Consider the following 56668-nt stretch of genomic DNA (forward strand, 5'->3'; position numbering starts at 1 on the left):
CGGCGGACGGGGTGGGTGTGTACGTGGGCGCGGACTGCCCGCTCGTGCGCCCGGCGCTGACCGCGGCGGCCGTGCACGGTGAGTCGGGCCTGCCCGCCGACGGTCTGCCCGACCCCACCCGCGCGCCGGAGGCCGAGCACGCCGTCGACTTCATTATCCGCACGGTGCGCGCCATGCCGGGCGAGGTGACCCTGATCCCCACCGGCCCGCTGACGAACGTGGCGCTGGCGCTGCGGCTGGCGCCGGACATTGCGCCGCTAATCCGGGAGGTCGTGTGGATGGGCGGTAGCACCGCGCAGGGCAACCGCACGCCCGCCGCCGAGTTCAACGCGCTGGCCGACCCGCACGCCGCGCACGTGGTGTTCACCAGCGGGGTGCCGCTGCGCATGGTGGGCCTGAACGTGACCATGCAGGCGGTCGCGGGGCCGGACCGCATCGCGGCGCTGCGCGCCCTGGGGACCCGCGCGGGGGCCGCCTGCGCCGAGCTGCTCACCTTCTACGCGGACGTGTACCGCCGCCGCTACGGCCTGGACGGTGGGGCGCTGCACGACCCGCTGGCGGTGGCCGCCGCGATCCGCCCGGACCTGCTGGACTGGCAGGCCATGCCCGTCAGCGTGGAGACCACCGAGGGGCTGAACGTGGGCCGCACCGTCTGCGACCTGTACGGCGTGACCGGGCAGGCCCCGAATGCGCAGGTGGCGGTGGGCGTCCGGGACGCCGAGTTCTTCGACCTGCTGCTGGAGCGGGTGGGTCGCCTGCCCTGATCAGGACCGGATGACGTGCTGGAGGGGTTCCTCGTCGGGCGTCAGGGGTTCGAAGCGCGGCAGGAACAGCTCGAAGGTGGCGGGCGCGACGAAATGTGCGCCCGCCTCTCTGTTGCGGGCGGCGATCCGTTCCCGCGCGGTGACCGGGTCGAAGGGCAGGACGTGCAGGGTGAGGGGCACGCCGAGCGCGGCGGCCTGCGCGCGTAGCTCGTCGCGGCTGGCGCGGGTCCACAGGCCCTCGTCGAGGATGACCGGGACGCCCAGCGTGACGGCCCGCGTCCACTGCGCGAGCATGAGGGTCCGCACGCGTGCCAGCAGGGCCGGGTACTCGGCGGCGGGCGGGTCGGTGCCGTACAGGGTGGTCATCCACTCGTCCGGCGTGAAGCGCAACGCGCCCAGGTCGCGTTCCAACGTGCGCGCCAGCGTGGTCTTGCCGCTGCCGATGAAGCCGTGCAGGGCGTGAATGGCACTCACTCCGGTCCGTCCGTGACGTGCAGCGCAACCTCGTGCACTTCGGGGAGCAGGTAGGCGCGCAGCGTGCCGCCGCTCAGGTCAGCGATCAGGTACGGCACGTCGTACGCGGCCAGCCGGGTGTCGGTACGGCTGGGCCGGTCCGGGCCGCGCGGGTGGCTGTGGTACAGGCCCACGAGGTCCAGGGCCTCGGCGCGCATGGCCTTCAAGGCGCGCAGCAGGTACGTGGGGTCAGCGAGGTACTCGCGGGCTGGGTCGGGCGCGATGTTCGGCAGGGGGTACAGGGTGTGCACGCACCAGGTTTCGCCGCGCTGCACGCCGCCCAGGGCGCCCACGACCTCCTGGTGAGAGTGGGTGCGGGCGTGCTGCCAGAGGGCCGCGTGCAGCGCGGCGGGGAGGTGCAGGGGCACGCCGGGCATTCTGGCATGACCCACGCCGGGGGTGCGAAGGGTGAAATGCCGTGCTGGTGCGGAATTGCGTGGCACTTTGGGGTACACTGCCCGGCATGGCGAAGGCGCGTTCGAGGGGTGCAGCTCCGGTCAGCCGGTTCGACGGAGAGGCCCTGGGCCTGGTGCTGTTCGCGCTCGGGATCTTCCTGGGCGTGACGGTGTTCATGGAGCCGGCGCAGCCGGGCTCGGAGTCGATCATGGGTCAGGCCCGGGCGCTGCTGGTGGGCTGGCTGGGCTGGGCGGCGACGCTGCTGCCGGTGGTGCCCGTGGCGTACGGGACGCTGGTGTTCCTGAACCGGGACGTGGGGAACCTGAGTCGCCGGGTGCTGGGTGGGGCGGTGGTGGTGCTGTCCCTGCTGGCGCTGCACGAGGTGGCGCAGCCGGGTCAGGCGGGGCAGTTGGCGGCGCTGACGATGGCGCCGCTGGTGGGCGCCCTGAGTTACGCGGCGGCGCTGCTGCCGCTGCTGACGCTCACGCTGGGGGTGGAGGTGATGTTGCGTCTGGCGCCCCTGTCGCTGCTCAAGGGCTTCTTCCGCGGCCTGAGTGTGCTGCTGGGGGGGGGCGCGGCGCAGGTGCAGGGCGTGATCGAATCCCGCCAGGAGGGCCGCGACGCCGCGCGGGCGCGGGTGGGGGCGCGGCAGGGGCTGGCGAACCTGCTGCGGGAGGTGGAGGGCCTGCGCCGCCTGTACCCGCAGGCGCCGGAACTGGCTGGACTGCATGATGAGCTGCGCGGCGCGAGCCGGGAGGTGCGCGCGCTGGACGAGGCGGGCCTGAAGAACCTGGATAAGGAGCTCGTGGCGTGGCGGGAGGTGGCGCGGACGTTCGTCGGCAATGCCGCGCGGGACCTGCGTGCCGAGGTCGGGGCCGAGGCGCCGGAGGCGGGCGCGCAGGTGGAGGCCGTCGCGAACGAGATCCGCGCCGGGCGGCATGACCTGAGTGCCGAGCTGCCCAGCACCCTGGCGAGCGCCGCGCTGGAGCGGCTGCGCCGGGCTCTGGTGCTGGAAGTGCAGCGGCTGGCGCAGCGGGCCGGCCGCTTGGAGCGGGAACGGAAGGCGGCCGAGAAGGGCCTGGGGAAACCGGACGCGGCGCTGCTGGCGCGTGAACTGCCGGCCCACACGGCCCGCGCGCGGGAGTGGGCGGAACTGACCGAGGAGTTCACCGCGTGGCGGGCCCGCGCGGCGGCTTACGTGGGCTGGCCTGACCTGGCCGCCGCGTTCGACCGGGCACCCACCGATCTGGCCGAGGCGCTGGCAGAGGCCCTGGGTGCCGATCCGGACGCCGTGATGGTAGAACCCGGCGCCTGGCGCTCGCAGCTGGCCCGCGCGCAGGAGGACGCCCGCCGCCGCGCTGAAACCCTGGCCGCGCAGCCCATCCCGGAGGCGCCGACGCTGCCCACCCTGAACTTCGATTTCGGTGCGCCCGCCGCCGCGCTGGCCGCGGACCCCACGCCCCTGTGGACGCCGCCCGCCCGGACCACGGCCCAGCTTCAGGCGGCGCCAAGTGTGGCGGTCGCTGCCGGACCGGCCTCCACGGCGGGTCACAGCACCCCTTCAGACCTCTCCCCTCTTTCTGCCCCGGAGGAGGTGCTGGACTGGGACGACACGCCGCTGACCACCGCACCCGCTTCCACGTTGCGGGTGGCGCCGACCTCGCCGCTGCCGCCCACGCCCCAGCGGCCCGCAGCAACCTACACGCCGGAGGTCCGGCCCGACCCGGTCGTACCTGGACTGGAGGACCTACCGCAGGGCGTGGATCCGTTCAGCGGCTGGGACGATGACGACCTGCCGTTCGGCCCGGCCTCCACGGCACCCACGCCAGCGGTCTTGCCCACTGGACCGGTGGTCGCCGCGCCCTGGGAGACGCCGCAGCCCGAACGCCGCGCGCCCACGCCGCCCCCAGCGGCACCGCTACCGCTGTTCACGGGCGAGGTCAATGCACGCCCGGTGCAGGGCGCGCTGCCGCTGGCCCGTCCGGATGAGGCGCTGCTTGATCCCATTCCCGCGGCGGCGCAGAACACCGAGGCGCTGGACATCTCAGCGCGTCAGCGGGCCGGCCTGATCGACGAGACGCTGCGGCACTTCAACCTGCAGGCCCGGGTGGTGGATTACGCGCGCGGTCCCACCGTCACCCGCTACGAGATCGAGCCGGCACCCGGCGAGAAGATCAGCCGCATCGCAGGCCTGGCCAACGACCTGGCACGTGCCCTGGCGGTGGGCGGGGTCCGCATTGAGGCGCCCGTGCCGGGCAAGAGCGTGATCGGTCTGGAAGTCCCGAACGCGGAGCGCGAGCCGATCACGTTCCATCAGGCGGCGGCCGCGCCGAGCTTCAAGGGCTCAAGGGCAAAACTGCCGATCATCCTGGGCAAGAGCATCGACGGCGAGATGATGGTCGGGGACCTCGCGAAGATGCCGCACCTGCTCGTGGCGGGCAGTACCGGCAGCGGGAAGTCGGTGTGCGTGAACACGCTGATCACCAGCCTGCTGTTCAAGTACCTGCCGACCGAACTGCGCTTCCTGATGATCGACCCGAAGATGGTGGAACTCACGCCGTACGACGGGATTCCGCATCTGGTGCGGGCGGTCGTGACGAACCCGGTGGACGCGGCGGGCGTGCTGCTGGGCGCGGTGGCGCACATGGAGCGGCGCTACAAGATGATGTCGCAGGTGGGCGCGAAGAACCTCGAGCAGTTCAACGCGAAGATGCGTCAGGTCGGGGAGCCGGAACTGCCGCACCTCGTGATCATCATCGACGAGCTGGCGGACCTGATGATCACCAGCCCCAAGGAGGTCGAGTCGGCGATCATGCGCCTGGCGCAGATGGCCCGCGCGACCGGAATGCACCTGGTGCTGGCGACGCAGCGGCCCAGCGTGGACATCCTGACCAGCCTGATCAAGGTGAACGTTCCGGCCCGCATCGCGTTCGCGGTGAGCAGCAGTCACGACAGCCGCACGATCCTGGACGCGCTGGGCGCCGAGCGCCTGACCGGCATGGGCGACATGCTGTTCTACCAGCCGGGCCTCGTGAAGCCGATCCGGTTGCAGGGGCCGTACATCAGCGAGGTGGAGTCCGCCCGCATCGCCGACGAGCTGCGCCGTCAGGTGTTCGAGGACGCGTTCGTGGAGGCGTACGGCACGGACTTCGAGGGGGGCGTGGAGGCCAGCGGGCCCAGCGGCGACAAGTCGAACATGGATTTCAGTGATCCGCTGCTGCGGCAGGCGGCGCAGATCGCCATCGAGGAGGGTCAGGGGAGCGTGTCGCGCCTGCAACGGCGCCTGTCGGTCGGGCACGCCCGCGCCGGGAAGCTCATGGACATGCTTGAGGCGATGGGCATCGTGAGTAAGCATCAGGGCAGCAAGCCGCGCGAGGTGCTGATCACGGAAGCCGATCTGGGCGAGTATTTCGGCCGGTAATTCTGGAGGTCTGCGGCCATGATCAGGACCGGGGGTTGCTTCGGTCTTCCTGGCGTCTGGGGTTCCATTCGGGCACAGTGCCTGGGTGCAGTGACGTGAATTTCGGGCACTGCGTGGACCTCACCGATACCCTGAATTGACCTGTCCCGGTCAGCCTGGACTCCGTTCAGAGGGTGGTGGACGCGCCTTCCTGCGCCGCCTCTGGACTCTCTTCCCAAGAGAAATCCGGTCATGCAAGCACGACGTCTTGTCACCCGGACTATAAACAGAGTCTAAACGTTCTGAATAAAGCATGAGAATGCCCCTAAAGATGAGGGCAATTTCATTTATTTGACCTGCAAGATTGCTTCCAAAAGTTGCTTTTCCTGGCCTCGTGGTGAAGATTGTTTGACGGAAACCCGCAGTTCAATATTCCGTTTTCCGAGGTGATCTCATGAAGAAGCACACTGGTCTGCTCACCCTGAGCCTGATGCTCGCCACGCCCGCTCTCGCCGGAGGCGCGGGTGCGCCCGCTGCCCCCATGCCCGCCGGCGCCTGCAAGTCCATCGCGCAGATCGTCACCACGGACCCCAACTTCAGCACGCTGGCCACTGCCGTGGAAGCCGCTGGCCTGACCCAGACGCTCATGAGCGGGCAGTACACGGTCTTCGCCCCCACGAACGCCGCGTTCGCCAAACTCCCCAGTGACGCACTGGCCGCCGCGCTGAACGATCCCGCCATGCTGCGCGCCATCCTGCTGTACCACGTCGTGCCCGGCAAGGTCACCGCCAAGCAGGTCATGATGATGTCCTCCGCGAAGACCGCGCAGGGCGACAGCGTCCTGATCAATAAAATGGGCAACAAGGTCATGGTGGACAACGCGACCGTCACGAAGGCCGACGTCATGGCCTGCAACGGCATCATTCACGTGATCGACACGGTGCTGATGCCCGCCATGGCCGCCGCGCCCACCCCGGCTGCCGTGACCGTGACCACCCCCGCACCTGCGCCGGCCCCCGCGCCCGCTCCGGCTCCCATGAGCACCGCGCCCGCCGCGACGGACATCATGTCCATCCCCGCCATGCCCGTCGGCATGACGACGACGACCACCACCACCACGACCACTACGGCCACCACCGATACAACCACCACGGCGACGACCGACACCACGGACACGACGGCCACCACGACCGAAACGGCCGTGGCCAGCAACACCGTGTATGACGTTCTCGTCAGCGATGAGCGCTTCAGCACCCTGCGCGACCTGCTCAGCGACGCCGGCCTGACCGACCTGCTGATCAACAATGACTTCACCGTCTTCGCGCCCACCAACGACGCCTTCGCCGCCGTTGACCCGGACACCCTGGCCCTCATCGCCAGCGACCCCGATACGCTCAAGGCCGTCCTGACCTACCATGTGGTCCAGGGCAAGGTCACCGCCGATCAGGTGGCCGCCGCCACGCAGCTGCGCAGCGAGCAGGGCGCCAGCCTCAACCTGAAACTCGACGGCACCACCCAGATGGTGAACGAGGCGATGGTGGACGGCGCGCCGCTCGAAGCCAGCAACGGCTACATCTACGCGATCAACCAGGTGCTCATCCCCGCCGATCTGGTGCTGCCCACCCCCCCCGTTGAGGATGCGGCCGCCCCTACTACACCCGCCACCGTCACGGTCGTGACGCTGACCAGCGCGCAGGCCGGAGCCAACATCACCGAGGTGCTGGCGCAGCCCCAGTTCAGCACGCTCCTGAGCCTCGTGCAGAAGGCCGGTCTGGTGGACGCCCTGATGGCCGGTGACGTCACCATCTTCGCCCCCACGAATGACGCGTTCGCCAAGGTGCCCCAGGCCACGCTGGACATGCTGATGGCGGACAACGACAAGCTCAAGCAGGTTCTGCTGTTCCACGTGGTCACCGGCCGCGTCGTGGATGACGGCCTGAATGTGGCGCAGCTGCGCTCCATGGAAGGCAGCAGCATCGACCTGATGTCCGATTCTGCCAGCACCGGGTACAAGGTTGGCGTGCGCAGCGGTGACATGATCACTGGCGGCGTCGTCAGCAGCCGCGCCGACGCGGGTAACAGTGTCATCTACCCGATCGACACGGTCCTGATTCCCCCCACCCTGAAATAAGCTTCGCATCCCATTGGGGTCCCCTGGTGACAGCGGGGCCCTTTCGGCTGTCCGGAGTCACCGGTCAGGCCTTAAAAAATTTAGGCCACGACAGAGACAATGGCCAGCGTCCAGATCCGGTCCTTAGCCCCTATCGCTGGCCTCCCGCCGGCAGAGGGCAGGGCAAGGCAGCCATCCTCCTGAACGTGTCACGTTCGTTCTGGGCTACACGGGTTGCAGGTCGGGATTTAGGTTCAGGAATTCAGTCCAGGTGGCGTGTGTTCTGGGGTACGCGTGTTCCTCTGTCCAAGTCCAGTAGGGCGTGTAGAGGCTGCGGGCGGTGATCAGTTCGTCCCGGAAGATGTGGGCGCTCAGACCCGTGCGGAGCAGACCGCTGGTGTTGAAGCGGCGCAGAACACCCGCACGGTCGTACGCCACAGACCGGAGCGTGGCGTGCCAGCCGTCTGGGCGCGCATCCAGCAGCAGGTACTGGGCGCGGGGATCCCCTGTGGCGGGTGAGCCAACCGCTCCGGTATTCAGGATGAGCGTCCCCGCGTGCTCGTGCTGGACGGGCCGGTGGATATGGGATCCGATCAGGACGCCGTACGGGTTGCCGTCCGGCGCGTGGCGCAGCTGCTCAAGGCGCGCCGGGTCGGTGCGGTCACTGAGACTTTCCCGGTAGTGGTCGCGGGTGCCGTGGGCGAGTTGCACCCGGGGCAGGCCCGGCTGGGTGAGCTCAAGGGTCATGGGCCACTGCCCGGGAATGTCGAGCAGGTCGGCCTGGTGGAGTTGGGTGGCGCTCCAGTCCGTGGCGCCCCAGAACGGATCGTCGTACCAGGTGGCGGGGAGCGTGCTGCTGCGGGCGTGCCACAGGCGCAGCAGGTCGTCGTGATTGCCGAGTGTGAAGGTGACGTCACTTCGTTCCAGCAGGGTGTGCATGACCTGCACGGAGTCAGGGCCCCGGTTCACGACGTCGCCATTGACGATCAGCTGCTCGGCGCCCTGCGTGGCCGCGTCGTGCAGCGCGGCGCTGAGGGCGTCAGCGTTTCCGTGAATGTCGGCGAGGACCGCTATTCTCATCGGGCGGCATTCTAGGTCGAGCCGGGCCGCGTGACCGGAATCCGCCGCCCAGTTCAGCGCCAGCGGTGGCCTGACAGCTGGCGCGAGCGGCGAGGACGCCGGACGAGCCGTGGGGCGGACGCACCCGGGACAGCTGAACGCCTCTTTGTCCGCGTGGAGGTCGACTCGCCTTCTCTGGCGGACCGAGCCTCATCGGGTCGGCTGCGCACCATTCAGGGTTTGACGCACGGTAAAGCGCGCCTGACTGGGAGGATCGGGCGCGCTGGTGACTGTGCTGTGGCCGGTCAGTTGCGGAAGATGACCTCTTCCCGGTTGAAGGAGCGCAGGGCCAGCAGGCTGAAGACGGTGGTGGCGGCGAGGTTGCCCAGCATGGCCAGCGCGGCGGTCGCGGGTTCGCCGCTGCCTTTAACGGTCTCCAGGATGGCGAGCATCCCGCCGATCAGGGGCGTGGCGTGCAGGGCCGGGCCGACCGTGAGGAAGTCCGCGAATTGCAGCATCACGGCGGGCAGGACCACCACGAGGTTGATCGGGGCGACATAGGTCTGCGCTTCCTTGAACGTGCGGGCGTAGATGCCGATCAGGATCATGAGGCTGCTGATGAGCAGGGCGGTGGTGACGGCAATGCCCAGCAGGGTCAGGATGCCCGCAGGGCTCAGCGTCAGCTGGCCGCCCATGGCCTGGGTGATGCTGGCGGTGTCGCCGGGGTTGCTGCGCTGGTAGGCGCGCATGACGGCGCCGCTGAGGAGGAAACCGACGACGCTGAAGGCGGCGCTGGTCAGGGCGGTCGTGGCGGTGGCGAGCAGTTTGCCAGCGACGATCTCGGCGCGGCGGACGGGCGCGACGAGCAGGCTTTCGAGAGTGCCGCGTTCCTTCTCTCCGGCGGTGGCGTCCAGCGCGGTGGCCAGGGCGCCGGCCAGGATGAACTGCATCATCAGCATGGGGATCAGGAAGGCCAGCTGACCGCTGCGTTGTTCCTGCGCGCTGCTGGCGTCCACGGGTTCAATGCGGACGGGTTCGAGGGTGTCGGCGTTCAGGCCCAGGGTACCGAGGCGCTGCACGGTCAGCTGGCGGTTGTACGCCTGGATGACGTCCTGCACCTTGCTGTAGGCGCCCGTCTGGGCGCGCAGGCTGCTCAGTTTGGCGTACAGCTTCAGGGTACCGGTGCCGTTGCCAGCCTGGGTGGGCAGGGGCCCGGTGGCCTGGATGGCGGCGTCCACGGTGCCGTCCTGCACGGCGTTCATGGGGTCGGTGACGGGCACGAGGTCCACGCCGGCGCGCGTGACGGTTCCGTTGGGGAGTGTCTCGTCGGTGCTCAGGGCGGCGCGTAGCGGTTCGGGCAGCGGGCCGACCACGCCGAGCTGCTGCCGGGTCTGCTGCTGACCGCCGATCAGGTTGCCCATCAGGAGGGGCAGGCCCAGGGTGAACAGGGGAATGAGGATCAGGGGCATGAGGATGGTGGCGCGCAGGGTCCGGCGGTCACGGAGGGTGGCCAGGAGGTCGCGGGCAGCAATCTGCCAGACCAGCGCGGGGCGCAGGCCGGATCGGCGGTCGGCGGTGGGTTCAGCGGGCATGGGGGGCCTCCGGGCGGACCAGGGCGAAGAAGGCGCGTTCAAGGCTGCCCGTGCCGGTGCGTTCCAGCACGTCCGGGATGGTGCTGACATTCAGGAGTTCACCCTGGTGCAGGATGGCGACGCGGTCGCAGACTTCTTCGACCTCGCTCATGACGTGCGTGGAGTACAGGGTAAGGCGGCCGGGCGCGCGGGTGGCGTGCACGAAGTCCAGCAGGGTGCGCCGGGCGAAGATGTCCAGGCCGCTGGCGGCCTCGTCGAGGATCAGGACGGGTGGGTCGTGGATGACGGCGCGGGCGATCACGACCTTCTGTTTCATGCCGGTGGAGTACTCGCCGGCGCGGACGTCCAGGGTACGGCCAAGTTCGAGGCGGTCGTCCAGTTCGCTGATGCGCGCGTCGGCCTGCGCGCGGCTCAGGCCGTACAGCGTGGCGAAGGAGCGCAGGACTTCACGGCCGGTCAAGCGGGCGGGGAGGCCCATGCCGCCGTTCACGACACCGACGGAGCGGCGGACGGCTTCTGGGTCGCGCAGGATGTCATGGCCGTTCAGGGTGGCGGTGCCGCCCGTGGGGCGCAGCAGCGTGGCCAGGATGCGCAGGAGGGTGGTCTTCCCGGCGCCGTTCGGGCCGAGCAGGCCGAAGACCTCGCCGTCGTGGGCGGTCATGGTGACGCTGTGCAGAGCCTGGAAGGAGCCGTAGGTCTTGGTGAGGTGCTGGATGCTGAGCATGGGTCTCCTGGGGCCCCCATCTGGGGGCATGTCCGTGCATACGTGGTCCGGAAGCGTGGCGTTCCGCAGTGTGCATGTCCCGGAAGCCTGAAACGATCCAGCTGGACTGGTGAGAGACGTGTGATGGGCGCAAGAAACCTCACCGGCACGGCATTTTGCGTTCGGGGTCACAGGACGTGCATGAAAAACAAGCCCCCGATTGCTCATGCAAGATGAGAGAAAATCTGTAACAATAGGAAAGTTGCGCTCAAGGCCGACTGCGGCCTCAAAGTTGCACTGCGTCCAAGTCGAGTTCAGTCGTTCACCCGCTCAGATCTCGCTCCACTACGCCCACCGGACCCGCCCACCCAGGGCCGGGCCCGCCCCCGAACCGCCACAGTTCCGCGCCGTGCCCGCACAGGCCAGCGGCGCCCCGGAGGCCCGAATGTTCAATCCCCCTACCCTTGAAGACCTGCAGGAAACCCGCCGCGCCAACGAGAAGCTGGTGCTCAAGGCGCTGGAAAGCAAGCCCGAATGGGTCGAAACTGAACTGGCCAAGACCACCAGCCTCGCCCTGAGCCACCTGCGCGCCGCGCTGGCCAGCCTGCTCGACCAGGGCCGCGTGCGCCGCCTCCCCGGTACGGGCACCCGCGCCGTGTACGGCCTGGCTGACCCCGGCCTGGCGGACGTGCCCGCCACACCCCTGACCAGTGACGCGAAGAAAGTGCGTGACTACCTGGAAGGCCGCGCCGACAGCGCCCTGTACATGAGTGACCAGCTTCGCATGACCCGCGAGGACGTCATGGCCGCCCTGAGCCTCCTGAACGCGCACGGCATGATCACCTGCACCTTCGTGGGCAGCCTCGTGATCTTCCGCCTGAAAGAAACCCAGGCGCTCGGCCAGGACGGCGCCGCGCCCGAGAAGACCGGCCGCAAGAAAGCCGTCGCCTGATCCAGGCCCGCTCTGCCCCCGCCCCGGCGGGGGTTTTTTGGTGCCTGCCGCCCGCACGGCTGAGCAACCTGACGGAGCCTTCATGGAGTCTCTGGTATCCTGCCGAGCATGAAGCTTGTGCTGGCTGTGATTCAGGACGCCGACGCGACCGCCCTGGTCCGCGTGCTGTCCCAGAACGCCTTCGAGGTCACGAAGCTCGCCAGCACCGGCGGCTTCCTGCGTGAAGGCAACACCACCCTGATGATCGGCGTGCAGGATGAACGCCTGGACGAACTGAAACGGCACGTGCAGCGCACCTGCCGCACCCGCACCCGCCTGGTCGCCCCCAGCGTCCCGATGGGCGAGCAGAACGAGGGCCTCGTGAACGACCCGGTCGAGGTGCCCGTGGGCGGCGCCGTCATGTTCGTGATGGGCGTGCAGGAATTCGTCAAGGTCTGAGCGCAGCAGAAAGCCGGAGGGGGCGGGTTCCCGCCTGACCTCCGGCTTTCTGCTGCGCCAACGGCATGGGGCTGTGCGTTCGCTGAACACACTAGCGGCCTCCATACGGTTGACCCGGCGTCCACCCCGGACAATGGGTGTGCTGCGCCCTCCAGCACGGGCTTACCGACCGGTTGGTTCGGGATGATTGACTGGAAGGCTCTCCGCTAGAGTACCGGGCGCTGCCCCACCTGACGCCGCGACAGGTGCGGCTTTCTCCCCATTCGATCCGCGCGCCAGGCCAGGCGCGCCCCCACCTCTGCAAGGAGCCCCACCACCGTGACCCGACCCAGCGCACCCGTCCTGACCCCTGACCCCACCAACCGCGACTCCGCGTTCCTGAAGACCATGCGCGGCGAGGCCGCCCCGCACACCCCGGTGTGGTTCATGCGGCAGGCCGGGCGCTACATGCCCGAGTACCGCGCGCTGCGCGCCGGGCGCAGCATGCTGGAGTGCATCCGCACGCCGGAACTGGCCGCAGAGATCACCCTGCAACCCATCAAGGCCATGCCGATGGACGCCGCGATCCTCTTCAACGACATCCTGACGCCGCTGCCCGTCATGGGCCTGGACCTGGACTTCGTGGGGGGCGTGGGCCCGCAGATCAGCAACCGCATCGAGACGCCCTTCGACGTGGACCGCCTGGGCGTGCCCGCCGCCGCGGAGGTCATGCCGTACACCGCCGAGTCGATCAAGCTCGTGCGGCAGGAACTCGACCCGCGCGGCGTGCCGCTGATCGGTTTCGTGGGCGCGCCGTTCACGCTGGCCAGCTACGCGATCGAGGGCAAGGGCAGCCGCAACTATGAGCGCACCAAGCGCTTCATGTACGGCGAGCCCGCCGCGTGGCACCGCCTGATGGACAAGTTCGAGACGATCCTCGCGGACTACCTGGCCGAGCAGGTCAAGGCGGGCGCGCAGGCCGTGCAGATCTTCGACTCGTGGGTGGGCGCGCTGAGCATCTACGACTACGTGACGTTCGTGAAGCCCGCCACGGGCCGCCTGATCGAACGCACCAAGAAACTGGGCGTGCCCGTCATCTACTTCGGGACCAGCACCCACCACCTCCTGCCCCAGATGTCCTCGCTGGGCAGCGACGTCATGGGCATCGACTGGCGCACGCCCCTGAACGACGCCTGGAAGCTCATCCAGCCCGGCCAGGGCGTGCAGGGGAACCTCGACCCGCTGCTGCTGCAGGGCCCCTGGCGTGAACTGAAGCACCAGACCGACCGCATCCTGGCCGAGGTGGACGGCCGCCCCGGGCACATCTTCAACGTGGGGCACGGCCTGCTGCCCGAGACGCCCGTGGACATGGTCCGCCGCCTCGTGGACTACGTGCACGAGCAGACCGCGAAGTAACCCCCGAGCAGGGATAGCAGCGACCGCACCGGACCCCACCCCGATTCCCCCCTGTGACCTGAAAGGAGCGACATGACCGATTCCACCCACCAAGGAGCGCCGCTGGGCGTGCTGTTCATGGCCTACGGCGGCCCCGAGAGCCTGGAGGACATGCCCGGGTACCTCGCGGACATCCGCGCCGGGCGCGTGACGACGCAGGCCGTGCTGGACGAGATCACAAACAATTACCGCCAGATCGGCGGGAAGAGCCCCCTGCCGGAGTTCACCCGCGCGCAGGTCGAGGCGACCATGCAGGAACTCCAGGCGCGCGTGCAGCGGCCCCTGAAGGCGTACATCGGCATGCGCCACTGGAACCCCTGGATCGAGGACGCCGTGCGCGAGATGCTCGACGACGGCATCACGCAGGCCGTGGCGATCGTGCTGGCCCCGCACTACTCGAGCATGAGCGTCGCGAAGTACCAGAAGAAGATCAAGGCGGGCCTGAGCATGAATCACGGCCACATCGACTTCGAGTTCGTGAACGAGTACCACACCGAAAGCGGGTACGTGACGGCCCTGGCCAACCGCGTCCGCGAGGGCATCGAGGCGTTCCCGGAAGGCGAGCGGGACGACGTGCACGTGATCCTCAGCGCGCACAGCCTGCCCGTGCGGATCCTGCGCGAGGGTGACCCCTACGCCGACCAGCTGCACGAGTCCGCGCGCCTGATCGCCGCCGCCGCCGGACTGCGCGACGACCAGTGGTCCTGGAGCTACCAGTCGGCCGGGCGCAGCCCCGAGCCCTGGCTGGGGCCGCAACTCGACGAGCACATGCACGACCTGTCCGGCAAGGGCATCAAGAAAGTGGTCAGCGTGCCGGTGGGCTTCGTGTCCGACCACGTGGAGATCCTTTTCGACATCGACATCGCCGCGCAGGAGACGGCCGCCGAACTCGGCATGACCCTGGTGCGCCCCCCGGCCCTGAACACCGACCCGCTGTTCATCGGGACGCTCGCCAGCGTGCTGGAACGCAAGGTGGCCGCGCTGTCATGACCGACGCCGCAGTGAAGGACGGCGCAGCCCTGAGTGGTACAGGGGCGGGCGGTGAGCTGCCCGTGATCATCGTGGGGGGCGGCATCACCGGCCTGAGCGCCGCCTGGGAACTCCAGACGCGCGGCGTGCCGTTCGTGCTGCTCGAAGCCGGGGATTACCTGGGCGGGAAACTGCACTCCGAACGCACCGAGGACGGCTTCCTCGTCGAGCGGGCCGCCGACGCGTTCATCCTAGGTAAACCCTATGCGGCGCAGCTGACGCGCGAGGTGGGCCTGGAGGCTCAGGTGATCCACCCGCGCGAGGACACGAAGAAGATCTACTTCCTGCGCGGCGGGCAGCTCCTGCCGTTCCCGCCGAACATGAAGATGTTCGTGCCGCTGGACGACGACTCGTTCCTGCAGAGTGGCGTGCTGTCCCCCGAGGGTCTGCGCCGCTACCTGGACGAGCAGCACGTGCCGCCCAAGCCCCCGACCGACGAGGACGAGTCCCTTGCGTCGTTCCTCACGCGGCGCTTCGGGCCGGAAAGCCTGAACTTCATCGTGCCGCTCGCCGCCGGGATCTACGTGGCGAACCCGCTGGAACTGAGCATGAAAGCGGCGTTCCCGCAGTTCCTGAAAATGGAACAGGAGTACGGCAGCGTCATCCGGGGCAGCCGCGCCACGCCCCGCGCGGCCGGCCCCGTCTTCATGTCCTTCCAGGAAGGGACCAGCACCCTGATCCGCGCGCTGCACGAACGCCTGACCGGCGGCGAGATCCGCCTGAACAGCCCCGTCCTGCGCGTGCACGAGCACGGCGTGACCCTCGCGGGCGGCGAGGAACTGCGCGGCCGGGCCGTCATCAACACCACCCCCGCCTGGTACGCGGGCGCCATGTACCAGCGGGACTACCCGGAAGCCGCCAGCCTGATCGGGCAGCTCAAGGCGAACAGCAGCGTCGCCGTGGTCCTCGCGTACCGCGCCGAGCAGTTCCCCGGCGACATGCTCCTGCACGGCCTGCAGGTGGACGCCAGCGAGGACACCCTCCTGAAAGCCATCACGGTGCACTCCGCGAAGATGCACGGCCGCGCCCCCGACGGGCACGTGCTGATGCGCGTCTTCTTCAAGGACATCGAACCCGCAAAAGCCCGAGTCATGGCGCAGGAAACCGCCGAGCGGCTCTTCGGCGCGCAGGGCGACCCGCTCTGGCACGCGTTCGGCGACTGGCGCGGCAAGAACCCCGCGTACGTCGTCGGACACCTCGACCACATCGCCCGCATCCGCGCCGCGCTGCCCGCGCACCAGCAGATCGCCGGAGCCAGCTACACCGGCGTCGGCGTCCCCGACTGCGTGAACGCCGGACGCACCGCCGCCCGCGCCATCCTGACCCCCGTCACCGCGTAGACTGAAGCCCACCACGCACCGCTTCCACCCCGGAGGCGGTGCGTTTTCCTGTCATACCAGATGATGTATACCGCACCTGCATTTGACCGTTCCTGACACCGCATGTAGACTCCGGCTGTCGTTGCAAGTGCAACACTTCGCAGGAACAGAGGGAAGTCCGGTCACATCCCGAATATGGGATTTCAGTCCGGCACGGTCGCGCCACGGTCTCCAGTCCGAACGCTCGCCTCGCGAAGAGACGCCCATATCGTTGTCCCCGCGCACGGGGCTCAAGGCGGATCTTCTATGGCTCAATAGCTTGGATTGTCGACAGTAGAAACGACACCATTTCTCTCCCATGACACGAATAGCTCGTGTCAGATCCTGAGGAGTGCAATGCTTCTAGATATACTGATCGTCATTTCGGCCGCGTCATTGACGTTGTTGCAACTGAGATCAAAGAAAACGGCGTTATCCGATCTGACCCCCTTCTATGATTTTCTCCAGAATGTTGGACGAAGCGCGTTGATCGCTTTAGTGATTACTAAACTGTTTTTCCTGGCGGAACTGTACATCAAGAACACGCCAGGGGGCTAGATCCTATACAACATGATGTATATCGATCAGGCGTTTGACCGCGATCAGTACAAGATGTAGACTTCTGCAGTCGCTGCACACGCAGCACTTTGCGGGAACAGAGGGAAGTCCGGTCACGCCCCACAGGGGGGTTCAGTCCGGCACGGTCGCGCCACGGTTCACAGTCCGAACGCTCGCCCAGCAAAGAGACGCCCACTTCACGGCCCCCGCGCAAGGGGCACAAGGCGGTTTTCCCTTGATCACCTGACAACCACTGCCCCGCTGCCCCTGACCCGGCCCCGCTCTGACTGCGGCGCACGTTCGGAACACCGCCGAACCTGCCCCTCCGTCGCCGCCGGGCCTCCCCGACTTCCTCTCGCTCCGCTCGGGTTCGTCTGACGACTCACCGGAAGCCCCTCAGAGGTGTTCCATGACCCTGCCCCTGTCCCGTCCGCTGGGCGGCCTTTCACCCGTACCACCGCGTGAGACGCGCGTGACGCACGTCGTCTTTCCCGGCCTGACGAACCATCACGGCACGCTGTTCGGTGGTGAGGCGCTGTCGTTGATGGATTCGGCGGCGTTCATCGCGGCGACCCGGCACTGCCGGAAGAAGGTGGTGACGCGGCACTTGGACGCTATGGAGTTCCGGCATCCGATTCCGCAGGGGTCGCTGGTGGAACTCGTGGCGCGCGTGGTGCGGACTGGGCGGACGAGCATGACGGTGCAGGTGGACGTGTTCCGTGAGGACATGTACAGCGAGACGCGGGAACTGGCGTGCGCGGGAACGTTCGCGCTTGTGGCGCTGGGTGAGGATGGGCAGCCGGCGCCCGTGCCCCCACTGGCGGCAGAGGAGTGAGGTTGGTGTTCGATTCCCTGACGGGGAACGTGCGGCGGTTCGCGACGGCCCTGGCGCGCGAGGCGGGGGGCCTGCCGGTCGGGTCGGTGCGGGACGCGCCGCCCGCGCCGGGTGAGGGGTTCCTGCTGCTGACGTACACGTTCGGGTCGGGGCAGGTGCCGGACAGCACCGCCGCGTTCCTGCGCGAGCACGGGGCGGGCCTGCGGGGCGTGGTGTCGAGCGGCAGTTACCACTGGGGGGAGAACTTCGGGCGGGCGGGCGACCGGATCGCCGCGCAGTTCGGGGTGCCGCTGGTCGCCCGGCTGAACAAGGGCGGGACGGCAGCGGACCGCGCGGCGGTGCTGGCGTGGCTGGCGGGGCAGGGTAAGGAATCGAGTGCAGCGTGGGTGTCGCCCGTGGTGGCGGAAAGGACGAACGAATGGATCCCTGGATTGAACTGAACAACAAGGTGCTGGCGGGTGGCGTGGTGGACACGTCGCATGATCAGGAGGCGCTGCGGGTGTACTTCCGCGAGAAGGTCAACCCGAACACCGTGACCTTCCCCAGCCTGGAGGAGAAGATCGCCACGCTGACCGAGCGGGGCGTGTGGGACACCGCCGTGTTCGTGCGCTTCACGCCGCAGGAGGTCCGCGCGGTGTTCGAGCGGGCGTACGGGCTCAACTTCCGCTTCCGGTCGTTCATGGGCGCGTTCAAGTTCTACAGCGAGTACGCGACCATGACCCCGGACCGCAAGCAGTGGCTGGAGCGGTACGAGGACCGCCTGAGCGTCACGGCGCTGGCCCGCAGCGAGTCCCTGCCGGAAGCGCTGGAACTCGTCGAGCATCTGGTGAACCAGACGTTCACGCCCGCCACGCCCACCCTGATGAACTCCGGGAAGGCGAACACGGGGCGGCTGGTCAGCTGCTTCCTGCTGCAGGACTGCACGGACAACCTGGATTCGATCACGAAGACGCTGTCGTTCGTGGCGGAACTCAGCAAGGGCGGCGGCGGGATCGGCGTGGAGGTCAGCAACCTGCGCGCGCGCGGCGAGAGCCTGCGCGGCATTCAGAACGTCACGAAGGGCGTCATGGGCGTGGCGAAGATGCTGGACAACATGCTGCGCTACGCGGATCAGGCGGGGCAGCGGCCCGGTGCGGGCGCGATCTACCTGAGCGTCATGCACCCGGATTTCCTGGACACCCTGAGCGCGAAGAAGATCGCCTCGGACGAGGATGCCCGCCTGAAGACCCTGTCCATGGGCGCGACCATCCCGGACATCTTCCTGGAGAAGGCCCGCGCCGGGCAGGACATCTACCAGTTCTACCCGCACTCGCTGTTCCAGGAGACCAAGCGCGAGTTCACCAGCATCGACTGGACGCGCGAGTACGACACCCTGGCCGCGAACCCGCGCCTGCGCAAGAAACTCGTGTCGCCCCGCCGCATCCTGGAGGACATTGCCGTCACGCAGGGCGAGAGCGGCTACCCGTACCTGCTGTTCGAGGGCAACGCGAACCGCGCGAACCCCATCCCGAACGTCGGGACGATCAAGATGAGCAACCTGTGCAGCGAGATCCTACAACCCACCCTCCCCAGCACCTTCCACGCCTACGGGCAGGAGGACAGGGATCAGGTGGGTCTGGACGTCAGCTGCAACCTCGCGTCGCTGGTCATCGAGCAGAGCCTCGCCAGCGGCGACCTGGGGCGCGTGGTGCGCTCGGCGGTGAAACTGCTGGACAACGTGGCCCGCTCGACCAGCATCCACGAGGTGCCCGCCGTGAAACGCGCCAACGAGGAGATGCGCAGCATCGGCCTGGGCGCCATGGGCCTGCACTCGTTCCTGGCGAAGAACGAACTCGTGTACGGCAGCCCCGAGGCGCTGGAGTTCGTGAACGTGTACTTCGCCGCCGTGCACTACCACGCCCGGCGCACCAGCATGCAGATCGCGCGGGATACCGGCTTCGTGTTCCAGGGCTTCCACGGCAGCCGCTACCAGACCGGCGAGCACTTCGCGCAGTACGTGCAGGAGGACTTCCTGCCGACCACGCCCGAGGTCGCCGCGCTGTTCGACGGACACGACCTCCCCACCCGCGCCGACTGGCATGCGCTCGTGCAGGACATCCAGACGCACGGACTGGCGCACTCCTTCGTCATGGCCATCGCGCCCACCGGCAGCATCAGCTACGTCAGCAACGCCTCGGCCAGCATCATGCCCATCACCGAACGCGTCGAGACCCGCACGAGCAACAAGGCCCGCACCATCTACCCCATGCCGCACCTGAACGAACTGACCGAATGGTTCTACGAGGAAGCGTACGACATGGACCAGAAGCGCGTCATCGACACCGTCGCCGCCGCGCAACGCCACGTGGACCAGGGCATCTCCTGCACGCTGTTCGTGCCCAGCAACGCCAGCACCCGCACCCTGCAACGCTACTACCTGTACGCCTACGCCAGAGGCCTGAAAACGCTGTACTACACGCGACTGCGCAAGGTCAGCATCGACGAGTGCCTGAACTGCGCCATCTGACGGCGGTAGGGGTGAGGGGGTTGATATCGGTTTGCACGAACCTGCGGGGTCTGACCGTCCAAAGGTCGAAGAGGCCAAGAAAAGGCCCTCTACCACGCCATTCTTGGACCCTCAGACATTTAGACTCTCAGCCCCTTCCCCCAAATCGCCACCTGATAGACCCCCTCTCCCCTCCCCATTCCCTGTGAGACCTGATATGACCCGAGCCCCCTTTACTGCCACGAACTGGAGCGACCCCGAGGACAGCTTCTCGGTGACGTTCTACGAGAAGTACACGTCCCAGCTGTGGTTCCCGGACGAGATTCCGCTGACGAACGACGCGATTCACTGGAAGAGCCTGACCGAGCAGGAACGCTGGACGTACATGCACGCCTCGGCGGGCCTGAACGCGCTGGACACGCTCCAGGGCGAGGTGGGCATGCCGGCCCTGCGCGGCCTGGTGGACGGGCACATCCGCAAGGCGACCTTGCAATTCCAGGGGATGATGGAGGACATCCACGCGCGCAGCTACAGCCTGATGAACAAGACGTTCCTGACGACCACCGAGGAACGCGCCGTGTTCGCGTGGGTGGAGGCGCAGCCGCAGCTTCAGTTCAAGATTCAGTTCATCGAGGACGTGTTCCGCGACCCGGACGTCAGCGACTTCGGCCTGTGGCGGAAGATGGTCGTGTCGTGCATGCTGGAAACCGCGCTCTTCTACAGCGGCTTCTACTACCCGCTGCTGCTGGCCGGTCAGGGCCGCATGGTGTCGGCCGGGGAGATCTTCAACCTGATCATCCTCGACGAGGCCGTGCACGGCGTGTACGTGGCGCTGCTGGCGCAGGAGAAGTTCGCCGCGATGACCGAAGAGGAGCAGGCGCAGGCCCTCGCGTGGTACGAGCAGAGCCTCGACACGCTGTACCGCAACGAACTGGCGTACACCGAGGTGCTGTACGGCGGCGTGAACCTTGCCCAGGACGTCGCCACGTTCATCCGTTTCAACTTCAACGTACTGGCGGACAATCTGGGCCTGGACCGCCGCTTCCCCGACGAGGACGTGAATCCCGTCGTGCTGAACGGCATCCGCTCACGCGGCACCACGCATGACTTTTTCAGCGCCAAGGGCAGCAGCTATGCCAAGCTGCGGGTTGAAGCCCTGACGGATGAGGACTTCAGCGAACTCTGGCCCGCTCAGGAGGTCGCCCATGACTGACCCGAAACCCTTCGTGCTGTTCACGCAGGACCAGTGCCCGCAGTGCGAGACCCTCAAACGCATGCTGACCCTCCCCCTGCGCGGCGCGTTCGACGACCAGATCGAAGTGCTGCACCGCCAGCAGAACCCCGACGCCTTCACCGCCCTGGCCGACGCGCACGCCCTGGCCCGCACCCCCGCCCTGCTGCACCGCCCCAGCGGGAAGCTGCTGCTCGACACCGGCAGCCTCGGCGCGGTCAAGGCGTTCCTGACGCAGTAGGAATGTGACCCCAGGCACGCCTGTCACAGCGTTTTTCAGCTGAATTCTGCTTACAGTAGACTGACCGGGTGAGTCTCCGCACGACTGTTCTTGGACTGTTCCTCTTCACATCTGCCGCATCTGCCGAGCTGTGCTTCCCGCAGTACGTCCCGCAGGAAGAGAATGCGTGGAGCGTGTTCACCAGCATGATGCTCCCCAGCAACACCATCGAGAAGTTCTTCGATGACAATGGCAAGCTTGAACGCTGGACAGAAACCACGTTCGACGGCCGGACATTGACGCGCAACATCTACGTCGTGGATGCCTTCGCCAGCAGGACGACGGTCACCGCACAGGTCAACCAGGGCGTCTTTCAGCGGGCCCGGAAATGGTTCGTGCCGGGAGACGACATCGACCTGCCGTCCTCACGCGAAGACCGGGTCAAGACACTCGGGCAGGTCAACCTCAACGCGGGCCGCTTCGGGCCAACTGACATCACGCTGAACTATGACGGGACCGGTCGCCCCCTTTACCTAAAAATGAACGTTCCAGAGCTCTACAACGCCAAAGACATCGAGATTGCCTGCCAATACCCCAGCCCACAACAGGTGATCATGACCGAGACGCTCTACGGCCAGACCATAACCACCACCGCCGAACTGAACGAACGCGGTCAACTCAGTAGACTGACTAGGAAAGGCGGATCGACAGGCTCCGTCACCGTTTTCGGCGCGCCAGACGCCCAGCGTCGCATCGTGTACACCACAGCCCGGCTGGACGGCTTCGTGACGGAGAACGGCACGCTCCTTCTGGACGAGCAGGGCCGAGTCGTGAATGAGACCTCCACCGCCACCCAGTTTGGAAAGGAAACGAGCGTCACGACCTGGGAATATAACGCTCAGGGACAATGGACCGCCAAAACCCTGACGATTGAGGGGCGCACCTACCGCACGACGCGCACAATCCAGAACTAGGGACGGTCTTCCCGCGAGGGGGCTGCTCCCATCCGGCCTAGTTCACCCGATCACCACGCTATCTGCGCGGCTGACAAGAACCGCCACACCCTTCTCTCACTCCACGCCCAGCGCCGCTAGTTCCTCCCGGAGCTGCGCGGCGTTCTCGTAGCGGATGGCGTGCATGCCGACCCGGCGGGCGGCTTCGGTGTTCTGGGCGCGGTCGTCGATCATGACGGCCTCGTGCGGGGCGACGGCGGCCAGCGTGAGGGCGGCGCGGTAGATGGCGGGGTTGGGTTTCATGAGTTCCAGCGTGGAGGACGTGAAGAACGCCAGCAGGAACTCGCTGAGGCCGAAGGTGCGGACGCGGTGGTCGTTCAGGTCGCGGCCCTCGTTGTTCAGGGCGTACAGGCGGTGGCACGTGGCGAGATCACGGGCGAGGGCCAGGGCGCCCTCGTGCGGGGTGCTCTGCGCTTCCATCGCGGCGCGGAACTCGCCCGGCGTGAAGGTCTGCGGGTGGCAGAACACGGTCTGCTCCAGGTACTCGTCCAGGGTCATGCGGCCCAGTTCCAGTTCGGGCACGGCCAGCTTGTGCCGCTCACCGAAGTCCGTGGCGTCCAGGCCGAACTGCGCGGCGACGACGGCGCGCTGCTCACGGTCCCAGCCGTTGCTGAGCAGGACGCCGCCGATGTCGAAGAAGAGGGCGCGGATGGTCATGCCCGCAGGGTACGCCCGTGACAGACCGGGGCCGCCTGATCGCCAAGGAAGGGTGAGGTGCCGCGCCCGCGCCGTCCTCCCGATGAGGGAGGATGGAGCATGCGTTCCGTCCTGGTGCCTGGCCTGACCCTCCCGCCCCTGGCCGGGGCGGAACGGCTGGAGGTGAGCGGGCACGGGGTCCGGCTCGGTGGGTACGTGTGGCCGCAACCTCAGGCCGCGCCGCTGTTCGTGCTGCTGCACGGGTACGGGCAGGACGCCGCCGCGATGGTCCGGCCGGCTGAGGCCTTGCAGGCGCGGGGGGCGGCGGTCGTGAGCCTCTCGATGCGCGGCTGGCGCGGTTCCGGGGGGTGCGACGACTACGGGCGCAGTCATCCGGCTGATCTCCGGGCAGCCCTGGGAGACGTCCGGGCGCGCGTGCCCGCTTCGTCGGTAGTGCTGCTGGGCTTCTCGATGGGTGGCCTGATGGCCCTGCTGGCCGCTCGGCAGGGCGTCCCGCTGGACGGGGTGGTGGCCGTCAGTGCGCCCACCGATCTGCGGCGCGTGTATGAGACGACCGGGTACCGGAGGCTGCGCCGCTACTACGACGCGGTGCTCACGCCGGAGCAGTGGGTTAGCTGTTCCCCGGCGCGTTTCACGCGGGGCTGGCGCGTACCGACGCTGAATGTGGTGGGCCTGCGCGACACCATCTGCCCGCCGTGGGAGGGGCAGAGCTTCGCGGCAGCCGTGCGTGGGGGGCTGCTGGAAGTGCCGGATATGGGCCACGAGCCCGGGCCGGACCACTGGCCGGTGATCGTGGAGGCGGCCCTGGCCCGGTTTGCTCCGGCCCTGGTGCAGCGCTGACCTCGCGTCCGGCGGGGCAGCCGGCGCCGTACGGGAGGTCAGCGCACGCCCTTACTTCGTGTCGTACCAGTTCGGGCCGACGCCGATCTCGACAGCGAGGGGCACCGTGAGGCTGGCGGCGCCTTCCATGATGCGGCGCACGGTCCCGCTGATCTCCTCGGCCCGGTCCTCGGGGGCTTCGAGGAGCAGTTCGTCGTGCACCTGCAGCAGGAGGCGGGCGCCGGTGCCCTGGAGTTCGCGTTCCAGGGTGATCATGGCGAGTTTGATGATGTCGGCGGCGGTGCCCTGGATGGGCATGTTGTACGCGAGGCGTTCCCCGGCCTCGCGCAGGGTGCGGTTGGTAGCGACGAGTTCGGGGACGTAGCGGCGGCGGCCGTAGAGGGTCTCGACGTAGCCGTGCTGGCGGCCGAATTCCAGGGTGCGGTCGATGTACGCGCGGATGCCGGGGTACGTGGCGAAGTACGTCTCGATGAAGCCAGCAGCATCGGCGTAGGGAATGCCGAGATCGTTGCTGAGTCGGTGGGCGCTCATGCCGTACAGCACGCCGAAGTTCACGGTCTTGGCGGCGCGGCGCTGATCGGGCGTGATGGTGCCCTCGTTCAGGCCGAGGACCTGCGCGGCGGTGCGGCGGTGAATGTCCGCGCCGTCCTGGAACGCCTGCTGCATGAGTGGATCGTCGGCGATGTGAGCCAGGAGGCGCAGTTCGATCTGCGAGTAGTCGGCGCTGATCAGGCAGAAGCCGGGGTCAGCGATGAAGCCCTTGCGGATCTCGCGGCCGGTCTCGCTGCGGATGGGGATGTTCTGGAGGTTGGGGTTGAGGCTGCTCAGGCGGCCGGTGGCGACGGCGGCCTGAGCGAAGGTGGTGTGCAGGCGGCCCGTGCGGGGGTTGACGAGGTTGGGAAGGGGGTCGAGGTACGTGCCGCGCAGTTTTTCCAGTTCGCGGTATTCGAGCAGGGCGGGGATGATGGGGTGCTCGTCGCGCAGGGGTTCGAGGGCGGCGACGGCGGTGCTGCGCTTGCCCGTCAGTTTGGTCTTCTTGCCGCTGGCGAGGCCCAGTTCGTCGTACAGGACAGCTTCAAGCTGATCGCGGCTGCGGATCTGGAATTCCCGGCCGGCCAGCGAGTGGATCTGGGCTTCCAGGGTACTCAGGCGAGCGCCGGTGGCGGCGGACAGGCCGCGCAGGTACTCGCTGTCGAGCCGCACGCCGCGCACTTCCATGCGGGCCAGGACGGCGGACAGGGGTTTTTCCATGTCGTCGTAGAGGGTGCGGCGGGCGTCGTCCAGCAGGGGCGGCAGGAGGTCGAGGAGCTGCGCGGTAATCGCGGCGCGGCCGGCGGCGTCGTCGGGCCAGGGGACGTTCAGATACCGCCCCGCGACGGCGCTCATGGTGGTGTTGGCCGGGTCGAGCAGGTACGCCATCAGCAGGGGGTCGTCGCCGGGTTCCACGCTCGTGCCGCGCACGCTGAGGTGCGTGGCGAGGGCCTTGGCGGCGGCGGCGGTGACGCTGCGCTGCGCGACGAACTGCGCGTCGTCCACCGTGGCCGGGAACTGCTCGCGGAGTTTCGCGGCCGCCTTCTCCTGCTCCTTGCGGGCCTTCTCGGCGGCTTTCTGCTGGGTCTTGGTGAGGGGCGCGGCGGGTTCGTCGGGGGCGTCGAACAGGCCGCCGGGCTGGGCGTAGACTTCGGCCTTGCGCCACTCGGCGGGTTCGGTGGTGGGCGCGGTGCGGACAGTGCCGGTCGTGCCGTCGAGGTCCAGGGTGGCAGCGTCCACGAGGGCGGCGGTCAGGTCGTCCTCACGGGACAGGCGGTAGCCCCAGATGACGCCCTGCGCGGGGGTGCGCCACTCGGCCTCCTGGATGGTCAGGGCCGGGACGGCGGGCACGTCGGCGCTCTCGGGGGCGTCGTGCGGCGCGTCCCGGTGGGTGCTGTCGTTCACCGCGTCGGGGACGCTCAGGACACTCTCGATGCCGTCCAGGGCCGCCACGTCCCGCTTGACGCTGTGCAGGTCCAGTTCGGTCAGCAGTTCGTGCAGGCGGTCCGGGTTGCCCGGCAGGCGGCCCGCGCCGAGTTGCACGTCCAGCGGCAGGTCCGTGACCATGCAGGACAGCCGGTGGCTGAACTCCACGGCCTCCTCGGAATCGAGGAGTTTCTGGCGCGTCCCGTCGGGTTTCAGGGTGCCGGCCTTCGCGGCGGCGTAGATGCCCTCCAGCGTGCCGTACTCCTGCAGCAGCTTGGCGGCGGTTTTCGGGCCGATACCTCTCGCGCCGGGGATGTTGTCGCTGGCGTCGCCGGTCAGCGCGCGGTAGTCCACCCACTGCCCCACGGTCACGCCGTACTTTTCGAGCACCTCGGCTGGGCCGATCAGGCGGAAGTCGTTCGTGATGACGCGCACGTGGTCGTCGAGCAGCTGGTACGCGTCGCGGTCGCTGGTGACGATCCGGACCTGCATGCCGGTGCCCTCGGCCTTGCGGGTGAGGCTGGCGATCACGTCGTCTGCCTCGTAGCCGGGTTCTTCCAGGCGGGGGAAGCCGATGGCGTCCACGATCTCGCGGATGCGGTTGATCTGGCCGGGCAGGTCGGCGGGCGTCTCGGCGCGGCCGGACTTGTACCCGTCGAACTGCTCGTGGCGGAAGGTCTTCACGGGCGGGTCGAACACCACGATGACCTGATTGCTTCGCTGCCGGGCGAGGCGCAGCGTGAGGCGCAGGAACCCCAGGATGGCGTTGGTGGCCTCGCCCTGTTTGTTCGTGAGGGGGGGCAGGGCGAAGTACGAGCGGAACGCCAGGGCGTGGCCGTCGATCAGCACCAGGGTGTCGGGGGCGGCGGAGGTCATACCCGCCATTCTACTGGGGACGTAATGTCGTCAGGCCCCGCCACACATGGGGACGCCGCTGCGGTGATCAGGGCACCGGCAGCGGCTCGTGGCTGGACTCGTGTGGGAATGGGCGCTGTTTAGTCGCCGGCCTGGAGGTTGCGGAAGGGGCGCTCCTCCTGCTCGCGCAGGACGGCGCGGTCCTCATGCGTCATGGCGACGAAGGCCACGAGCATGATCAAGAGGGTCAGGGCCGCCATGATCAGGAGGAGGTTCATAGCGTCAGTGTGCGCGCAGGACTCCGGAGCTCCATGACGCGCGCCTCAAGCACCCTGAAGCTGCCCTTGAGGGGAAATCCATCTGTGAATACGGGCTTTAGATAGGGCATTGGTGTACCCGGGCGATCATGCCTGCACCGCAGAGTAAAGCCCCGCTCGTGGCGGGGCGGCCCGTCCCGACTTCACCCGGTCGGGTCTGAATTGTGGGTAGCTCAAGCGTAGGGGGCACGTGTGAGGCCGGTGTGCGCGCCGGGTAGGCAGGTGTTGATGTGTGAAGGTCACCCGTGGGTCAGGCCACCCGGACAGGGGCCCGCCGGGCAAGCGGGGGGCGTGTTACCCTTGCGCCCGATGACGTTTGCGCAGGCCGTGACCGACCGCACCCGAGCCCTCCAGACCCGCCTGTGCGTGGGCCTGGACCCCCGCCTGGACGCCTACCGGGATGTGGCGCACCTGCGCGAACACACTCTGGACGTGCTGGAGGCCACCGCCCCGTACGCGGCGTGCGTGAAGCCGCAGCTGGCGTTCTACGAGGCGCTGGGCCTGGACGGCCTGCGCGTCCTGGAGGAGATCTGCGCGGCGGCCCGCACATTCGGCCTGCCGGTTCTGCTGGACGCCAAGCGCGGCGATATCGGCACGACCGCGCAGGCGTACGCACAGGGCTGGCTGACGGGACGGCACGCGGGCGCCGCGCTGACCGTGAACCCGTTCCTGGGCTTCGAGACGCTGACGCCATTTGTGGAGACTGCCCGGGCGAACGGTGGCGCGGTGTTCGTCCTGGTGAAGACTAGCAACCCCGGGCAGGCGGACCTTCAGGGCGGCGGCGTCAGTGAGCGCGTGGCGGACGAGATCACGCGCCTGAACGCCCAGGAAGACGCCGAGTACGCCAGCATCGGCGCGGTCGTGGGCGCCACGCACCCCGGCGATCTGGCCGCATTCCGCGCCCGCATGCCGCGCGCGCTGTTGCTACTGCCGGGCCTGGGCGCGCAGGGCGCGACCGCCGCGCAACTCGCCCCGGCCTTCGACCCGGGCGGCACCGGCGCGCTCGCCAGCGCCAGCCGGGGCCTGCAGTACGCCAGCGGGCTGGACATTCGCGCCAGCGTGGACGCCGCGCGGGACTTCCGCAACGAACTCAACAGCGTGCTCAGTTGATAGGAGAAGGTTGATAACCCCCTCTATCAACCGTCACCTGTCAACCATCAACCCAGCGCAGCGAGCATCCGTTCGATGTCGTCCAGCGTCGTGTAGTGCGCGATGCTGGTCCGCACGACGCCCTGCGGGTACAGGCCCAGGTCCCTGAGGGGCTGCACGGCATAGAAGTGTCCGGCGGCCACGTCCACCCCGGCCGCGGTGAGGCGCAGGGCGGTCTGCTCGGGGCTCTCCCCCGCCACGCGGAACGCGACGGTGCCCACGCGACCCTGCGTGCCCTGAGGGCCGTATACCGTCACGAGGTCATGCGTGAGCAGACCCTCGACCAGCCGGGCCATGACCGGCGCCTCCAGCTCGTGGATGCGCTGGGAGGCGGCCTCCAGCGCCGCGCGGGTCAGCTCGGGATGCCCGCCCAGCTCACGCAGGTAGTCCAGGGTGCCCAGCCACCCGGCGAGCAGCTCGAACTGCGGCGTGCCGTGCTCCATACCGGTGATGTCACCCTGCGGCACGAATTCCAGTTTCGGCCAGGGCAGCGTGGCGCGCAGCTCGGGGCGCAGCCACATGGCGCCCAGGTGCGGCGCCCAGACCTTGTACGGGCTGAACGTCACGAAGTCCGCGCCCCAGGTCTGCACGTCCGGGAAGGCATGCGGCGCGGCGTGCACGGCGTCCACGATGCTCCAAGCGCCCGCCGCGCGCACCTGCGCCGTGATCGCGGGAATGTCCGGCGTGACGCCCAACGCGTTGCTGGCCGCCGTGACCGCCACCAGCCGCGTCCGGGGAGACAGCAGCGTCGCCAGATCATCCGGGTGAAGCGTCATGTCCGGCTGCAGGGCGTGCCAGACTTTCACGGTCACGCCCTGCCGCTCCAGTTCCCGCCAGGGGCTGGCGTTGCTCTCGTGCTCCAGCCCGCTCAGGATCACCTCGTCCCCCTCACCCCACAGGCGAGCGAACGCCGCCGCGAGCCGGAAGGTCAGCGCGGTGGCGCTCTGGGCCAGGGCCACGTCCTCCGGCTGCGCGTTCATGAACAGCGCCGTCGCCTCGCGCGCCCGGACCTTCAGGGCCAGAATCTCCGCCCCCGGCCGGTGCCCCGGCATGGCATTCGTCGCGCCGTAACGCGTCAGATGCTCCGTGACCGCCTGAATCGCGCGGGTGGGAATCAGGCCCCCGGCGGCGTTGTCGAGGTACGAGCGGCCCGACTGGAGTTGCGGAAACTGGGCACGCAGGTCAGCCTGCGACGGCACGGCAGCGGTGGTCATGCGCCGAGTGTAGGCGCAAGCGGCGAGCGGAGTTCCGGGTGGCTGGACAACCGCCGGTCGGTTCGCTCGCCGCCGCCGGCACGCCGTCCTGCCCGCGCCCGCCCGTTCCCACTCCTCCCGACTCCTGAGATCGACCAGCTCTGGCGGTTCATCCTGCCGCCATTCACGCCCGTTTGATCGTTCTTTGGTGGGATGCACGCCTCATGGGTCTCGCCTATCCTGCTGGAATGAGTTTCGTGCGTAAGCCCCGGCCGTACTCGTCGGGTCTGCCGTCCGCGCCGGTATCCGCTCCGCGTGCGCCGTGGGTCCCGAAGGAGAAGGCGCCGCGTCCGGCCCGTCCGCGTGGGCCGCGTTCGTCGTGGGCGGGCGCAGTGACGGCCCTGGCGGGCCTGGGGGCGCTGCTGGTGCTGGTCGTGGGCCTGTCGGGCCTGTGGAACGCCGTGGCGCGCGACTGGCAGTTCCGTTCGGCAGCGGCGGGCGTGCTGGACGTGGTGCGCTGAGTGATTCGAATTCCGTCTGTTTCGTTGACCACCCGGAACTGCACCGAGCGGCCAACTCCACGCCCGGAATCCGAGCTGCTCCTACTCGCATCCGCTCGGATTGAACGGTTGTACAACACCGTTCAATCGGAGTTGAGATGACGCGGCAGTTCAGAAAATCGGTGCTGGGCTGGTGGAACCGCTGGCCGCGTTCGCCGTTCGTGCGGCGGCCCGAGCCGTGGACGCTGAGGCGGTCGCTGCGGGCGGCGGGAGCGGGGGTGGGCCTGCTGACGCTGGGCATGCTGGGGCTGGGCGTGGCGGGCGCGCTGAGTACCGGGGCGCTGGGGCGGGTATGGAACCTGCGCTCGGAACTGCTGCCCATCGAGGTGCAGGACCGGCGCGGTGCGCCGCTGGGCGTGATTGACCACTGCCGCGAGGGGAACGCGGTGAATGCGGTGCCGTGCCGGGAGTCGCTGAGCGTGCCGCTGACGGGCGTCAGTGAGGCGTTCCTGCTGGCGTACGTGGCGAAGGAGGACGTGCGCTTCTTCTCGCATTCGGGCGTGGATCTGGGGCGCCTGCCGCGCGCCATGCTCAGTGGTGCGGGCGGCAGCACGATCACGATGCAGCTGCTGAAGAACAGCGTGCTGGCCGGTCACTTCGATTACGACACGGACCGGCGTGGGCTGCTGCTGACCGTAACGCGCAAGGCGACGGAGTTCGTGCTGGCGCCGCTGGTGACGTGGCGCTACGGGCGGCGCGAGGTGCTAGCGATGAGCGTGAACAGCCTCCCGTGGATCGGGATCGGGCAGCGAAAGGGCGTGTACGACGCGTCCAGAGCGGTGTTCGGGGTGGAACCGGCGGACCTGACGCTGGCGCAGAGTGCGTTCCTGGTGGGGCTGCTGCCCGCGCCGGGGCGGTATCTGGTGCAGGAGGACACGCCGCCGGAGACGGCCACGGCGCGCTTCCGCTGGATGCGCACGCAGCAGCTGGTGACGCTGAACATCCTGCGTTCGCACGGGCTGATCTCGGACGGGGCGTACGCGCAGGCGGTGGCCACGCCGGTGCAGCCGAGGTTGTGGCGGGTGGAGTACGCGGGCTCGGGTGCGGACCTGAGGGTGGTGGCGGCGGCCCGCAATCCGGAGTACGCGAACGAACCGGAGCCGGTGTGGGCCATGCAGGAGCTCGTGCGGCGCGAGTTGCGGCGGGCAGGGGTGGATCCCAAGCGGGTGGGGCGGGTGGTGCTGACCATCGACGCGCAGGCGCAGGCCGCGTTGACGCAGCGGGTGCAGGGTGAGGGCGCGACCGGCCCGCGCGCGGCGGGTGTCGCCGAGGGCGCGGCGGTCGTGGACGTGCGCGGGGGCGGGATCGTGGCGCTGGCGAGCAGCACGGGCGGCAGCCTGAGCAGCGATCCGGGGCGGCAGTGGGCGGCGTCGGCGCTGCGTCCGGTGGCGAGCACCGTGAAGCCCCTGCTGTACGCGCTGGCCTTCGGGGACGGCGTGACGCAGCTGACGGCCTTCCGCGACGGCGCGACGGGGTACGCCGGGCAGGCCATCCGGAACAACTCGGGCGGTTTCCTGAACCGCGCGGTGACGGTGCGCGAGGCGAACGCCCGCAGTCTGAACACCGTGGCGGTGCAGGTGGGCACACCCCGCGAGAAGGCGCTGCGGCGCACGCTGGAGGCGCTGGGATACCGGCAGGACCCGCAGAACACGTCGAGCGTGTCGCTGGGCACGTACCGCGCCGCGCCGCTGGACGTGGCCGCCGCGTACGCGTCGTTCGCGAACGGCGGGACGCGCTGCGAGCCTCACCTGCTGGCCGAGGTGTACGACCGCGCCGGGCGGCCCCTGTCCCTGCCGCGCCTGGACTGCGCGCCCCTGTGGGACGAGGTGGTCGCCTACGAGACCTTCGACCTGCTGACCGGCGCGGTGACGTCGAACGCGGGGCACGTGAAGTTCCTGCGGCCCACCGCATGGCAGCGGCTGTCCGGGAAGGCCATGCCGCTGGGCGCGAAGTCCGGCACGACCGACGACGTGAACGACACGTGGTGCGCCGCCGTGACGCCGCAGTACGCCATGGCAGTGTGGATCGGCGACCCGGACGGACGGCAGAGTGTCCCCGTGAACCTGTACCGCGATCAGGCGGCCTGCCGTGAGGTCGGGCTGCTGCGCGACCTGCCGCACGAACGCACGAGCGTCCCGGTGCCGCCGGGCATCACGACCGTGGGTGGGGTGGCGGTGCCGCTGCCGGGCCTGAACCCCCGCAACCCCGCGCCGCCCGCACCCTGAGCCCCCCTCATTTCCCCTTTCCAGACTTCCGAGGTGACCATGCCCTTCCCAATGATCGTTCCTGCCTTCCTGTCCACCCTGCTGCCTGCGCCGATGAGCGCCTCGACCCTGCTGGGGCTGTCCACGCCGCCACTGCACCTGACGGTCGCGGTGGACATGACCGGCAGCAGCAAGAACCCGGCGTTCAAGTACGCGGATCAGGCGCGGCTGCTCTCGCAGAGCGTCCTGCTGAACCAGCTGCGCTCCGGGGACACGGTCACGCTGCTGCGCATCTGCGACGGCGTGCAGACCGTCGCGGACTTCACCTTCCAGTCGAAGAACGGCGCGCGGCTGGGCAAGGCCGACATCCTGCGCTACACGGCAGCCCTCACGAAACCCTGCACCGGGAAGGGCAGCGCGATCACGGCGGGCGTGCAGCAGGCCGTGAAGCGGGGCGCGCAGACGAAAGGTGTCGGGGACGTGACGGTGCTGTTCACCGACGGCGCGCTGCTGGACGACCCGAAGCGCGCCTCGCTGGGCGCGGCGGTGAAGGGTTTCCTGGGCGCGAAGGACACCCGGCTGCTGTTCGTGGCGGGCCTGAGCCCCGAGGCGGGCGCGGGCGGCGTGTCCGTCCGGGACTCGTTCGTGAAGGCGCTGGGCGGCAGTTCCGCCGACAAGCGGGTGCTGCTGGCGGGCGCGTACGACCTGTCGAACGTGTACCCGACGTTCGCGGCGCAGGTGAAGGCGGCCCGCCGATGACCGACCGCACGCCTGATCTGCCGAACGACGGGGAGATTCGTCCCCTCTCGCGCGTGACGCTCAGCGGACCGGACCTGAGTACCGTGAACCTCGAATTCGAGGACGGCGCGCATGAACGGCGTGGGGACACGCAGCAGGTGATCGTGCCGCCCTTCCCCGAGGAGCCGCAGGTCGAGGCGGAGGTAGCGCCCTTCACCTCCCTCGCCGACGAGCCGTTCGATCCGGCGCGCTACGAGGCCGCGCTGCCCGTCCCTGATCCGCTGGCCGCCGAGGCGTTCATGGCGGTGCTGACGCCCGCGCACTTCGGCGAGCTGCTGGGCGACCTGAGCGGTGAGTTGCAACTCGTGCGGGACGAGGCGGCCCGGGCGGCGCTGACGTCGCGCTCGCGGCTGTTGCGGCTGAACGTGGAGCAGTACCGCGTGAACTTCGAGCTGGCCCGCACGACCCTGAACCGTGTGCTGGCCGAGACGGGCGTGGGCGTGCGGACGTCCTGGGCGCGGCAGCAGGAGCACCTGAACTTCATGAACGCCGCGAGCAGCGGCGTGGAACGCGCCTACGAGCAGGCGACCGAGGCGATCGAGCAGGCCCGCGCGGCGCGCTTCGAGGCGCTGGCGCAGGCGGGCGTGCGGCCCGACACGGTCACCGCCGAGGATTTCTACACGCAGCAGGCGCTGGCCCAGCTGGCGGCCGAGGGGCACGCGGTGCGGCCGCCCGAGCAGAAGAGCGGCAGCAAGCGGGTGTTCAATGCCTTCGCGGTGTTCAGTAAGTTCTTCGTGGGGCTGATCAGCGGCGTGAGCATCAATCTGCTGTTCAACCCGGAGTCGCGGCTGTACCTGACGCTGATCGCGCTGACGGCGGGGGTGATGTTCAGCGTGTTGCTGCTGTGGCTGGTGGATGAACTGTCGTACCGCGCGAAGCTGGCCGCCAGCACGCCGGGCATGAGCCGCCCCGTGAACTACGTGCTGGGCATCGTGGCGGTGACGCTGCTGTACCTGGGGGTGGAGGGGTTCCTGAACTGGGACGGCATCCTGCGGACCACGCAGGAGATCGCCGCGAACGCCGCGCAGCAGGGCCAGCTGACGGACCTGAGTGCCGCGCCGGACGGGCCGGTCACGCCGGAGCACTGGTCGCTGCTGGTGTTCACGTTGGCGCTGGTGGGCATGGCGGCGGGCGCCGCGCTGATTCAGGGCCGCGAGCGGGCGCGTGGGGTGCTGGAGCGCGAGCGGCTCACGGCGCGCGTTTCGGCGCTGAAGGCAGGTGGCACGTGGCACGAGGTGGCCCGCGCGACCGATCTGGTCACGTACCTGGAGGCGGCGCGCGACCGGCTGGCCCCGCCGCGTGACGTGACGAGTCCGGATCACGCGCGTCTGAACGAGCGGGTGCTGAGTCACTGGGAGTCCGAGCGGGACGGTCAGGTGCAGGCGGTGACGGGCGCGCTGGTGCGTGAGGCGCGGGCGCTGCACGAGACGCTGGAGGAGTTCGCGGCGCAGGTGCAGGCGGCGCGCTTTCCGCAGCGCCGGGCCGGGTGGCGGGGTCTGCTGGGCTGAACGGCAGCGGGCAGCAGGGAGAGGTTGGGGGCGAATCCCACCTCTCCTCTTTTTGTGACTAGAGTCTCAATTAATAGTTCAATGTTAAGTAATATGGAGGACATGACGACCTTCTCCCCCGCTCCCGGCACCAGCCCCGTCCAGGGTCTGCACCACGTCACCGTCATGGCCAGCGACCCGCAGCGCAACCTCGACTTCTACACCCAGGTGCTGGGCCAGCGGCTGGTGAAGGTCACCGTGAACTTCGACGACCCCGGCACGTACCACTTCTACTACGGCGACCAGACCGGGCAGCCCGGCACGGTCATGACCCACTTCCCCTGGCCCGGCGCGAAACGCGGCGAACGCGGCAACGGCGAGGTCGTCGCCACCGCGTACAGCGCCCCCACCGGCTCGCTGGGCTACTGGCGGGAGCGGCTGGCCGCGCACGCGCTGACGGTCACCGAGAGCACCCGCTTCGGGCAGCCCGCGCTGACCTTCGAGGACCCGGACGGCACCTGGGTGGAACTGGTGTTCGAGGACGGACAGGCCGTGCAGCCCTGGCCCGCTTCCCCGGTGGACGCCGCGCATGAACTGCGGGGCTTCCACTCGGTGACCGCCTGGGTGCGCGACACCGACGCCGTGAGGCAGTTGCTGGTGGGCCAGCTGGGCTTCACGGAAGTCGGCAGCGAACCCGACGCCGAGGGGATGCGCACCCGCTTCCGGGGCAGTGGCGACGGCGTGGGCCTGTTCGTGGACGCCGTGGAACGCCCCGGCAAACCGCGCGGGCACTTCGGGGCGGGCAGCATCCACCACGTGGCGCTGCGCACCCGCGACGACGCCGAGCAGGAGGCGTACATGACTAGCCTGACCGGCGCCGGGTACCGCCCCACGCCCGTGCAGGACCGGCAGTACTTCCACTCGATCTACTTCCGTGAACCGAACGGCGTGCTGTTCGAGATCGCCACCGACGCGCCCGGCTTCCCCGACGACGAGCCCGTGGCGGAACTGGGCCGGCACCTGAAACTCCCCGCGTGGTTCGAGGGCCAGCGGGCGCAGATCGAGGCGCACGTGCCGCGCATCGTCAGCCGCGAGTACGGCGTGACCATCGGCCAGCGCGACCTCGGGGCCGCCGCACCCGATGCCACCCCCGAGGACGAAGGCACGGGCGTGCAGGTCTTCACGGCGGGCCGCGCCCTGGACGACGCCCGCGTGGCGATGGTCCTGCTGCACGGGCGGGGCGGCACGGCGCGCGACATCCTCTCGCTGGAACGCGACTTCAACCTGAGCGCCTTCACGTACCTCGCCCCGCAGGCCGAGGGGAACACCTGGTATCCCCTGTCGTTCCTGGCGCCGGTCGAGCAGAACCAGCCGCACCTGGACCGCGCGCTGGGCACCGTGGACGCCATGATGGGCGAACTGGCCGCGCGCGGCATCCCCGCCGAGCGGGTCGTGCTGGGCGGCTTCAGCCAGGGCGCGTGCCTCGCGCTGGAATACGCCAGCCGCGCGCAGCGTAAACCCGGCGCGGTGGTCGCCTTCAGCGGCGGCCTGATCACCCTGGACCAGGACAGCGCGTTCCCGGGCACGCCCGTGTTCATGGGTGTTGATCCGCGCGACGGCCACATCCCCCTCGCCCGCTTCGAGGAGACCGCCGCGCAGCTGCGCGAACGGGGTGCGACAGTGGACGCCCGGGTCATCCCCGGCCTGGGCCACACCATCAACGCGGACGAACTGGACGCCGCGCGGGCCGTCATGCAGGGGATCGCTGGCGCGTTGAGTTGATGGTTAATAGGTGCTGGTTGATGGAAAACATCCCTTCTCTATCAACCAGCACCTATTAACTTTCTACCTGAGGCGCGTAGCGACGAACACTGGCATGGCGTCCGGGCCCTCGAAGCCGGGGGTCAGGGCGCGCAGGGTGAAGAGGGCGCGGTTGCCCTGGACGTCTACCCGCTCTAGCGTGTAGCGGGTGGCGCAGGCGCGCGCAGCGGGCAGGGTGCGGTCACGCCAGACCTCCTGACCATTCACGGTCAGCCGGACTCCAGCCGGGCTCTCGCCGGGAGGGAGCATCTCCGGGTACGGGCAGCGTCCGGGCAGACGCACCACGTCCAGCTGCACCGGGACGCGGCGCGACCACAGGGGCACGGCGGTCACCTGACGCTGCCCGGCCCGCATGCCGTCCTGCCAGCGGGGGTAGGGCGCCGGGTCCGCCCGCTGGTAACGCGGTGTGGACAGCGGGCGCGTGGTGAACGGCGCGACCGCGGCGCGCGTGGCGGGCGTGGTCAGCAGGGCGTTTAGCACCCCCATCGGATGGGCGTCGGCGGTGCGGGCCGCCTGGTACGTGACGCGCCCGGTGCGGGTGTCCAGCACGGTCACCTGCGCATGCCCGAAGCCGCTGCCGTCGCGTTCGCCGGTCACGACGGTCATCACCTGCGCGCCGTCCGCGCTGAAACGCACCTGCGTGACGGGCAGGCGTTCGTTCGCTCCGGCCAGACCGGTCAGGCTCAGGCCACCCAGGGCCATCAGAAGCGGGAGGAGTCGGCGCATACGTGCACCGTACTCCTCCCGCGCCTGCGGCGTGAAGGGCGTTACTCCTTGACGCCCCCGGCGACGGCGCCGCCCACGAAGAAGTTCTGGAAGCCGTAGAACAGGCCCACAATGGGCAGGGCTCCCAGCGTGGCGGCGGCGGCGAACACGCCCCACTTGGTGCTGAACTGGCCGCTGGTGAACGAGCGCAGCATCACGCCGACCGTCCAGTGCTCCACGCCGGTCATCAGGATGCTGGCCAGGATGAACTCGGCGTACGTGCCGATGAACTGGTTCAGGAAGATGAACACCAGCATCCCGCGCGACAGGGGCAGCACGACGCGCGTGAAGGTCTGCCAGCGGGTCGCGCCGTCCACCATCGCCGCTTCCTCCAGGGACTCGGGGAGGCTTTCCACGTAGCCCTTGAAGATCCAGGTGTTGAAGGCGATCGCGCCGCCGGAGTACGCCAGGATCAGCCCGGCGAAGGTGTTGCCCAGGCCCAGGTCGGTCAGGAGTTTGAACACGGCGACCAGGGCCAGGAACACCGGGAACATCTGGATGAAGATGAAGAACAGCAGCATCTGGAAGCGGCCGGGGAAGCGCAGGCGCGCCATGGCGTACCCGGCGGTGGTGGACAGCAGGATGGCCAGCACGCCGGTCAAGCCGGAGACGAGCAGGGTGTTACGCACGGAGAGCAGGAACTTGCTCTCGTTGCTGCCGCCCGTGAACTGCGCCGGCCCCATGAAGATGACCAGCACGGCCAGCGCCGCCACGAGGATCCGCAGGCCCCAGGCGCGAACGTTCGCCAGCGCGTCAGTGTCGCGCCCGACCTTGCTGATGATCAGCGAGATCAGCACGCCAGCCAACGCCGCGCCGCCGATCACAGCGAGCAGCAGCTGCCACGCGGGCACGGTGACGCCCTCGAACAGCTTGGCGAAGTTCTCCAGGTTCAGCTGCTTCAGGTCGGGCAGCAGGCCGGTCTTGTAGAAGATGTTCGGGTTCCCGAAGTCCGGGAAGGCAAAGAGGCTGTTGCGCGGGTCGAACGCGGCGATCAGCACGTAGAACAGCGGGTAGATGGCGATCAGCACGACCAGCATCAGGAACAGGTGGGTCAGCTGGTCACCCAGCACGGCGGCGTAGCTGATGCGGCGGCCCGTGCGGGCCATGCCGATCCGCTGCCCCAGCAGGCTGGTCAGGGCCAGCACGCCGCTGGCGGCCACCAGGAACAGCAGGAAGCGCACCCAGCCGCGGTCCACGTAGAAGATCGAGAAGCTCTTCTGCTTGTCCTTGAGGCTGTCCACCAGCGCGTAGCCCAGCCAGCCGAGCAGCGCCAGGATGGCCACGCCGATAATCCAGGGCAGCGCCTTCTGAATGGCGGAGGGTTCGCGGTGCACGTACCCGCCGGGCGGGAGGTCGCGGGGGGCGGTGGTCATTTGCGGGCCTCCTCGAACACGCCGGCAGCTTTGAAGTTCACGATGCTGATGGCCAGGGTCAGGAAGAAGATGATCAGCGCGATGGCGCTGGCCAGCGCGAAGTTCTGCCCGCCGGCCGACACGAACGCGGTGTTGTACCCCCACGAGAGCAGGATGTCCGTGCTCTGCGCGGTGCTCTCGCGTCCTTCCTGGGCGGGACCCCCGGCCGTGAGCAGGTAGATGATCCCGAAGTTGTTGAAGTTGAACGCGAAGCCTGACAGCAGGATCGGCGTGAACGAGTTGCGCAGCAGCGGCAGGGTGATCCCGGTGATCTGCTGCCAGCGGCTGGCGCCGTCAATCTCGGCCGCCTCGTACAGGTCGTCGTTGATGGTGCTCAGGGCGCTGATGGTGGCGGTCATCATGTACGGGAAGCCCAGCCACAGGTTCACCATGAGGATGCTGACCTTCGCCCACAGCGGGTCATTCAGCCAGGGAATCGCCACGATGCCCAGCAGGCCCAGGGTCTTGTTGACGATTCCGAACTGCTGGTTGAACAGCGCGACCCACATCTGCACGCTGATGACGGTGGGAATCGCCCACGGCAGGAACAGCAGCGTGCGGTAGACGTTGCGGCCCTTGAGGCGTTTGTTGTACAGCAGGATGCCCAGGATCAGGCCCGCCAGGGCGTTCAGGACGATGGTGCTGAAGGCGAACGTGACCGTCCAGAGGAACACGGGCCACAGGGCGCGGCTGGCCTTGCTGAAGATCTCCTGGAAGTTCGCTAGGCCCACGTAGCTGATGCGGTTGATGCGGGTGGCCTGCGTGACCTTCACGGCGGCCGGCGCGGGGGCGGCCAGCGTGAAGGTCCTGTCCTGCGCGGAGGCGACCTTCACGCGGTAGGGCACGCTGGCGTCCTCGTCGTACAGGACCATGGTGGCCCCGGCGCAGTTCGTGGCGCTGCAGTTCAGGTAGGCCTGCGCGGTGCTGTCCAGGCCGGGCAGCGTGACCTGCGTGCGGTCGGCGTTGAGGGTCGCGTCCTGCCGGGCGGCGCTGTCGGGGTTGCCGCTGTTCTGGCCGCTGTAGTTGGTGAAGGCGTAGTTCACGGTGAGCACGACGGGCAGCACCGTGAAGGCCAGGATGAACACCAGGGCGGGCAGCAGGTAGAACCAGTTTGTGAGCCACGGGAAGGTGCGCAGGGTGAGTGGCGCGAGGATCACCAGGGCCAGCAGGGTCCAGACGAGCAGCAGGTAGGCGGGCGCGCCGGGAATGACCTGCGCGGTTACGGAGGCCAGAAGCCAGCCGATCAGGACGGAGGCGCCCAGCAGGGCCGCGAGAATCAGGATGGCCGTGAGGATGCCGCGGGTGCCCTGTGGGGGCACGGCGCGGGTGCGGGGTGAGGCGAGGGCTGTCATTGGGGTCCGTGGCCTCCAGTCAGGTGGGGTGCGGGCCGCTGGGCGCGGCGGGCAGCGGGGATCATCAGGTTCGGGTCAGCTTCCGGGCTGGACCGCGCGGGGTACACAGGCAGAGACGCGGGGGACGGCCGCCCTGATGGGCGGGTCCCTCCGCGTCGAGTCTGGCCCGGTTGGGGCGAGGTTGTGGTCATGCTCGCCCCACCTCCGGTTGGTTTACTTGATGCCGCTGTTGATTTCCTGGACGGCCTTGTCGAGGATCTGGCCGTAGTTCTGGTTGGCCTTCTGGACGCTCTGCGCGATGGCGTTGCTCCAGGGGCCCCACACGGCGCCCATCTGGGGCACGTTGGGCATGGGGGTGCCCATGCTGATGGTCTTGCCGAAGCCCTGCACGACGGGGTCGGCCTTCAGCTTGGTGCGGGCGCTGAGGCTGGCGGGGATGCGGCCGCCGGCCTTGTTGAACGCAACCTGCGCGTCAGAGGAGCTGATCTGCTTGGCGAACTGCGCAGCGACCGTCTTGTTCTTGCTGTAGGCGTTGAGCATGGTGCCCTGCACGCCCACGAAGGGGCTCCACTTGCCGGTCGCGCCGGGAGGGGTGGGGAAGGCGGTGATGCCGTAGTTGATGCCGGCCTTCTTGATGTCGCCCATGTCCCAGGGGCCGGTGAGGAACATCGCCAGGCGGCCCTGCACGAACGCGCTCTTGGCAGCGTCGCCGTTCACGCCTTCGGGCACGAGGTTGTACTTGTAGCGCAGGTCGTTCAGGAACGCGCTGGCCTTGTCGGCGCCGGCGTTGGCGAGGCCCACGTCCTTGACGTTCAGGGTACCGCCGTTGTTCTTGAAGACGTAGCCGCCGTAGGCGCTGATGATGCCGTACTGCATGTAGGCGTTGCTCAGGTCAGCGAGGTAGCCGAACTTGCCACTGCCGGTGTTCTTCTGCGCGGCGGCCAGGAACGCACTCCAGGTGGTGGGGGCGCTGGGGACCAGGGCCTTGTTGTACACGACGGCGACTGCTTCGGCGAACATGGGGATGCCAAACAGCTTGCCCTGGTAGGTCATGGCGTTCAGGGCGGTCTTGTCCAGGTCGGTGCGGCTGGTGACGTACTTGTCCATGGGCTCGATCACGCCGGCGGCGGCCAGCTGGCCGAGGCGGTCGTGCGGCTGGGTGGTCATCAGGTCGGGGCCCTGGCCCTTGGGGGCGCTCTGGATGAACTTGTCGGTCATCTCGCCGAAGGGCACGCTGACGACGTTCACGGTGTTGCCGGTCTTCGCCTTGAAGTCGGCGGCCTGGCTGCGCAGCCACGCGAGTTCGCTGTCGCCGAAGTGGGTCCACACGGTGATGGTGGCGGCGCTGGCCTGGCCGAGCAGGGCAAGGGAGAGAACAGTCAGAGCTTTTTTCATATGTCTCCTTGATGGGCGCGACTGTGAATCGCTTCCATTTCGAGGGATCGGTTCTGGTTCCATCGGCCTTCCACGGCAGGGAGGCTCCCGGGGTGTGCGCAGCTGAGCGTCCGCGCCTCGTGATTCTTCTGGTTGCTCGCCCAACAGTATAAGGCGAAAGTGGTGCCTTGACAATGGGGTGACAACGACAATTTCCCCGTCCCAGTCAGGAAGAAATCAGTTCTTCCCCGGGCATGACGGCCCGGGGCAGCATTCTGTCGGCTGGATGAACAAAATGGAAACTGGAAGCGGTTCACAGAATCCTAACCTTCGCACTGAGCCTTTGAACATCCCCCGATGAGTCCATCCCGACTGGAATCCATGGAAGCGGGTTAGACAGACCGCGCCCGCAAGGTTGGCGGAAGCGGGCTTCCGGGATCGGCTTATGAATCGCCCCTCGTCGCTCGGCGCATTTGTTCGCCGCCACACCCAATGCGCGCGGTCTCCACCACTGCACCACTTGCCGTTCTGTCCTGACCGAGCGGTCAGGGTGCAGGCGTATACTGCGCGGCATGTCGTCCGCCGCCCCCTCGCCCGCTCCGGCCGCGCCCGGGCGCACCAAACTGATCCTCTTCCTGACGATCTTCATCGCCATGCTGGGCCTGAGTGTCCTCTTCCCCATCATCGCCCCACTGGGCCGGGAACTGGGCCTGACCGAAACGCAGACCGGCTGGTTCTCCACCGGGTACTCCCTGATGCAGTTCATTTTCTCGCCCATCTGGGGGGGCCGCAGCGAACGCGTGGGCCGCAAACCCATCCTGCTGATGGGCCTCGTGGGCTTCTCCCTCAGTTTCGGTCTGTTCGGCGTACTCGCCCAGGCGGGCCTGAACGGCGCCCTGGGCGGCACCCTGCTGTTCGGCCTGCTCGTCGCCTCGCGCGTGCTGGGCGGCATGCTGTCCAGCGCCACGCTGCCCACCGCGCAGGCCATGATGGCCGACCTCAGCAGCGCCAAGGACCGCGCCGCCAGCCTCGGCCTGATCGGCGCGGCGTTCGGACTGGGCGTCGTGTTCGGCCCGGCCATCGGCGCCGCCCTGAGCGGCATCAGCCTGACCGCCCCGGTGTTCTTCAGCGCCGCGCTGGGCCTGATCACCGCGCTCGTCGCGTGGCGCACCCTGCCCGAAACCCGCCAGAGCGGCGCGAAACCCGCCGCGAAAGGCAGCCGGCGCGCGCTGCTCGCACAGCCCACCGTGCTGCTGCTGCTGGCCATCAGCGCCCTGTCCACCCTGGCCAGCGTGGGCATGGAACAGACCATCGGCTTCTACGTGCAGGACACCCTGCGCCTCACGCCCGAGGGGGCCGCGCGCACCGTGGGCATCATGCTGACGCTGTTCGGCTTCGTGGCCGCGCTCGTGCAGGGCGGCGCCATCCGGCCACTGGCGAAGAAGCTGCCCACCACGCCCCTGGTCACCGCTGGCCTGCTGATCATGGGCGCCGGCATGCTGCTGGTGCCCACCGCGCACGCCTTCTGGCCCATCACGCTGGCCCTGGCGGTCGTGGGCGTGGGCAGCGCCATCCTGAGCCCCAGCCTCAGCGCGGGCCTGAGCCTCTCGGCCGGAGAGGACCTCCAGGGCACCATGGCCGGCCTGAACAGCAGCGCCCTGGCCCTGGGCCGCATGACCGGCCCGCTGCTCAGCACCGGGTTGTACCAGACGGTCAGTCACGCCGCGCCCTACGTCCTGAGCGGCAGCGTCCTGCTGGCCCTGCTGGCAGTCGTGCTGCTGATCCGCCCGAAGGTGCAGCCCGCCGCCGCGTAACGCGGCGCTGTGAAGGGCGGGCTGATCCTGTGGGGGTCAGCCCGCCGCTGCACCCAGGCCAGCGTGCCGGGCGTGTAGCCTTGGACGTCCTGCCGGGCCGCGCGTACACTGCCCGGATGACTGATGCACGCCGCCCCCGCACCGCCCGCGACCGACCCGACCCATTCAACCCGGCCCGCGAGGTCGCCGTGCGGGTGCTGCTGCGCGTGATCGACGCCGACGCCTTCGCAGCGCCCGCCCTGGACGCCGCGCTGCAGGAGGCCCGATTGCCCGCGCGTGACGCGGGACTGGCCACGCACGTCGTGTACGGCGCGCTGCGGCACGCGCCCAGCCTGACCCGCGCGCTCGACGCGCGCCTGACCGGCGACACGCACCCAAAGACCCGCGCGGTCCTGCTGGCCGGGGCATTCGAGCGGCTGTTCCTGGGCACCCCGCCGCACGCGGTGGTCAGCGAGTACGTGAACCTCGCGCGCGGCGCGCGCCTGGCGCCCCCCGGTCTGGTGAACGCCGTGCTGCGCCGCCTGGAGAGCCTGAGCCCTGCGGAGGAGATCCCCGATGAGATGCCCGCGTGGCTGGCGGACGTGTACCGCCGCGCGTACGGCGAGCAGGCGCAGGCGGTGCTGGCGAACCTGCTGGAGCCGCAACCCCTGTGGCTGAGCCTCAGCGACGCGGGCGTCCGCGCCCTGGAAGACGAGGGGAGCGTCCTGGACGGGGGCGTGCAGGGCGTGGACCGCGTAGCCCTGGACCGCCCGCTGAGGCAGACCGCCGCGTTCCAGCAGGGGCAGGCGCAGCCGATCAACCCGGCCAGCCTCGCCTGCGTGGACGCCCTGGGCGACGTGACGGGCGAGCGCGTGCTGGACTTGGCGGGCGGCGCGGGCGTGAAGGCCGCGATGCTCGCCACGCGCGGCGCGCAGGTGACCAGCGTGGACGTTGTGGCCCGCAAGCACGACCTCGCCCGCGCAAACCTGAAGCGCCTGGGCCTGAACGCGCAGTTCATCACGCACGACCTGACCCAGCCGCTGGCCGCAGAGCCCGCGCGCGCCGTGCTGCTGGACGCCCCCTGCACCGGCAGCGGCACCCTGCGCAGCCACCCGGAGATCAAGCTGCGCCTCACGCCGGACGCCGTGCAGGGCATGGCGGCTCTTCAGGCGCGGATGCTGCCGAACGCCGCCGCGCTGGTGCGGCCCGGCGGGACGCTGGTGTACTCGGTGTGTTCCGTCACGCCGCAGGAAGGGCCGGAAGTCGTGCAGGCGTTCCTGGACGCGCACCCGGAGTTCAGCGCGCAGCCGGTCCCGAATCTGGAGGTGCCGCACGTGCCCGCCGGGCCGGGCGTCCTGACCGTACCGGTGGACGGCGTGGACGGGTTCTTCATCGCGCGCCTCCAACGCCGCGCCTGAACGGTCAGGGTAGGCTGCGCGCATGCGCCTCTTCCCTGCCCTGACCCTGACCGCGCTGCTTGCCAACCTGCCGCTTGCATCGGCGCAGACACCCCCGAACTGCGCCCTGGCCAACGCCGTGGACAGCGGCAGCTACGCCACCCTGACGATCACGGTATGGTCGGAAGCGGACGAGGACAACGCCGCTGCAAACTGGGCCGACTGCCGCGCCTCGGCGCTGCGCCGCACCCTGACCGGCCAGCCGAACCTCAGCGCACGCATGGACGGCCTGCGCCGACAGGTGCAGCAGATGCGGGCTCTGGAAGGTCAGTTCGCGGGCATCCGCGCGGGGGGTGGCACGCTGTACTCGCACGCCATTCCCCGCGCCTTTCCGTACCTGGAAGAGCAACTGGCGAGCCTCGCGGCGCTGGCCAGCACCAGCCTGGGCGCGCAGACTGGACAGGGGTACGTGACGCTGATCGCGCAGGCGCGCAGGGAACACGCAGCTTACGTGGCGACGCTGAGGGCATACAAGCCCGCGCCGGACGAGACCTACACGCTGTACAGCGCGGCCGAATGGAAAACCCTGGTGAACCGCTACGAGGCGCTGGGCCGCGCGGTCATGGGGACACTGGGCAGCCGGGGCGACGCGGCCACCGTGCTGGGCTACACCCTGCTGAACACCACCCTGTTTCCTGCCGACGGCGACTATTAAGCCGGACACAGCCGCAGCGGGTGGGTCCAGGGGCCCAACACGGCCACTGAACGTGCGGATTGCAGGCGGATCATGGGCTCACCTGAGACGGAGGGGCGCGGCGGTCGGAGGCCGGCAGTTTCCAGCCCAGACGGGGGTATGAGAATGACAGTGTCCGGGCCGCGCAAGGCGGCCCGGGCACTGGGTGTGGGGGTTACTGGCTGAGCGCGGCGTCGAGGGCAATCTCGATCATGGCGTTGAAGGTCAGCTGGCGTTCCTCGGCGGTGGTTTCCTCGCGGGTGACGAGGTGGTCGCTGATGGTCAGGACGGTCAGGGCCTTCACGCCGTGCTTGGCGGCCAGGGTGTACAGCCCAGCGGCTTCCATCTCGACGGCGAGCACGCCGTAGTCCGCCCAGATTTTGTACTGGTCGAAATCGTCGTGGTAGAAGGTGTCGCTGCTCATGATGTTGCCGACGTGCGTGGCGTGGCCGCGTTCACGCGCGATCTGGTAGGCGCGCATCAGCAGGTCGAAGTCGGCAATCGGGGCGTAGTTCTTCGCGCCGAAGCGGATGTTGTTGATGTTGCTGTCGGTGCAGGCGGCCTGAGCGAGGACGATGTCGCGGACGTGCACGTCCGCCTGGTAGCTGCCGGCGGTGCCGACGCGGATGAGGTTCTTGCAGCCGTACTCGGTGATGAGTTCACTGACGTAGATCATGGAGCTGGCGATGCCCATGCCGGTGCCCTGCACGCTGACCTTCTGGCCTTTGTACGTGCCGGTGTAGCCGTGCATGCCGCGCACGGTGTTGTGCAGCACGGGGTCGGTCAGGAAGGTCTCGGCGATGTGCTTGGCGCGCAGGGGGTCGCCGGGCAGCAGGACGGTTTCGGCGATCTGGCCGGGTTGTGCGTTCAGGTGGATACTCATGACCCCTGAGCCTATCAAGTTCCGGCGCGGGTGTGAACGAGCGGGTGCGGTCAGGCCGGCATGAGGCTGGCGCGGACAGCCCGGGTGAAGGCGGGCACGTCTGGGGTGCTGCCCTGCGCGAGTTCGGGGCGTCCGCCGCCCTTGCCGCCACTCTCGGTCAGCGCGGCGCGCAGCAGGGTGCCGGCGTTCACGTCCGGGTGCGCGCTGCCAATGCCCACGCGGCCGGTCTCCGTGACGGCCGTGACCACCTCACCGGGCTGAAGGTCAGTCAGGGCCGCCTGGAGTCCGGCCGGGTCGGTCAGGGTCACGACGCGCAGACGGACCGTGCCGTGCGTTTCGGCGGGGGTCGAGTCCCGCTGCGTGCGGGCCAGGGTGGCGTGCAGGGCGTCCAGCTGCGCGGCCAGCGCGGCGCGCTCGGCAGTCAGGGCCTCGACCCGTTCGGGCAGGCGCTCGACCGGCACGCTGAAGCCCTGCGCGAGGCGGCGGGCGTCCGCGTATACGCCGCTCAGGTAGGTACCGGCTTCCTCGCCGGCCATGAAGGTCACGCGAGTCACGCCGCCCTTGATGCGCTCGGTACGCAGGATCACGACCGGGGCGGCCATGCTGGCGCGCGGGACGTGCGTGCCGCCGCAGGCGCTCACGTCAAAGGGCGTGCCGTCCGCCTGGCGGTAGATGACCAGTCGAGTGTCGCCGCGCACCTTCGATTGGCGCCGCAGGGGGTGCCGGGGCAGGTCCTGTTCGGGGACGACGGGGGTGTCCAGGGTCAGGTCGCCTCGGCCGAGCATTTCGCGCAGGAGCTGCTCGGCCGCGCGCACGTGCGACTCGGCCGGGTCGCCGTTCAGGTCGATGGTGCATTCGGGCGCGTTCATGTTCACGGCCACCACCTCGAACACCGGGTTCACCTGCACGAACGCCTGGGCCAGCAGGTGCTCGGCGCTGTGGCGCTGCATGTGCCGCCAGCGGCGGTCGGCGTCCACCTCGCCGCGCACGGTGTCGCCCACGGGGGGCGCGGCGCCGTCCAGCGTGTGCCAGATCAGGCCGCTGGTCTTGTCGCGGCGGCTGCCAGTCACGCGCGCCTCACCGCCGTCCCAGCGCAGCGTGCCCGTGTCGGCCGCCTGACCGCCCGCATCGGGGTACAGGGCGGTGGCGTCCAGCGCGACCTCCTGGCCCTGCGCGTGCGTGACGGTGCCGGTGAACGTGAACAGGGTGCTGTCGTAGTACAGAGGGCGGGTCATGCCGCCCAGGGTAGCGCCACCAGCGCGGGCCGCCCGCCGTGAGGGCCGATTCACGACGCGCTTACCCGTACGGCGGGCCCGCCCCCTACACTGGGCGGTCCAGCCGGAGGCCCACGGGCGTCCGGCAATGGGAGGAGTCATGTCGCGGTCTGGAGTGTTGATGCTGGGGACGGTGGCGGCCATTGCCGCGCTGTTCGCGCTGGGGGGCGCCCTGGAGTGGCCCACACCGCCTGTGCTGGGCGGGGCGGTGGCCCTGCTCCTGCTGGGGGTGACGCTGGCCGTGACGTGGCGGCGGCGCGCCGAGCAGGCGCCCACTGAGACATCTGCGCGTCCGCCCGGACGCTGACCGTCTACAGCGCAGCGCCCCCGCCTGACTGGCTGGGGCGCTGCGTTGTGCCTGGGGGTTGTGCCTGGGGAGGGCGGTGCCGCCTCCCCGGACCGCTTCAGATTTCCACGTGGGCGGGCTGGGCGCGTTCACCCTTGGCGCGGCGGGGAATTTCCAGGTTCGGCATCATCAGGGTCGCCAGGAAGGCGAGCGCGGCGACCAGGATCGAGTAGCGGTAGATCGAGCTGATGGTGTCCGCGAACGCGACCTTGGACGCGCGGGCGCTGGCGAGCGTGATCTTCTCGCCGTCGTTCACGCCGCTGAGGGCGCCGCTCAGGGCCTGCTGGGTGGCCTGCTGCTCAGCCTGGGCTTCACCCTGGTCGAGGCCCTGCTTGATGCCGCTCAGGATCTGCGTGCGGGCCTGCGGGCTGGCCAGGGCAGGCGCGGGGATCTTCGCGAGGTTGTCACGCAGCGCCTGCGGCAGCTGGGTGTTGCCCGCCAGGGCCTGCACCTGCGCGGCGTCGCCACTGTTCACGGCCTGCTCGATGGTCGCGTAGGTCTGCGCGAAGCTGGCCTTCACCTGGGCGGGCACGCCGCCCTCGGGGATGCCGGTCAGCTGCGTGCGGGCGGCCTCGGGCAGGGCCTTGATGAACTTGTCGTTCTTCACGGCCGCCAGGGCCTGCTGGTCGCCGGTCTGAATGGCCCTGGTGAGGTTCTCGCGCAGCGTGGCGAAGCGCGCCTTGACGTCCTCGGGCTTCTCGGGGGTGGCGTTGCGGTCCCCCTTGGGGGCGTTGCCGCTCTTGATGTCGTCGCTGATCTTCTGCAGTTGCGTGGCGACGGTGCCCTGGTTGCTGGCGGCCTGCGCGGCGAACTGCGTGGCGAGGTTGCTGCTCACCCCGGCGGTCAGGATCGCGCCGAAGATGGCGGTGCCGATGGTGCTGCCCATCTGCTGGAAGAACTGCCCGGCGCTGGTGGCCACGCCGATTTCCCAGGGTTTCACGGACAGTTGCAGGGCGGTGGTGTACAGCGGCAGGGCGGGGCCCAGGCCCAGGCCCAGCAGGACCATGCGGATCACGACGCTGCCGTAGCTGCTGTCGGCGTTCAGGGTGCTCAGGGTGAAGAAGCCCAGTCCGGCGGTGATCAGGCCGACCAGCATCAGAGGTTTGTAGCGGCCCATGCGGCTGGCGATCTGGCCGCTGCCGATCGCGCCGATGATCAGGCCGACCGTGAGGGGAATGGTGGCCGTGCCGGCCTTGGTGGCGCTGACGCCCTGCACCTGCACGAGGTACAGGCTGAGGAACAGGATCGCGCCCAGGAAGCCGGCGCCGATCATGAAGCGCGCCAGGGCGCCCCAGGCGAAGGTGGGGTTCTTGAACAGCGTTAGGGGCAGGATGGGGCTCTCGTGGCGGCTCTCGACGAACAGGAACGCGATCAGGCTCACGGCGCTCAGGCCGAACAGGCCCATGATCTCGGGGCTGGTCCAGGCGTAGTTCCCGTCGGCGCCCCAGGTGAGGGCCAGCAGCAGCGGCACGGCGAACACCATGATCAACATGGCACCCAGCCAGTCCACCTTCGCTTTCAGGCCGCTGGCGAGTCGGGGCATCTTGCTGGCAATGAACGCCAGGGCGATCACGCCGATGGGCAGGTTCACGTAGAACACCCAGCGCCAGGACACCTGGTCGGTCAGGAAGCCGCCCAGCAGCGGGCCGATGACGCTGCTCAGGCCGAACACGGCGCCGAACAGGCCCTGGTAGCGGGGGCGGTCCACGGGTTCGAACAGGTCGGCGATGATCGCGAAGGCCACTGAGCCGAGCGCGGCGGCGCCGACGCCCTGAAGGCCGCGGAACACGACGAGCTGCATCATGCCGCCGCCGAAGAGGTTCCCCAGGAAGGGTTCACCCGCGAGGCCGCACAGGGCGCTGCCGAGCAGGAAGATCACGATGCCGATCATCAGGATGGGTTTGCGGCCGTACAGGTCCGAGAGCTTCCCGTAGATGGGCACCAGGGCGGTGTTGGTGAGCAGGTAGGCGGTGGTGACCCAGGAGTACAGGCTCAGGCCGTTGAGTTCCTGCGTGATGCGCGGCATGGCGGTGGACACGATGGTCTGGTCCAGCGCGCTGAGGAACAGGCCCAGCAGCACGCCCAGCAGGATCAGGCGTTTGGTGGGCAGGTCGAGGGTCTTGGCGTAGTCGATACGCCCTTCGGGTTCGGCGGTGTGTGCGCTCATGGGTGCTCCTGGCAGGAGTAGAGGGGTTCCAGTTCGTCCAGCACGTGCTGGAGGTGGTGGGTGGCAGCCTGGATGGTGCTCAGTTGCAGGTTCTGGAAGGTGGTGATGTACGCGCCGACGAATTCGCTGTCCATGCGGCCCACGATGGCCCGGCCGTCATCGGTGATGTCCACGAGTTTCTCGCGGCGGTTGTCGGGGTTCTCGGTACGCTGCGCCAGGCCGCGTTTCACGAGGCGTTCCACGAGGTGGCTGGCGGCGGGAACGCTCAGGCGGGTCAGTTCGCTGAGCTGCGTGACCGTGATAGGCGCGCGGGCGCGCAGCTGGTGCAGGGCGGTGATCTGCGAGAAGCTCAGGTCGCGCTCGAGCAGTTCGTCCTGCATGCCGCGCATCACTCGGCTGCTGATCAGTCGGTGCAGGCGTTTCATAGTCTTGCCGAACTGCTCGGCCGCCTGGGTCAGTTCCGGGCTGGCAGTTTCCGGGGGGGGCGGGTCAGGAGGAGTCATACTTCCAATCTTGCAACAGTCTCATAGCCAAGAAAGTATGACACCTCGCACCATTTCATGCATAGATGGATCGGCCTAGTCCCTGGACTCGACCAGATGGTCCTTCTCAGGGAAGCGGTTCGGGAACCCACACGCCCCCAGGGCAGTACAGACCCCACGTGCCAGTCGCTCTACACAGCAACCGGCACGTGGGGTCTGCTCAGGCGCTCACTGCGCTGCTCAGCGCAGGGCGTTCCAGGCGGCCTGCACGGCCACGCCGCGTTCAAAGCGCACGCCCAGGGCGCTGAAGGCGTCCTCCAGAATCCCGGCGATGGCCAGCGCGTCGTAGCGGTCCGCGTAGCCCATGGTGCTCACGCGGAACACCGTGTCCTCGTGCGGGGCCTGACCGGGCAGGGCGCGCTGGCCCATGGCGGCCAGCTGCGCCGCCACCTGCCGTCCCGTGACGCCCGAGGGCGGCGTGAGCACCGCCACGGCCGGGCTGGTGCGCGGCGCCCAGGCGGGGGCGCCCAGGGCAGTCCCGGCGGCGATCAGGGCGTCGGTCTTGCGGCGCTGCTCGGCCCACAGCACCTCCAGCGGCACGCTGAGCAGCCGGTCCAGCGCGGTGCTCAGCGCGTAGATCAGGTTGATGGCCGGAGTCTGCGGGGTGTTCCCGGCCTTCTGCCCGGCCAGTTCGCGGGTCATGTCCAGGTAGAAGCCGCGCTCCGGGTTCTGAATCATGCGGGCCTGCACCTCGGGGCTGAACAGCACGAAACCCAGGCCGGGGGGCGTGGCGGTGCCCTTCTGACTGCCGGACACGATGACGTCCACACCCCACGCGGCGGGGCGCAGCTCCGCCACGCCGTAGGACGTGATGCCGTCCGCGATGATGATCAGGTCCGGGTTCTGCGCCTTCGCGGCCCGCGCGATGGCTTCCAGGTCGTGCAGGGCGCCGGTGCTGGTCTCGCTGTGCGTGATGAGCAGGGTGTGCGCGCCTCGCGCGGCGTCCGCGACCTCCTGCGGGTCGAGGACCTCACCCCAGGGTTTTGACACGAGACTGGCGTCGTACCCGAAGCGGCGGGCCATCTCGCCCCAGCGTTCGCTGAACTTCCCGGCCTGCGCGTTGACGACTTTCGCGCCGCCGGGCGTGGTGCTGACCAGCGCGCCCTCGAACGCGCCGGTGCCGCTGCTGGTGGTGATGACCGCGTCGTAGGGGTCGCCCAGCAGCCGGGTGAGTTTCTCGCGGGCTTCCATCAGTTTGGCGATCCCGGCCTGCGCGCGGTGGTGCATCTGCGGCTGCGCCAGTTCGGCCAGCACGTTCGGCGCGACCTCGACCGGGCCGGGCGCGATCAGGCGTTCGCGGTTCAGGGGCGTGAAGTCCGGGCGGGCGGCATCGGTCATGCCCAGCATCTTAGGCTGCCTGCCCGGCCGCCCGTGGCGCCCCTGTTCAACCCTGCCGCTCCTGCACCCCTTGAGCCCAGCTGACTGTGAGAAAAATGTAGGGGTTTCATGATGAGATGAGGGCATGCGTTCCGCCTTGCATCTGACCCTGCTGACCCTGAGCCTCGGGCTGAGCGGCGCCAGTGCCGCGCAGACCCCCAGCGTTCCGTACGGCACGCCCGCCCCCCTCACCCTGCCCGGCGGGCAGCCGGTCGCCGTAGACGCCCTGGTGGACCGCGCCGATCTCTTTGACCTGCTGGTGCAGGCCGACTTCAGATCCTGCGGGCAGACCGCGTACCGCGATCCCGTCCTGGACGCCGTGGCCGCCCGCGTGGCGCGGGGCTTCTCCCTGAAGACCGAACTGCTCAGCGCCCGGGTGCGGGCCCAGAAGGCCAACCAGTTCGTCCTGCCGAAACTCGGCCGGGCGCCCGCCGTCGTGCAGGCCCTGGCCAACCAGTGCGCGCTGCGCGTGGGCTTCACCCGCTACGGAGTGGCCGTGCAGGACGGCCGCGCCGCGCTGGTCAGCGTGAAGCCCGCCCAGATCGAGGCGGACGATCCCCGCGCGTGGATGCTGCACTTCCTGGACCTGACCAACGAGGCCCGCCGTCAGGGTCAGCGCTGCGGGGATGACCTGTTCCGCAGCGCCCCGCCGCTGCGCTGGAACGAGCAGCTGGCCGCGTCCGCGCAGACGCACCTGAATGACCTGATCCGCCTGAACTTCCGCGGGCACGTGAATCCCGAGACGGGCAGCACCCCGCCCGACCGGGCCCGCGCGGCCGGGTACCCGAGCGGGACCGTCGGGGAGAACGCCGCGTACGACTCCACCACGCCCGAGGACGCCCTGCAGAGCCTGCTGGACAGTCCCGGTCACTGCCGCATCCTGATGAATCCCGACTGGCGGGACTTTGGCGCTGCAATGGGCAACGGCACCCCCGAGACGGTGTTCTCCACGTACTGGGTGCAGGACTTCGGCCGCTGACGTGCGGGGGGCGCCGGCCGCCCCCGGGCCTGGGTACCCCGGTGCATGAAGGTGCGCGGAAGTCACGCGGCCGGGCGCCCGCTCTAGGCTGCGGCATGCGAATCGTGATCGTGGGGGGCGTGGCGGCCGGCATGAGTGCCGCGAGCCGGGCCCGTCGTTTCAATCCGGACGCCCAGATCGTGGTGTTCGAGCGGGGAGAACAGATCAGTTACGGCGCGTGCGGGCTGCCGTACGTGATCGGCGGTGAGGTCGAGGATTTCGACCGGTTGATCGCGCGCACGCCCGAGCAGATGCGCGCGCGCGGCATCGGCGTGCGCCTGCGACACGACGTGACCGGCGTGGACGCGGCGGCCGCGACGATCACCGTGACCGACCGCGCCACCGGGCAGTCCTGCACGGAACCGTACGACCGGCTCCTCCTGGCGACCGGGGTCTCCCCCGTCCGGCCCGACTGGGCGGTCACGCCGCTGGGGGGCGTGCATGTCCTGCGCGACATTCCCGACGGTGAGGCGCTGGACGCCAGCGTGCGGGGCGCGAAACGGGCCTGCATCGTGGGCGGCGGGTACATCGGGCTGGAACTGGCCGAGGCCATGAGCGCGCGCGGCCTGAGCGTCGTCATGCTGGAAAAGGGTCCGGAGGTGGCGGGCCGCACGCTGGATCTGGGCTACCAGCGCCGCGTGCGCGCCGAACTGGAACGCCACGGCGTGGACGTCCGCTGCGGCGTGACCGTGCAGGGCCTGACCGGGAAGGAGCGCGTGAGTGGCGTGCAGACCGACCGCGGCCTGGTCCGCGCCGATCTGGTGGTCGTGGCGGTGGGCGTGAAACCGAACGTGGCGCTGGCCAAGGCGGCGGGCGCCCGGCTGGGCCGCACCGGCGCGGTCGCGGTGAACGCCCGGCAGGAGACCAGCGTGCCCGGCGTGTTCAGCGCCGGGGACAACACCGAGAGTGTGCACCGCGTCACGCGCCGGCGGGTGCACATCCCGCTGGGCCTGACCGCCAACCGCATGGGCCGCATTGCCGGGGTGAACATGGCGGGCGGCGAGGCGCGCTTTCCCGGCGTGGTGGGCACCGGAATCTTCAAGACCTTCGATCTGGGCGTGGCCCGCACCGGCCTGACGCAGACCGACGCCGACGCGCTGGGCCTGAACGCAGTGAGTGTGGACGTCAGCAGCACCGATCACGCCGGGTACCACCGCACGAGCCGCCCCATTCACGTCCGCCTGACCGCCGAGAAGGGCACGGGGCGGCTGCTGGGCGCGCAGCTGGTCGGCGAGAACCACCTCAGCGTGAAGCGGGTGGATGTCGTGGCGGCCCTGCTGGGAGAGCGGGCGACCGCGCAGGACCTCTTCGACGCGGACCTCGCGTACGCCCCGCCGTTCAGTGGCGTGTGGGACGTGCTGCTGGTGGCCGCCGACCGGCTCCACCGGCAGGTGTAGGGGCGCGGCCCGCTGGCGTAGCAACCAGCGGGCCGCGCCGGGTCAGGCGCTTACGCCCGGACGAGGTAGGCGCTGTCAATGACGTCCAGCGCCCGCACCTGTTCAAGCTGCTCGGCGGTCAGGGTGTCGTCGAGGGTCAGGGTGAACAGCGCCTGTCCGCCCTTCTCAGCGCGGCCCAGGGCCATCCCGGCGATGTTCACGCCCCAGCTGCCCAGCAGGGTGCTCAGCTGCGCCACGGCGCCGGGTTTGTCCTGGTTGCTGGCGATCAGGATGACACCCTCGGGTTCCAGTTCCACGCGGTAGTCGCGCAGGCGGGTCAGGCGGGGGTTGCGGCCGAAGACGGTGCCGCCCACGGTGCGGGTGCGTTCCTTCTCGCCGCGCCCGCCGGCCGTGACCTTCACGATCACTTCCGTCTGGTAGTCGGGGCTGTCCTGTTCCTCGCGGATGGCGATGTTCACGCCGCGTTCCCTGGCCAGCGCGCGGGCGTTGATCATGTTGGGCGTCTCGTCGGTGCGGCCGCTCAGGTAGCCCACGAGGACACTCGTGACGACCGGGGCGGGGTCGGCGGGGAACTCGCCGCGGAAGGTCACCTCGACGTCGTGCGCGCCGGGCAGCAGCTGCGCGAGGATGCGGCCCAGCTTCTCCCCGAGTTTCAGGTAGCCGCCCAGCGCTTCGAGGGTCTTGGCGTCCAGGGCGGGGGCGTTCACGGCGCCCTTGCTGACGTCGCCGTGCAGGGCGTCCAGGACGCGGGAGACGATCTCCGCACCGACGCGTTCCTGCGCCTCGAAGGTGTTCGCGCCCAGGTGCGCGGTGATGCCCAGGTTCGGGGCGCCCAGGAAGATGTGGTCCGGGGCGGGGGGTTCATCCACGAACACGTCCACCCCGGCGGCGAACAGGTGGCCGCTGTGCAGGGCGTCCACCAGGGCCTGCTCGTCGATGATGCCGCCGCGCGCGGCGTTCACGGCGATGGCGCCCTTCTTCAGGCGGGCGAGCTGCTCGGCGCCGATCATGCCGCGCGTCTCGTCGGTCAGGGGCGTGTGGACGGTGATGGCGTCCACCTGCGCGAGCAGGTCGTCCAGGGTCGCGGCGCGCGTGACGCCCAGGCGCTCGAACTTGCTGTCCGGCACGTAGGGATCGAAGGCGACGACGGTCATGCGCAGGCCCTGCGCGCGGTCGGCGACGATACTGCCGATGCGGCCCAGGCCCACGATGCCCAGGGTCTTGTCCTTGAGTTCCAGGCCCAGGTACTTGCGGTCCCACTGTCCGGCGCGGGTCTTGCTGTCACTGCGGGTCAGGCCGCGCGCGGCGGCCATGAGGTGCATGACGGCCAGTTCCGCGGCGGAGACGTTGTTGCTTTCCGGGGCGTTCAGGACGAGCAGGCCGCGCAGGCTGGCGTAGTCGAGGTCGATGTTGTCCACGCCGACGCCGCCGCGTCCGATGACCTTGAGGCGGGGGCCGGCGGCGTCGATCAGTTCGCGGTCGACCTTGGTGCGGCTGCGGGTGATCAGCGCGTCGTACTCGGGCAGGCGGCGCAGGGTCTCGGCGCGGTCCATGTTGCCCTGGTAGTCGATCTGGAATCCGGCGTGGTTCAGGTCGCCGGGGTTCATCTCGTCGCAGATCAGGACGCGCAGCGGGGCGGCGTTCAACTGGTCGGCGGGGGTGGGCGCGGTGGCGGTCATGCCCCGAGGGTACGCGCCGTCCGGGCCGGGGTCGCTGATTTGGCTAGGGGGAGGGTGGGGGGTGGGAGACTGGACAATATTTTTTAGGCATGCCTAATATGAGGGCATGTCCGGTTTACCCCCCACCACCGAGGCCGCGCCGCCCACCACCGGCCGCAGCCTGGACGACCGCATGACCGCCCGCGCCGAGGCCGTCCTGGCCCGGCAGTCCCAGAAACGCGGCCTGGCCCGCATCCTGCCCTTCCTGGGCCCCGCCGTGATCGCGTCCATCGCATACATGGACCCGGGCAACTTCGCCACGAACATCCAGGGCGGCGCGCAGTTCGGGTACGCGCTGCTGTGGGTGATCCTCGCGGCGAACCTCATGGCCATGCTCATCCAGAACCTCAGCGCGAAACTGGGGATCGCCACCGGGAAGAACCTGCCCGAAACCATCCGCGAACGCTGGCCGCGCCCGGTCGTGTGGCTGTACTGGCTTCAGGCCGAGGTGGTCGCCATGGCCACCGACCTCGCGGAATTCCTGGGCGCCGCCGTGGCCATTCAGCTGCTCACCGGCCTGCCGCTCATCTGGGGCGCGAGTATCACGGCCGTCCTGACCTTCTGGCTCCTGACCATCCAGCGCCGCGGGTTCCGCCCGCTGGAACTCGTGATCGGCGGCTTCGTGGCCATCATCGGCGTGGCGTACCTGACGCAGTTCGTGCTGGCCCGCCCCGCGCTGGCCGAGCTGGGCCGCGGGTTCATTCCCAGTTTCCAGGGCGTGGACAGCGTGTACCTCGCGGTGGGCATCATCGGGGCGACCGTCATGCCACACGTGATCTACCTGCACTCGGCACTCACGCAGGGCCGCGTGCCCACCCGCAACGACGACGAGAAGGTGCGCCTGAGCCGCCTGAACCGCATCGACGTGATCGTGTCGATGGGCCTGGCGGGCCTGATCAACATGAGCATGCTGGCCGTCGCCGCCGCCACCTTCTACGGCAAGGGCGTCGAGGACGCCGGGGACCTGGAAACCGCCTACCGCACCCTGACGCCGCTGCTCGGCCCGGCCGCCGCGACCGCGTTCGCCATCGCGCTGCTCGCCAGCGGCCTGAGCAGCAGCGCGGTGGGCACCATGGCCGGGCAGGTCATCATGCAGGGCTTCGTGAACTTCAGTATCCCGCTGTGGCTGCGCCGCACGATCACCATGCTGCCCGCCTTCATCGTGATCATCCTGGGCCTGAATCCCACGGACG

At 69.1% G+C, this 56668-nt stretch carries 47 protein-coding genes (2 of these 47 running past the window's edge); 28 read left to right on the forward strand and 19 right to left on the reverse strand.

Going from position 1 to position 56668, the window contains the following annotated elements:
- Positions 1-764 carry the 3' portion of a nucleoside hydrolase gene (locus tag IEY63_RS03000; protein WP_189067456.1) on the forward strand. 199 nt of this gene lie to the left of the window's left edge, so the window shows 764 of its 963 coding nt (coding positions 200-963); its start codon lies off the left edge, out of view; its stop codon occupies positions 762-764.
- On the opposite strand, the gene IEY63_RS03005 is transcribed toward IEY63_RS03000, so the two are convergent.
- Together IEY63_RS03005 and IEY63_RS03010 are read right to left on the reverse strand one after the other, a co-directional pair.
- Complete coding sequence (locus IEY63_RS03005) at positions 765-1238, reverse strand: P-loop nucleotide/nucleoside kinase family protein (protein WP_189067457.1); 474 nt, start codon at positions 1236-1238, stop codon at positions 765-767.
- Entirely contained in the window at positions 1235-1654 is a 420-nt protein-coding gene (locus IEY63_RS03010) for a M67 family metallopeptidase (RefSeq protein ID WP_189067458.1), read from the reverse strand. Before IEY63_RS03010 ends, IEY63_RS03005 begins: the two co-directional genes overlap by 4 nt.
- A gap of 86 nt (positions 1655-1740) precedes the next feature.
- On the opposite strand from IEY63_RS03010, the gene IEY63_RS03015 reads away from it, so the two are divergent.
- Together IEY63_RS03015 and IEY63_RS03020 are read left to right on the forward strand one after the other, a co-directional pair.
- Positions 1741-5094 (forward strand): DNA translocase FtsK, encoded by a 3354-nt coding sequence (locus IEY63_RS03015; protein WP_189067459.1) that lies wholly within the window; start codon positions 1741-1743, stop codon positions 5092-5094.
- A gap of 433 nt (positions 5095-5527) precedes the next feature.
- Positions 5528-7204 carry a fasciclin domain-containing protein gene (locus IEY63_RS03020; RefSeq protein ID WP_189067460.1) on the forward strand — a complete coding sequence of 559 codons (1677 nt, stop codon included), beginning with the start codon at positions 5528-5530 and terminating at the stop codon, positions 7202-7204.
- 204 nt (positions 7205-7408) lie between these two features.
- Here the strand turns inward: IEY63_RS03020 and IEY63_RS03025 are convergent, their stop codons facing one another.
- From IEY63_RS03025 to IEY63_RS03035, 3 genes are all read right to left on the reverse strand, one after another.
- Entirely contained in the window at positions 7409-8263 is an 855-nt protein-coding gene (locus IEY63_RS03025) for a metallophosphoesterase family protein (protein WP_189067461.1), read from the reverse strand.
- A 284-nt stretch (positions 8264-8547) separates the two neighbouring features.
- Positions 8548-9834 carry an ABC transporter permease gene (locus IEY63_RS03030; RefSeq protein WP_189067462.1) on the reverse strand — a complete coding sequence of 429 codons (1287 nt, stop codon included), beginning with the start codon at positions 9832-9834 and terminating at the stop codon, positions 8548-8550.
- On the reverse strand, positions 9824-10558 hold the full coding sequence (locus IEY63_RS03035) for an ABC transporter ATP-binding protein (RefSeq protein ID WP_189067463.1): 735 nt from the start codon (positions 10556-10558) through the stop codon (positions 9824-9826). Before IEY63_RS03035 ends, IEY63_RS03030 begins: the two co-directional genes overlap by 11 nt.
- 424 nt (positions 10559-10982) lie before the next feature.
- Between IEY63_RS03035 and IEY63_RS03040 the strand changes: the two genes are divergently transcribed.
- From IEY63_RS03040 to IEY63_RS03090, 11 genes are all read left to right on the forward strand, one after another.
- Complete coding sequence (locus IEY63_RS03040) at positions 10983-11489, forward strand: transcription initiation factor IIE subunit alpha family protein (protein ID WP_189067464.1); 507 nt, start codon at positions 10983-10985, stop codon at positions 11487-11489.
- A gap of 108 nt (positions 11490-11597) precedes the next feature.
- Complete coding sequence (locus IEY63_RS03045; protein WP_189067465.1) at positions 11598-11927, forward strand: cyclic-di-AMP receptor; 330 nt, start codon at positions 11598-11600, stop codon at positions 11925-11927.
- 318 nt (positions 11928-12245) lie between these two features.
- Positions 12246-13322, forward strand: a complete 1077-nt coding sequence (gene hemE / locus IEY63_RS03050; RefSeq protein WP_189067466.1) for a uroporphyrinogen decarboxylase — start codon at positions 12246-12248, stop codon at positions 13320-13322.
- Positions 13323-13394: 72 nt separating this feature from the next.
- Positions 13395-14351 carry a ferrochelatase gene (gene hemH / locus IEY63_RS03055; protein WP_189067467.1) on the forward strand — a complete coding sequence of 319 codons (957 nt, stop codon included), beginning with the start codon at positions 13395-13397 and terminating at the stop codon, positions 14349-14351.
- Positions 14348-15730: a protoporphyrinogen oxidase gene (hemG, locus tag IEY63_RS03060; protein WP_189067468.1), complete on the forward strand. Its 1383-nt coding sequence runs from the start codon at positions 14348-14350 to the stop codon at positions 15728-15730. Before hemH ends, hemG begins: the two co-directional genes overlap by 4 nt.
- Positions 15731-16715: 985 nt before the next feature.
- Positions 16716-17141, forward strand: coding sequence for an acyl-CoA thioesterase (locus IEY63_RS03065; protein WP_189067469.1), 426 nt, complete (start codon positions 16716-16718; stop codon positions 17139-17141).
- Positions 17142-17146: 5 nt separating this feature from the next.
- Entirely contained in the window at positions 17147-17581 is a 435-nt protein-coding gene (gene nrdI / locus IEY63_RS03070) for a class Ib ribonucleoside-diphosphate reductase assembly flavoprotein NrdI (RefSeq protein ID WP_229784446.1), read from the forward strand.
- Positions 17560-19647 (forward strand): class 1b ribonucleoside-diphosphate reductase subunit alpha, encoded by a 2088-nt coding sequence (gene nrdE / locus IEY63_RS03075; RefSeq protein ID WP_189067471.1) that lies wholly within the window; start codon positions 17560-17562, stop codon positions 19645-19647. The genes nrdI and nrdE overlap by 22 nt, the downstream gene beginning before the upstream one ends.
- A 196-nt stretch (positions 19648-19843) precedes the next feature.
- Positions 19844-20839 (forward strand): class 1b ribonucleoside-diphosphate reductase subunit beta, encoded by a 996-nt coding sequence (nrdF, locus tag IEY63_RS03080; protein ID WP_189067472.1) that lies wholly within the window; start codon positions 19844-19846, stop codon positions 20837-20839.
- On the forward strand, positions 20832-21098 hold the full coding sequence (locus IEY63_RS03085; protein WP_119675303.1) for a thioredoxin: 267 nt from the start codon (positions 20832-20834) through the stop codon (positions 21096-21098). Before nrdF ends, IEY63_RS03085 begins: the two co-directional genes overlap by 8 nt.
- A 68-nt stretch (positions 21099-21166) precedes the next feature.
- The gene (locus tag IEY63_RS03090; protein WP_189067473.1) at positions 21167-22051 is read left to right on the forward strand and encodes a hypothetical protein; all 885 of its coding nucleotides are present in this window, start codon (positions 21167-21169) and stop codon (positions 22049-22051) included.
- A gap of 96 nt (positions 22052-22147) precedes the next feature.
- Here IEY63_RS03090 and IEY63_RS03095 read toward each other — a convergent pair whose 3' ends face one another.
- On the reverse strand, positions 22148-22747 hold the full coding sequence (locus IEY63_RS03095; protein WP_189067474.1) for an HAD family hydrolase: 600 nt from the start codon (positions 22745-22747) through the stop codon (positions 22148-22150).
- 99 nt (positions 22748-22846) lie between these two features.
- On the opposite strand from IEY63_RS03095, the gene IEY63_RS03100 reads away from it, so the two are divergent.
- Positions 22847-23587, forward strand: coding sequence for an alpha/beta hydrolase family protein (locus IEY63_RS03100; RefSeq protein WP_189067475.1), 741 nt, complete (start codon positions 22847-22849; stop codon positions 23585-23587).
- Positions 23588-23638: 51 nt separating this feature from the next.
- Here the strand turns inward: IEY63_RS03100 and polA are convergent, their stop codons facing one another.
- Entirely contained in the window at positions 23639-26419 is a 2781-nt protein-coding gene (polA, locus tag IEY63_RS03105; protein ID WP_189067476.1) for a DNA polymerase I, read from the reverse strand.
- Positions 26420-26538: 119 nt separating this feature from the next.
- Positions 26539-26676, reverse strand: a complete 138-nt coding sequence (locus IEY63_RS03110) for a hypothetical protein (RefSeq protein WP_189067477.1) — start codon at positions 26674-26676, stop codon at positions 26539-26541.
- A gap of 348 nt (positions 26677-27024) precedes the next feature.
- Between IEY63_RS03110 and pyrF the strand changes: the two genes are divergently transcribed.
- Positions 27025-27825, forward strand: coding sequence for an orotidine-5'-phosphate decarboxylase (gene pyrF / locus IEY63_RS03115; protein ID WP_189067478.1), 801 nt, complete (start codon positions 27025-27027; stop codon positions 27823-27825).
- 47 nt (positions 27826-27872) lie between these two features.
- Here pyrF and IEY63_RS03120 read toward each other — a convergent pair whose 3' ends face one another.
- A complete protein-coding gene (locus tag IEY63_RS03120; RefSeq protein ID WP_189067479.1) occupies positions 27873-29078 on the reverse strand; it encodes a cysteine desulfurase-like protein in 1206 nt (401 codons plus the stop codon).
- 227 nt (positions 29079-29305) lie between these two features.
- On the opposite strand from IEY63_RS03120, the gene IEY63_RS03125 reads away from it, so the two are divergent.
- The 5 genes from IEY63_RS03125 to IEY63_RS03145 all read left to right on the forward strand — a co-directional run bounded on the left by IEY63_RS03125 (position 29306) and on the right by IEY63_RS03145 (position 35888).
- Positions 29306-29578 carry a hypothetical protein gene (locus tag IEY63_RS03125; RefSeq protein WP_189067480.1) on the forward strand — a complete coding sequence of 91 codons (273 nt, stop codon included), beginning with the start codon at positions 29306-29308 and terminating at the stop codon, positions 29576-29578.
- A gap of 137 nt (positions 29579-29715) precedes the next feature.
- A complete protein-coding gene (locus IEY63_RS03130) occupies positions 29716-31842 on the forward strand; it encodes a transglycosylase domain-containing protein (protein ID WP_189067481.1) in 2127 nt (708 codons plus the stop codon).
- A 51-nt stretch (positions 31843-31893) separates the two neighbouring features.
- Positions 31894-32580 (forward strand): vWA domain-containing protein, encoded by a 687-nt coding sequence (locus tag IEY63_RS03135; protein WP_189067482.1) that lies wholly within the window; start codon positions 31894-31896, stop codon positions 32578-32580.
- Positions 32577-34127, forward strand: a complete 1551-nt coding sequence (locus IEY63_RS03140) for a hypothetical protein (protein WP_229784447.1) — start codon at positions 32577-32579, stop codon at positions 34125-34127. The genes IEY63_RS03135 and IEY63_RS03140 overlap by 4 nt, the downstream gene beginning before the upstream one ends.
- A gap of 102 nt (positions 34128-34229) precedes the next feature.
- Positions 34230-35888 carry a VOC family protein gene (locus tag IEY63_RS03145; protein ID WP_189067483.1) on the forward strand — a complete coding sequence of 553 codons (1659 nt, stop codon included), beginning with the start codon at positions 34230-34232 and terminating at the stop codon, positions 35886-35888.
- A gap of 63 nt (positions 35889-35951) precedes the next feature.
- Here the strand turns inward: IEY63_RS03145 and IEY63_RS03150 are convergent, their stop codons facing one another.
- The 4 genes from IEY63_RS03150 to IEY63_RS03165 all read right to left on the reverse strand — a co-directional run bounded on the left by IEY63_RS03150 (position 35952) and on the right by IEY63_RS03165 (position 40851).
- Positions 35952-36653, reverse strand: coding sequence for a DUF2259 domain-containing protein (locus tag IEY63_RS03150; protein WP_189067484.1), 702 nt, complete (start codon positions 36651-36653; stop codon positions 35952-35954).
- Positions 36654-36694: 41 nt separating this feature from the next.
- Positions 36695-38065, reverse strand: a complete 1371-nt coding sequence (locus tag IEY63_RS03155) for a sugar ABC transporter permease (RefSeq protein WP_189067485.1) — start codon at positions 38063-38065, stop codon at positions 36695-36697.
- Positions 38062-39456 (reverse strand): ABC transporter permease subunit, encoded by a 1395-nt coding sequence (locus IEY63_RS03160; protein ID WP_189067486.1) that lies wholly within the window; start codon positions 39454-39456, stop codon positions 38062-38064. The genes IEY63_RS03155 and IEY63_RS03160 overlap by 4 nt, the downstream gene beginning before the upstream one ends.
- A 213-nt stretch (positions 39457-39669) precedes the next feature.
- Entirely contained in the window at positions 39670-40851 is a 1182-nt protein-coding gene (locus tag IEY63_RS03165; RefSeq protein ID WP_189067487.1) for a sugar ABC transporter substrate-binding protein, read from the reverse strand.
- A gap of 551 nt (positions 40852-41402) precedes the next feature.
- Between IEY63_RS03165 and IEY63_RS03170 the strand changes: the two genes are divergently transcribed.
- The 3 genes from IEY63_RS03170 (at position 41403) to IEY63_RS03180 (ending at position 44735) form a co-directional block, all read left to right on the forward strand.
- On the forward strand, positions 41403-42644 hold the full coding sequence (locus IEY63_RS03170; protein WP_189067488.1) for an MFS transporter: 1242 nt from the start codon (positions 41403-41405) through the stop codon (positions 42642-42644).
- Between the two features lie 116 nt (positions 42645-42760).
- The gene (locus tag IEY63_RS03175; protein WP_189067489.1) at positions 42761-44041 is read left to right on the forward strand and encodes an RsmB/NOP family class I SAM-dependent RNA methyltransferase; all 1281 of its coding nucleotides are present in this window, start codon (positions 42761-42763) and stop codon (positions 44039-44041) included.
- Positions 44042-44063: 22 nt separating this feature from the next.
- The gene (locus IEY63_RS03180) at positions 44064-44735 is read left to right on the forward strand and encodes a hypothetical protein (protein ID WP_189067490.1); all 672 of its coding nucleotides are present in this window, start codon (positions 44064-44066) and stop codon (positions 44733-44735) included.
- A 193-nt stretch (positions 44736-44928) separates the two neighbouring features.
- Here the strand turns inward: IEY63_RS03180 and deoD are convergent, their stop codons facing one another.
- Positions 44929-45636 carry a purine-nucleoside phosphorylase gene (gene deoD / locus IEY63_RS03185; protein WP_189067491.1) on the reverse strand — a complete coding sequence of 236 codons (708 nt, stop codon included), beginning with the start codon at positions 45634-45636 and terminating at the stop codon, positions 44929-44931.
- A gap of 50 nt (positions 45637-45686) precedes the next feature.
- On the reverse strand, positions 45687-46871 hold the full coding sequence (locus IEY63_RS03190) for an alanyl-tRNA editing protein (RefSeq protein ID WP_189067492.1): 1185 nt from the start codon (positions 46869-46871) through the stop codon (positions 45687-45689).
- 139 nt (positions 46872-47010) lie between these two features.
- On the opposite strand from IEY63_RS03190, the gene IEY63_RS03195 reads away from it, so the two are divergent.
- Positions 47011-47217: a hypothetical protein gene (locus IEY63_RS03195; protein ID WP_189067493.1), complete on the forward strand. Its 207-nt coding sequence runs from the start codon at positions 47011-47013 to the stop codon at positions 47215-47217.
- A 97-nt stretch (positions 47218-47314) separates the two neighbouring features.
- On the opposite strand, the gene IEY63_RS03200 is transcribed toward IEY63_RS03195, so the two are convergent.
- From IEY63_RS03200 to IEY63_RS03210, 3 genes are all read right to left on the reverse strand, one after another.
- Positions 47315-49423 (reverse strand): MDR family MFS transporter, encoded by a 2109-nt coding sequence (locus IEY63_RS03200; RefSeq protein ID WP_189067494.1) that lies wholly within the window; start codon positions 49421-49423, stop codon positions 47315-47317.
- Positions 49420-49926, reverse strand: coding sequence for a MarR family winged helix-turn-helix transcriptional regulator (locus tag IEY63_RS03205; RefSeq protein WP_189067495.1), 507 nt, complete (start codon positions 49924-49926; stop codon positions 49420-49422). Before IEY63_RS03205 ends, IEY63_RS03200 begins: the two co-directional genes overlap by 4 nt.
- Before the next feature lie 219 nt (positions 49927-50145).
- Complete coding sequence (locus IEY63_RS03210) at positions 50146-51303, reverse strand: aminotransferase class V-fold PLP-dependent enzyme (protein ID WP_189067496.1); 1158 nt, start codon at positions 51301-51303, stop codon at positions 50146-50148.
- Between the two features lie 124 nt (positions 51304-51427).
- Here IEY63_RS03210 and IEY63_RS03215 point away from each other — a divergent pair, with 124 nt between their 5' ends.
- Entirely contained in the window at positions 51428-52321 is an 894-nt protein-coding gene (locus IEY63_RS03215; protein ID WP_189067497.1) for a CAP domain-containing protein, read from the forward strand.
- A gap of 95 nt (positions 52322-52416) precedes the next feature.
- Positions 52417-53757: an FAD-dependent oxidoreductase gene (locus IEY63_RS03220; protein ID WP_189067498.1), complete on the forward strand. Its 1341-nt coding sequence runs from the start codon at positions 52417-52419 to the stop codon at positions 53755-53757.
- A 50-nt stretch (positions 53758-53807) separates the two neighbouring features.
- Here the strand turns inward: IEY63_RS03220 and serA are convergent, their stop codons facing one another.
- Positions 53808-55436: a phosphoglycerate dehydrogenase gene (gene serA, locus IEY63_RS03225; RefSeq protein WP_189067499.1), complete on the reverse strand. Its 1629-nt coding sequence runs from the start codon at positions 55434-55436 to the stop codon at positions 53808-53810.
- 172 nt (positions 55437-55608) lie between these two features.
- Here serA and IEY63_RS03230 point away from each other — a divergent pair, with 172 nt between their 5' ends.
- Positions 55609-56668, forward strand: the 5' portion of a protein-coding gene (locus tag IEY63_RS03230) for an Nramp family divalent metal transporter (protein ID WP_189068041.1). The gene runs 194 nt beyond the window's last position; the window shows 1060 of its 1254 coding nt (coding positions 1-1060); it begins with the start codon at positions 55609-55611; its stop codon lies off the right edge, out of view.

The sequence above is a fragment of the Deinococcus radiotolerans genome, from assembly GCF_014647435.1.
GTDB lineage: Bacteria > Deinococcota > Deinococci > Deinococcales > Deinococcaceae > Deinococcus > Deinococcus radiotolerans.

What these genes read in the sequence shown, in the direction of transcription:
- IEY63_RS03010 (WP_189067458.1), bottom strand. Translation starts at nt 1,654, where the DNA reads ATGCCCGGCGTGCCCCTGCACCTCCCCGCCGCGCTGCACGCGGCCCTC.
- IEY63_RS03015 (WP_189067459.1), top strand. Translation starts at nt 1,741, where the DNA reads ATGGCGAAGGCGCGTTCGAGGGGTGCAGCTCCGGTCAGCCGGTTCGAC.
- IEY63_RS03020 (WP_189067460.1), top strand. Translation starts at nt 5,528, where the DNA reads ATGAAGAAGCACACTGGTCTGCTCACCCTGAGCCTGATGCTCGCCACG.
- IEY63_RS03025 (WP_189067461.1), bottom strand. Translation starts at nt 8,263, where the DNA reads ATGAGAATAGCGGTCCTCGCCGACATTCACGGAAACGCTGACGCCCTC.
- IEY63_RS03030 (WP_189067462.1), bottom strand. Translation starts at nt 9,834, where the DNA reads ATGCCCGCTGAACCCACCGCCGACCGCCGATCCGGCCTGCGCCCCGCG.
- IEY63_RS03035 (WP_189067463.1), bottom strand. Translation starts at nt 10,558, where the DNA reads ATGCTCAGCATCCAGCACCTCACCAAGACCTACGGCTCCTTCCAGGCT.
- IEY63_RS03040 (WP_189067464.1), top strand. Translation starts at nt 10,983, where the DNA reads ATGTTCAATCCCCCTACCCTTGAAGACCTGCAGGAAACCCGCCGCGCC.
- IEY63_RS03045 (WP_189067465.1), top strand. Translation starts at nt 11,598, where the DNA reads ATGAAGCTTGTGCTGGCTGTGATTCAGGACGCCGACGCGACCGCCCTG.
- hemH (WP_189067467.1), top strand. Translation starts at nt 13,395, where the DNA reads ATGACCGATTCCACCCACCAAGGAGCGCCGCTGGGCGTGCTGTTCATG.
- hemG (WP_189067468.1), top strand. Translation starts at nt 14,348, where the DNA reads ATGACCGACGCCGCAGTGAAGGACGGCGCAGCCCTGAGTGGTACAGGG.
- IEY63_RS03065 (WP_189067469.1), top strand. Translation starts at nt 16,716, where the DNA reads ATGACCCTGCCCCTGTCCCGTCCGCTGGGCGGCCTTTCACCCGTACCA.
- nrdE (WP_189067471.1), top strand. Translation starts at nt 17,560, where the DNA reads ATGGATCCCTGGATTGAACTGAACAACAAGGTGCTGGCGGGTGGCGTG.
- nrdF (WP_189067472.1), top strand. Translation starts at nt 19,844, where the DNA reads ATGACCCGAGCCCCCTTTACTGCCACGAACTGGAGCGACCCCGAGGAC.
- IEY63_RS03085 (WP_119675303.1), top strand. Translation starts at nt 20,832, where the DNA reads ATGACTGACCCGAAACCCTTCGTGCTGTTCACGCAGGACCAGTGCCCG.
- IEY63_RS03095 (WP_189067474.1), bottom strand. Translation starts at nt 22,747, where the DNA reads ATGACCATCCGCGCCCTCTTCTTCGACATCGGCGGCGTCCTGCTCAGC.
- IEY63_RS03100 (WP_189067475.1), top strand. Translation starts at nt 22,847, where the DNA reads ATGCGTTCCGTCCTGGTGCCTGGCCTGACCCTCCCGCCCCTGGCCGGG.
- polA (WP_189067476.1), bottom strand. Translation starts at nt 26,419, where the DNA reads ATGACCTCCGCCGCCCCCGACACCCTGGTGCTGATCGACGGCCACGCC.
- IEY63_RS03110 (WP_189067477.1), bottom strand. Translation starts at nt 26,676, where the DNA reads ATGAACCTCCTCCTGATCATGGCGGCCCTGACCCTCTTGATCATGCTC.
- pyrF (WP_189067478.1), top strand. Translation starts at nt 27,025, where the DNA reads ATGACGTTTGCGCAGGCCGTGACCGACCGCACCCGAGCCCTCCAGACC.
- IEY63_RS03120 (WP_189067479.1), bottom strand. Translation starts at nt 29,078, where the DNA reads ATGACCACCGCTGCCGTGCCGTCGCAGGCTGACCTGCGTGCCCAGTTT.
- IEY63_RS03125 (WP_189067480.1), top strand. Translation starts at nt 29,306, where the DNA reads ATGAGTTTCGTGCGTAAGCCCCGGCCGTACTCGTCGGGTCTGCCGTCC.
- IEY63_RS03130 (WP_189067481.1), top strand. Translation starts at nt 29,716, where the DNA reads ATGACGCGGCAGTTCAGAAAATCGGTGCTGGGCTGGTGGAACCGCTGG.
- IEY63_RS03135 (WP_189067482.1), top strand. Translation starts at nt 31,894, where the DNA reads ATGATCGTTCCTGCCTTCCTGTCCACCCTGCTGCCTGCGCCGATGAGC.
- IEY63_RS03140 (WP_229784447.1), top strand. Translation starts at nt 32,577, where the DNA reads ATGACCGACCGCACGCCTGATCTGCCGAACGACGGGGAGATTCGTCCC.
- IEY63_RS03145 (WP_189067483.1), top strand. Translation starts at nt 34,230, where the DNA reads ATGACGACCTTCTCCCCCGCTCCCGGCACCAGCCCCGTCCAGGGTCTG.
- IEY63_RS03150 (WP_189067484.1), bottom strand. Translation starts at nt 36,653, where the DNA reads ATGCGCCGACTCCTCCCGCTTCTGATGGCCCTGGGTGGCCTGAGCCTG.
- IEY63_RS03155 (WP_189067485.1), bottom strand. Translation starts at nt 38,065, where the DNA reads ATGACCACCGCCCCCCGCGACCTCCCGCCCGGCGGGTACGTGCACCGC.
- IEY63_RS03160 (WP_189067486.1), bottom strand. Translation starts at nt 39,456, where the DNA reads ATGACAGCCCTCGCCTCACCCCGCACCCGCGCCGTGCCCCCACAGGGC.
- IEY63_RS03165 (WP_189067487.1), bottom strand. Translation starts at nt 40,851, where the DNA reads ATGAAAAAAGCTCTGACTGTTCTCTCCCTTGCCCTGCTCGGCCAGGCC.
- IEY63_RS03170 (WP_189067488.1), top strand. Translation starts at nt 41,403, where the DNA reads ATGTCGTCCGCCGCCCCCTCGCCCGCTCCGGCCGCGCCCGGGCGCACC.
- IEY63_RS03175 (WP_189067489.1), top strand. Translation starts at nt 42,761, where the DNA reads ATGACTGATGCACGCCGCCCCCGCACCGCCCGCGACCGACCCGACCCA.
- IEY63_RS03180 (WP_189067490.1), top strand. Translation starts at nt 44,064, where the DNA reads ATGCGCCTCTTCCCTGCCCTGACCCTGACCGCGCTGCTTGCCAACCTG.
- deoD (WP_189067491.1), bottom strand. Translation starts at nt 45,636, where the DNA reads ATGAGTATCCACCTGAACGCACAACCCGGCCAGATCGCCGAAACCGTC.
- IEY63_RS03190 (WP_189067492.1), bottom strand. Translation starts at nt 46,871, where the DNA reads ATGACCCGCCCTCTGTACTACGACAGCACCCTGTTCACGTTCACCGGC.
- IEY63_RS03195 (WP_189067493.1), top strand. Translation starts at nt 47,011, where the DNA reads ATGTCGCGGTCTGGAGTGTTGATGCTGGGGACGGTGGCGGCCATTGCC.
- IEY63_RS03200 (WP_189067494.1), bottom strand. Translation starts at nt 49,423, where the DNA reads ATGAGCGCACACACCGCCGAACCCGAAGGGCGTATCGACTACGCCAAG.
- IEY63_RS03205 (WP_189067495.1), bottom strand. Translation starts at nt 49,926, where the DNA reads ATGACTCCTCCTGACCCGCCCCCCCCGGAAACTGCCAGCCCGGAACTG.
- IEY63_RS03210 (WP_189067496.1), bottom strand. Translation starts at nt 51,303, where the DNA reads ATGACCGATGCCGCCCGCCCGGACTTCACGCCCCTGAACCGCGAACGC.
- IEY63_RS03215 (WP_189067497.1), top strand. Translation starts at nt 51,428, where the DNA reads ATGCGTTCCGCCTTGCATCTGACCCTGCTGACCCTGAGCCTCGGGCTG.
- IEY63_RS03220 (WP_189067498.1), top strand. Translation starts at nt 52,417, where the DNA reads ATGCGAATCGTGATCGTGGGGGGCGTGGCGGCCGGCATGAGTGCCGCG.
- serA (WP_189067499.1), bottom strand. Translation starts at nt 55,436, where the DNA reads ATGACCGCCACCGCGCCCACCCCCGCCGACCAGTTGAACGCCGCCCCG.